This is a genomic window from Dolichospermum compactum NIES-806 (genome assembly GCF_002368115.1).
GTDB lineage: Bacteria > Cyanobacteriota > Cyanobacteriia > Cyanobacteriales > Nostocaceae > Dolichospermum > Dolichospermum compactum.
The window spans coordinates 1,576,807-1,634,477 of sequence record NZ_AP018316.1 but is presented as its reverse complement, the minus strand read 5'-3'; the positions used below and the strand labels follow the sequence as shown (position 1 = coordinate 1,634,477).

Annotated in this window: 37 protein-coding genes and 1 pseudogene (2 of these 38 only partly in view); 10 read left to right on the top strand and 28 right to left on the bottom strand. The window is 36.6% G+C overall.

What is annotated here, in order from left to right; translation table 11 throughout:
- Nucleotides 1-1,515 carry the 5' portion of an NAD(P)/FAD-dependent oxidoreductase gene (locus CA730_RS07900; protein WP_096665976.1) on the bottom strand. 528 nt of this gene lie to the left of the window's left edge, so the window shows 1,515 of its 2,043 coding nt (coding positions 1-1,515); it begins with the start codon at nucleotides 1,513-1,515; its stop codon lies beyond the left edge, outside the window.
- Nucleotides 1,516-1,827: 312 nt separating this feature from the next.
- Here CA730_RS07900 and CA730_RS07895 point away from each other — a divergent pair, with 312 nt between their 5' ends.
- The gene (locus tag CA730_RS07895; protein WP_039200269.1) at nucleotides 1,828-2,061 is read left to right on the top strand and encodes a hypothetical protein; all 234 of its coding nucleotides are present in this window, start codon (nucleotides 1,828-1,830) and stop codon (nucleotides 2,059-2,061) included.
- A gap of 305 nt (nucleotides 2,062-2,366) precedes the next feature.
- On the opposite strand, the gene CA730_RS25530 is transcribed toward CA730_RS07895, so the two are convergent.
- Nucleotides 2,367-2,516, bottom strand: coding sequence for a hypothetical protein (locus CA730_RS25530; RefSeq protein WP_231940029.1), 150 nt, complete (start codon nucleotides 2,514-2,516; stop codon nucleotides 2,367-2,369).
- 486 nt (nucleotides 2,517-3,002) lie between these two features.
- Here CA730_RS25530 and CA730_RS07885 point away from each other — a divergent pair, with 486 nt between their 5' ends.
- The gene (locus CA730_RS07885; protein ID WP_096665973.1) at nucleotides 3,003-8,951 is read left to right on the top strand and encodes a choice-of-anchor I family protein; all 5,949 of its coding nucleotides are present in this window, start codon (nucleotides 3,003-3,005) and stop codon (nucleotides 8,949-8,951) included.
- Between the two features lie 37 nt (nucleotides 8,952-8,988).
- On the opposite strand, the gene rsmI is transcribed toward CA730_RS07885, so the two are convergent.
- From rsmI to CA730_RS07860, 5 genes are all read right to left on the bottom strand, one after another.
- Nucleotides 8,989-9,843, bottom strand: a complete 855-nt coding sequence (gene rsmI / locus CA730_RS07880; RefSeq protein ID WP_096665970.1) for a 16S rRNA (cytidine(1402)-2'-O)-methyltransferase — start codon at nucleotides 9,841-9,843, stop codon at nucleotides 8,989-8,991.
- Nucleotides 9,844-10,548: 705 nt separating this feature from the next.
- Nucleotides 10,549-12,828, bottom strand: coding sequence for a caspase family protein (locus CA730_RS07875; RefSeq protein WP_096671364.1), 2,280 nt, complete (start codon nucleotides 12,826-12,828; stop codon nucleotides 10,549-10,551).
- Between the two features lie 470 nt (nucleotides 12,829-13,298).
- Nucleotides 13,299-13,661: a four helix bundle protein gene (locus tag CA730_RS07870; protein ID WP_096665967.1), complete on the bottom strand. Its 363-nt coding sequence runs from the start codon at nucleotides 13,659-13,661 to the stop codon at nucleotides 13,299-13,301.
- 142 nt (nucleotides 13,662-13,803) lie between these two features.
- A complete protein-coding gene (locus CA730_RS07865; RefSeq protein ID WP_096665964.1) occupies nucleotides 13,804-16,857 on the bottom strand; it encodes a CHAT domain-containing protein in 3,054 nt (1,017 codons plus the stop codon).
- Nucleotides 16,858-17,592: 735 nt separating this feature from the next.
- Nucleotides 17,593-19,788: a S8 family peptidase gene (locus CA730_RS07860; RefSeq protein ID WP_096665961.1), complete on the bottom strand. Its 2,196-nt coding sequence runs from the start codon at nucleotides 19,786-19,788 to the stop codon at nucleotides 17,593-17,595.
- Nucleotides 19,789-20,075: 287 nt separating this feature from the next.
- Here CA730_RS07860 and CA730_RS07855 point away from each other — a divergent pair, with 287 nt between their 5' ends.
- Complete coding sequence (locus tag CA730_RS07855; RefSeq protein WP_053539783.1) at nucleotides 20,076-20,549, top strand: helix-turn-helix domain-containing protein; 474 nt, start codon at nucleotides 20,076-20,078, stop codon at nucleotides 20,547-20,549.
- A 335-nt stretch (nucleotides 20,550-20,884) separates the two neighbouring features.
- Entirely contained in the window at nucleotides 20,885-21,034 is a 150-nt protein-coding gene (locus CA730_RS24210; RefSeq protein WP_157749934.1) for an alpha/beta hydrolase, read from the top strand.
- Here the strand turns inward: CA730_RS24210 and CA730_RS07850 are convergent.
- The 8 genes from CA730_RS07850 to CA730_RS07815 all read right to left on the bottom strand — a co-directional run bounded on the left by CA730_RS07850 (nucleotide 21,014) and on the right by CA730_RS07815 (nucleotide 37,214).
- Nucleotides 21,014-24,247 carry a CHAT domain-containing protein gene (locus CA730_RS07850; RefSeq protein ID WP_096665959.1) on the bottom strand — a complete coding sequence of 1,078 codons (3,234 nt, stop codon included), beginning with the start codon at nucleotides 24,245-24,247 and terminating at the stop codon, nucleotides 21,014-21,016. The genes CA730_RS24210 and CA730_RS07850 overlap by 21 nt on opposite strands.
- Nucleotides 24,248-24,283: 36 nt before the next feature.
- On the bottom strand, nucleotides 24,284-25,747 hold the full coding sequence (locus tag CA730_RS07845; RefSeq protein WP_231940028.1) for a CHAT domain-containing protein: 1,464 nt from the start codon (nucleotides 25,745-25,747) through the stop codon (nucleotides 24,284-24,286).
- A gap of 164 nt (nucleotides 25,748-25,911) precedes the next feature.
- Nucleotides 25,912-26,415, bottom strand: coding sequence for a tetratricopeptide repeat protein (locus CA730_RS07840; protein ID WP_096665956.1), 504 nt, complete (start codon nucleotides 26,413-26,415; stop codon nucleotides 25,912-25,914).
- A gap of 552 nt (nucleotides 26,416-26,967) precedes the next feature.
- Nucleotides 26,968-27,663: a DUF4249 domain-containing protein gene (locus tag CA730_RS07835; protein WP_096665953.1), complete on the bottom strand. Its 696-nt coding sequence runs from the start codon at nucleotides 27,661-27,663 to the stop codon at nucleotides 26,968-26,970.
- Complete coding sequence (locus CA730_RS07830; protein ID WP_231940027.1) at nucleotides 27,656-30,139, bottom strand: CHASE2 domain-containing protein; 2,484 nt, start codon at nucleotides 30,137-30,139, stop codon at nucleotides 27,656-27,658. Before CA730_RS07830 ends, CA730_RS07835 begins: the two co-directional genes overlap by 8 nt.
- A gap of 300 nt (nucleotides 30,140-30,439) precedes the next feature.
- Complete coding sequence (locus CA730_RS07825) at nucleotides 30,440-33,805, bottom strand: CHAT domain-containing tetratricopeptide repeat protein (protein ID WP_096665950.1); 3,366 nt, start codon at nucleotides 33,803-33,805, stop codon at nucleotides 30,440-30,442.
- Nucleotides 33,806-34,385: 580 nt separating this feature from the next.
- Nucleotides 34,386-35,771, bottom strand: a complete 1,386-nt coding sequence (locus CA730_RS07820; RefSeq protein WP_231940026.1) for a DUF1822 family protein — start codon at nucleotides 35,769-35,771, stop codon at nucleotides 34,386-34,388.
- Nucleotides 35,772-35,780: 9 nt separating this feature from the next.
- A complete protein-coding gene (locus CA730_RS07815) occupies nucleotides 35,781-37,214 on the bottom strand; it encodes a hypothetical protein (protein WP_096665947.1) in 1,434 nt (477 codons plus the stop codon).
- 623 nt (nucleotides 37,215-37,837) lie between these two features.
- On the opposite strand from CA730_RS07815, the gene CA730_RS07810 reads away from it, so the two are divergent.
- From CA730_RS07810 to CA730_RS07800, 3 genes are all read left to right on the top strand, one after another.
- Nucleotides 37,838-38,572 carry a 2OG-Fe dioxygenase family protein gene (locus CA730_RS07810; RefSeq protein WP_096665944.1) on the top strand — a complete coding sequence of 245 codons (735 nt, stop codon included), beginning with the start codon at nucleotides 37,838-37,840 and terminating at the stop codon, nucleotides 38,570-38,572.
- A 461-nt stretch (nucleotides 38,573-39,033) separates the two neighbouring features.
- Nucleotides 39,034-39,948, top strand: coding sequence for a DMT family transporter (locus CA730_RS07805; protein WP_096665941.1), 915 nt, complete (start codon nucleotides 39,034-39,036; stop codon nucleotides 39,946-39,948).
- A gap of 535 nt (nucleotides 39,949-40,483) precedes the next feature.
- Nucleotides 40,484-40,822, top strand: a complete 339-nt coding sequence (locus CA730_RS07800) for a class IIb bacteriocin, lactobin A/cerein 7B family (protein WP_096665938.1) — start codon at nucleotides 40,484-40,486, stop codon at nucleotides 40,820-40,822.
- 350 nt (nucleotides 40,823-41,172) lie between these two features.
- Here CA730_RS07800 and CA730_RS07795 read toward each other — a convergent pair whose 3' ends face one another.
- The 6 genes and pseudogenes from CA730_RS07795 to CA730_RS07770 form a co-directional block, all read right to left on the bottom strand.
- Entirely contained in the window at nucleotides 41,173-41,916 is a 744-nt protein-coding gene (locus tag CA730_RS07795; protein ID WP_096665935.1) for a peptidylprolyl isomerase, read from the bottom strand.
- 178 nt (nucleotides 41,917-42,094) lie between these two features.
- The gene (locus tag CA730_RS07790) at nucleotides 42,095-43,615 is read right to left on the bottom strand and encodes an HlyD family efflux transporter periplasmic adaptor subunit (RefSeq protein WP_096665932.1); all 1,521 of its coding nucleotides are present in this window, start codon (nucleotides 43,613-43,615) and stop codon (nucleotides 42,095-42,097) included.
- A gap of 55 nt (nucleotides 43,616-43,670) precedes the next feature.
- Nucleotides 43,671-45,578: pseudogene (locus CA730_RS07785) on the bottom strand (peptidase domain-containing ABC transporter); the annotation flags it as partial.
- A 64-nt stretch (nucleotides 45,579-45,642) separates the two neighbouring features.
- On the bottom strand, nucleotides 45,643-46,656 hold the full coding sequence (locus tag CA730_RS07780) for an IS701 family transposase (RefSeq protein ID WP_096665083.1): 1,014 nt from the start codon (nucleotides 46,654-46,656) through the stop codon (nucleotides 45,643-45,645).
- Nucleotides 46,657-46,773: 117 nt separating this feature from the next.
- A complete protein-coding gene (locus CA730_RS07775; RefSeq protein WP_096665926.1) occupies nucleotides 46,774-47,640 on the bottom strand; it encodes a cysteine peptidase family C39 domain-containing protein in 867 nt (288 codons plus the stop codon).
- 25 nt (nucleotides 47,641-47,665) lie between these two features.
- Nucleotides 47,666-48,298 (bottom strand): helix-turn-helix domain-containing protein, encoded by a 633-nt coding sequence (locus tag CA730_RS07770; RefSeq protein ID WP_096665923.1) that lies wholly within the window; start codon nucleotides 48,296-48,298, stop codon nucleotides 47,666-47,668.
- A gap of 486 nt (nucleotides 48,299-48,784) precedes the next feature.
- Here CA730_RS07770 and CA730_RS07765 point away from each other — a divergent pair, with 486 nt between their 5' ends.
- On the top strand, nucleotides 48,785-49,789 hold the full coding sequence (locus CA730_RS07765; RefSeq protein WP_096665920.1) for an IS1634 family transposase: 1,005 nt from the start codon (nucleotides 48,785-48,787) through the stop codon (nucleotides 49,787-49,789).
- Between the two features lie 420 nt (nucleotides 49,790-50,209).
- Here the strand turns inward: CA730_RS07765 and CA730_RS07755 are convergent, their stop codons facing one another.
- The 7 genes from CA730_RS07755 to CA730_RS24205 all read right to left on the bottom strand — a co-directional run bounded on the left by CA730_RS07755 (nucleotide 50,210) and on the right by CA730_RS24205 (nucleotide 54,076).
- Nucleotides 50,210-50,674: a DUF4164 domain-containing protein gene (locus CA730_RS07755; protein WP_096665912.1), complete on the bottom strand. Its 465-nt coding sequence runs from the start codon at nucleotides 50,672-50,674 to the stop codon at nucleotides 50,210-50,212.
- Between the two features lie 507 nt (nucleotides 50,675-51,181).
- Nucleotides 51,182-51,517, bottom strand: a complete 336-nt coding sequence (locus CA730_RS07750) for a CARDB domain-containing protein (RefSeq protein WP_096665909.1) — start codon at nucleotides 51,515-51,517, stop codon at nucleotides 51,182-51,184.
- A gap of 110 nt (nucleotides 51,518-51,627) precedes the next feature.
- Complete coding sequence (locus CA730_RS07745) at nucleotides 51,628-52,071, bottom strand: DUF4164 domain-containing protein (protein WP_096665906.1); 444 nt, start codon at nucleotides 52,069-52,071, stop codon at nucleotides 51,628-51,630.
- A 69-nt stretch (nucleotides 52,072-52,140) separates the two neighbouring features.
- Complete coding sequence (locus tag CA730_RS07740; RefSeq protein ID WP_096665903.1) at nucleotides 52,141-52,638, bottom strand: IFT57 family protein; 498 nt, start codon at nucleotides 52,636-52,638, stop codon at nucleotides 52,141-52,143.
- Nucleotides 52,639-52,707: 69 nt separating this feature from the next.
- The gene (locus CA730_RS07735) at nucleotides 52,708-53,226 is read right to left on the bottom strand and encodes an IFT57 family protein (protein WP_096665900.1); all 519 of its coding nucleotides are present in this window, start codon (nucleotides 53,224-53,226) and stop codon (nucleotides 52,708-52,710) included.
- Between the two features lie 158 nt (nucleotides 53,227-53,384).
- Nucleotides 53,385-53,963 (bottom strand): bluetail domain-containing putative surface protein, encoded by a 579-nt coding sequence (locus CA730_RS26250; RefSeq protein ID WP_096665898.1) that lies wholly within the window; start codon nucleotides 53,961-53,963, stop codon nucleotides 53,385-53,387.
- Nucleotides 53,930-54,076 (bottom strand): hypothetical protein, encoded by a 147-nt coding sequence (locus CA730_RS24205; RefSeq protein WP_157749932.1) that lies wholly within the window; start codon nucleotides 54,074-54,076, stop codon nucleotides 53,930-53,932. Before CA730_RS24205 ends, CA730_RS26250 begins: the two co-directional genes overlap by 34 nt.
- Before the next feature lie 506 nt (nucleotides 54,077-54,582).
- Here CA730_RS24205 and CA730_RS07725 point away from each other — a divergent pair.
- Together CA730_RS07725 and CA730_RS07720 are read left to right on the top strand one after the other, a co-directional pair.
- Nucleotides 54,583-57,150 (top strand): tetratricopeptide repeat protein, encoded by a 2,568-nt coding sequence (locus tag CA730_RS07725; RefSeq protein WP_157749930.1) that lies wholly within the window; start codon nucleotides 54,583-54,585, stop codon nucleotides 57,148-57,150.
- Nucleotides 57,151-57,528: 378 nt separating this feature from the next.
- Nucleotides 57,529-57,671, top strand: partial view of a sugar kinase gene (locus CA730_RS07720; protein WP_096665892.1) — the start only. Its footprint extends 721 nt past the window's final position; 143 of the gene's 864 nt are visible here — the first part of the coding sequence; the start codon lies at nucleotides 57,529-57,531; its stop codon lies beyond the right edge, outside the window.

Genomic DNA, 57,671 nt, shown 5'->3' with positions numbered 1-57,671 from the left:
TAATCGGTCTAAATTGCGGACTAAAGAACCAAAACCAGTAAAAACTAGAGGAGACTGCAAAGAAGCAGCATCACCAATGGAAATTAATCTATCAACTGCAATAGTGCGATCGCTACTATCTACACTAAAATGTCCTGGTATATAGCCAAAAGTGGGCTTTCTCCACACTAATTTATCCAAATCACAACGCCGATACTCTGGCAAAATAGTGAAAAAATCCTCATACATTTCCAACAGAGAACCAGGATTTTGCTCATTCACCTCATGATAGTGAAACAGATAAATCGTCAACTCTTCCCCACCCCCAGGAAACAACTCCCAAATCAACTGTCGTCCCCTAGAAATATCCCCATGACTATAGAGAACATCCCCATACTCAGAATCCCAAACTCCAGGCTCAAAGCCCTTTTCAATCACCGCTCCCACCGTTGGACACACACTATCAAAAGCCCGACCACCATTTAATTGCCAAGCAATTGGTGAAGCCGTTCCCATTGCATCTATCAACAACCTTCCACTCACTTGCCGTTCATTCCCAGTCGGCAAATGTTTGACATTAATAGCAACTTGTGTCGAACTAATATTCACCTGGGAAAACTCCGTTTCATCCCAAATATCACCACCAGCAGCTTGAAGTTTTTGTCCACATAATGCCAGTAACCTTTCTGAATCTAAAGCTATATTCAGGACTGTAGGAGTGTGGAGAACAGACGATTTTAACGTAGCAGGATTATTTCCATCAAAAAACTTATTAAAACCGTCCTTATACTCCCTAGAAATAATTTCTGCTAATTCAGCATTTGTTAACAAACCCAAATTGATTAAACTTTGGATTTCATCACGAGAAATATTCCATTCTCTGTTCATTTTACCAAAAGGTAATCTTTCCACCAACAACACCTTATAGCCCAATTTAGCCATCACCGCCGCATGAATTGACCCCAAAGCACCACCAATATAAATCAGGTCATACTCAGGACTAGCAGCAGGAGAAAGAACAGGTGATGTTTCCTGGCTATTCCCTTGATAAAATACCACTTGCCTGGGCTTTTGCGGATTTCTTACCCCTTCGCGCCACCGTTGTTCCCACCAGTAAGCCCGGTTGAGGTGATATTCCCCATTAGACATTTTCTGAAAATACTTAACAGTTAAGGGATAATAAGGTTCTAGCTCTGCGAAAATTGAATTTCGGGCATCAATGACAGGTAGTTCCGGGTAGCAATTAGGAAAGCGACCTCTAATTTCCTGTGTCAGAGATTGGAGAATACCTCTCTCCCCTGGAAAAGGTTCATCTCCCCAACGGAATACCTTGAGATAAGTTGTTCGCTGCACCGACCACACAAATATAGACAGTTCTACATCACCAGAAGTGGGACTTTGAACCGCGCTTCTCAACCGCAAACCATCTGGGGTAATTAATTTTTGCCCATTTTCAACAACAAAATCTGTTTGTAGCCATTTGCTAACGGATACTGTATCGGGCGTAGGAATTTCTAAATAAAGAAGTTCTTGCATATTTTTCTGACATCTCCTATCCATTTACTCACTTAGACAGATTAAAAAAAGGCAGAAACTAGGTTAGACTCTGCGCTAATTAACTTCATAAAGATCCCATAAAGAATTTTAATGATTTATCAAGTGTAAGGACTCAGCATACATAAGGTTTGAGATTGAAGAGAACAGAGAAGAAAAATCTTTTTCCGCCTTCTTTCTACCTCCTGCTTCCTGACTGAGCGCAAGTCCTGCGCCCCTACATCATGACTCCTGACCTCTGAATTCTTACTATCAAGTTTATTGTTCATATTGTAAATTTCCTAAACCCACGCCATGAATTATCCTATCCCAGACAGTCCCCAAGAAATATCTGCACTCAGAAAACAGCCAGTTGATGAAGAACTAGTTGCTGCGGTAATTGCTGGTGTAGTTAGAGTTGTTCGCGCACAGGGTCAGTCCTTAGATCAATTAACGACCCAAGTATTAGCGGATGATCAAATGTTAGATAGACAACAAAGACGTTGGTTAAGTCAGTTAGTTACTCAAGCATGGGAAAACTTTCCTTGATGCACCTACAATATACAAGCCTGGAGGCGACAGAAAACTTCTACCCACCCCTGTCCACCCCCCTTCATATCCAAATGCTACAGGGAGGTGTCCTTTGAGGTTCTGTTTAGTTGCTGTTTTATTAAAAGTAATATTTTTGTAGTATAACAAATTATCCCCGTCAATATGTTCCATGACGATCGCCCAAAAACCATTTTCCAGAAAAGTATCGTAAACTTGGACAATATGCGGATGGTAGCATTCGGCTAAATCTAATGCTTCTCTACGAAACTTTTTTGTCTGTCTGTAAAATCTTGTTTTTGTTGTTATTCACGATTTAGAGTTTTAATAACTACCAGTCTATTTTCTTCCGTATCTCTAGCCCGATAGGTCTCACCAAAGCCACTACCACCGATGACTTTTTGGATAATGTACTGTCCGTTTTGGAGTTGGGTGTTAAGTATCCAGACTTGCATGGTGATTTTAAGGACTATTTTTTATCCAGTATATATTATTAACCTAACATTCTGCACTGTAAAACATCATACGTTAGCATTTTTAGGCTATCATAAATAATTACTTGCTTAATTCAGTATTAATATTTAATACTCTGGATTTTTAGCGATTTATACAGAGTGCCGTCTTTTCGAGATGCGAACGCTCTTGTTCCACATTCAGATATAATAAATATATGGTGGGAATAGGATCAAATTAATAAAACAAAAATTACTGAAAGTTAGAAAACAAAAGCTATTTAGTCAAGTGTAGACAGGATTAACACATAAGCTGTTATCGTAGGTTTTTTAATTTTTCCTTAACCTTTAATTATTTATGCCTTAAATAAATTGGGATAAATTCTCTGAATAGTCAGAAATTTAGCCATTTTTTTTTAAGCTCAAAAAGACTAAAATCTCCGTTCCAGACTAAGTAACAACAAACCTCTAATTGCCAATATAAAAATTATGAATTCAATTCAACTTAACCATATCGGTACTATCAAATTAAGCGGCGCAGAAATTTCTGATTTTGATCCCATATCTCAACGCCTGTTTGTGACTGGAGAATCTGGGAATAAACCTGTTCTCCAAGTAGTGGATGTTTCTGATGCAAATAACCCCACTCAAGTTACTAACATTGATCTTTCTAACTTAGGTGCAGGAATTCAAAGTGTAGCCGTCAGAAAAGGCATAGGAACTGGAAATAGCATTGTGGCGATCGCTGTTTCTGCAACTACAAGTACCGACCCTGGTAAAATTGCTTTTTATGACGCTGTAACTCTCACTAAAATTTCCGAAGTGACAGTAGGTGCTTTACCTGACATGATCACTTTCACTGCGGATGGTAGCAAATTACTTGTCACCAACGAAGGAGAACCCAGTGAAAATTATGCCATTGATCCAGAAGGTTCAATTAGTATTATTGATGTTTCTGGAAACATTGCCAGTTTAGATAATAGTAAAGTTACAACTGCAAATTTCACGGCATTTAATGAGCAAAAAGAAACTTTAAAAGCCGCCGGAGTCAGACTTTTTGGGCTTAATGCCGCCGTTGCTCAAGATTTAGAACCAGAGTATATTGCAGTTTCTTCCGATGGCAAAACTGCATTTGTTACCCTACAAGAAAATAACGCCTTTGCAGTTTTAGAGATTGCTACTGCTAGTATTACTAAAATTGTTCCATTAGGTTTTAAAGATCATAATTTACCAGGAAATGGTCTTGATGCTAGTGATAGAGATGTTAATGGTACTTCTAGTGGTGGAGGTAAAATTAATATTCAAAATTGGCCAATTTTCGGGATGTATCAACCCGATGCAATTAGCTCTTTCCTAGTTGGCAATAAAACCTATTATATCACCGCAAATGAAGGAGATGCGCGGATTCGTCCTACCGCAAATGGTACTTTTGGTAATGAAGGATCACTATTTAACGAAGAAGCAAGAGTTTCTAGTTTAGCTCTTGATCCTACAGCTTTTCCTAATGCTACTGAGTTGAAAAAACCGGAAAATTTAGGACGTTTAACCGTTACCAATAAACTGGGAGATACCGATGGAGACGGAGACTTTGATCAACTTTATGCTTACGGCGCTCGTTCCTTCTCAATTTGGGATGATCAAGGTAAATTAGTATATGACAGTGGCGACCAAATTGAACAAATTCTCAAACAACGAACGCCTACACTTTTTAATGCTAATAATGGTTCAGCCACTGAATTTGATACTCGTTCCGATAATAAAGGCCCTGAACCAGAAAGTACAGTTGTTGGTGTAATTGATGGTATTCCTTATGGATTCGTTGGCTTAGAAAGGGCTGGCGGTGGGGTGATGGTATATAATCTTAGTAACCCCACTGCACCTCAATTTGTTCAGTATATTAGAACCGAAGGTGATGTCTCTCCTGAAGGCTTAAAATTTATCTCTGCGGAAAATAGTCCCAATTCTCGTCCCATGTTGGCAGTTTCTAATGAAGTTAGTAATACTGTTAGCTTTTATGAAATAGCTTCCCAACCAAAGTTAACTACTTATGAATTTCAAAATCTACCCAAATTAGGCACAACTTCCACCGGACAAGATATCTTCTTGGGTGGTTTTTCTGGATTGTATTTCCAAGGTGTGGCAGATAATGGCAATCTCAAATTTGTTACCCATACAGATCGTGGTCCCAATGGTGAACCCACAGGTCAAAATAGACCGTTTTTATTACCAAATTTTCAACCAGAAATAGTCAGTTTTGAACTCAATCAAACCACTAATCAAATCACGATTACCAAAAGAACTGGGTTATTTCGTGAAGATGGTACAACCCCATTAACTGGACTTCCCAACGTCCAAGCTGGGGCTGGTGGAACAGCTTACACTGATGAAATCGGCGTTGATTTAAATGGTCAAATCTTACCTAATGATACTTTAGGGGCTGATGTCGAAGGTATCGTGATTGCACCAAATGGCAACTATTGGCTGGTAGATGAATATCGTCCCGCAATTTACCATTTTGATGTCAATGGGAAGTTACTTGAGCGTTTTGTTCCCCAAGGAACAGCAGCAGCCACAGAACCAGATCAACCCGCAGGGACTTTTGGAACTGAGGTATTACCCGCAGTTTACGCCCAAAGACGGGCAAATCGCGGCTTTGAAGCAATAGCACTAGAAGGTAACAAACTATATGCTTTTATTCAAAGTCCAATTGATAATCCCGATAATGGCACTGATACAACCTCCAGAAATTCCCGTAATTTGCGAATTTTGGAATTTGACATAGTTTCTAAACAGGTAACTGGTGAATATCTCTATCTCTTGGATGATATTACAGGCAGTGGTAATGCCAAAACTGATAAAATCGGTGATGCTGTTGCATTGGGTAATGGTAAATTTGCAGTTGTAGAAAGAGATGATAGAAGTGATAATACTTCCAATAAACTTATCTATCAAATAGATTTAACAACAGCTACTAATATCAATAATCCTGCTAACTTTACTTTGCCAAGTGCTAAGAATATTGAACAATTAAGCCCGGCTGAATTAACTACCGCTGGAATTATTGCTGCTAACAAAACTTTAATTGTTAATGCAGCACAAGTAGGTTACACCGGAGTTGAAAAATTAGAAGGTTTGGCATTAGTTGCCCCCAATATTCTGGCTTTGATTAATGATAATGATTTTAATGTTGCTGGCACAACAATTCCTGAAAAATTAGGCATTATTGAACTACCAAATAATCTACCTGTTACTATTAGTGGTACTTCTGGAAACGATATATTATTAGCATCTGCCAGCGGTTATACTCTCCTGGGTTTAGCAGGTAATGACTCCATTGATGGTGTCACAGGAACAGGTGACAATATCCTAGATGGTGGTGAAGGTGATGATGAAATCTTTGCTAAGGAAAATGATACGGCTTTAGGTGGTTCAGGAATTGACCGTTTATTCTCCGATGGTCAAGGTAATAATATTTTATCTGGTGGTGAAGGGAATGATCAAATATTCCCTGATCGGAATGACAAAGTATTTGGTGATGCTGGTAATGATATCATCTTCTCTGGTCTTGGTGGTAACACCTTAACAGGTGGTGATGGTCAAGATACATTTTGGTTAGCTAATGCTGCATATCTGCAAAGTCCCAATATAATTACAGATTTTAATCCGGCACAAGATTCACTAAAAGTGGATGTTGAAGGATTCAAAAACATCAGTCAACTGACATTTTCACCCCAGGGAAATTACACCTTAATTAGTGCGAATAGTAATCCCTTAGCTATTCTGAAGAATTATGAATTACCACAGTTTGCTATCACCTCAGCTTCAGCAACAGAAGGAAATATCATAATTTTCACTGTCACTCGGACAGGAAATAATTCGTCTTCACAAAGTGTAACTGTAACTACCTCTATTGCTACAGGGGATACAGCCAGTGATACCGACTTGACTGCAAAAACGGCAACTTTGACTTTTGCACCGGGAGAGACTACTACAACCTTTGCTGTCCAAACAACTCAAGATGTCCTGTTTGAAGGAAATGAGACATTTACTGTCAGTTTAAGTAATCCTACAAATGTATCAATCATTAGTTCTACAAACGCCACAGCCCAAGGAACTATTACTAATGATGATCCAGCCCCCATATTTAGCATTGCTACCGCTGAGGCATCAGAAGGAAATGCTATCAACTTTACTGTAACTCGAACAGGAGATGCCCAGGCTCAACAAAGTGTGACTTTAGTTACCTCTATTGCTACAGGTGATACAGCCAGTGATACCGACTTGACTGCAAAAACGGAAACTCTGACTTTTGCACAGGGAGAAACTACTAAAATCTTTGCTGTCCAAACAACTCCAGATGCCCTATTTGAAGACCAAGAAACTTTTACTGCTGGTTTAAGCAATGCTACCAATGGTGCAATCATTAGTTCCACAAATGCCACAGCCAAAGGAACAATTAATAATGATGACACTGCACCCGTATTTAGTATTGCTGCTGCTTCCGCAACGGAAGGAAGTGAGGTAAATTTCACTGTCACTCGTACAGGGGATGCTCAAGCTAACCAAAGTGTGACTGTAGCAACTTCTATTGCGACAGATGATACAGCTAGTACTAGTGACTTGACGGCAAAAACGGAGACTTTAACTTTTGCACCTGGAGAGACTACTACAACCTTTACTGTCCAAACAACTCAAGATAGCCTATTTGAAGGCAATGAGACTTTCACTGTCAGTTTGAGTAATCCTAATAACGGTGCAGTTGTTAGTTCCACCAACGCTACAGCGAAAGGAACAATTAATAATGATGACACTGCACCCGTATTTAGTATTGCTGCTGCTTCCGCAACGGAAGGAAGTGAGGTAAATTTCACTGTCACTCGTACAGGGGATGCTCAAGCTAACCAAAGTGTGACTGTAGCCACTTCTATTGCGACAGATGATACAGCTAGTACCAGTGACTTGACGGCAAAAACGGAGACTTTAACTTTTGCACCTGGAGAGACTACTACAACCTTTACTGTCCAAACAACTCAAGATACCCTATTTGAAGGCAATGAGACTTTTACTGTCAGTTTGAGTAATCCTAATAATGATGCAGTTGTTAGTTCCACCAACGCTACAGCGAAAGGAACAATTAATAATGATGACACTGCACCCAACAAAAAACCAAATCTGCAAAGCTTCACCCAAAATGGACAAGAAGATCAAATAATAAGTTTTGGTATTGGAGACTTCAAAAACAAGGGTAAATACCAAGACGAAGACAATAATGATTTAATGGCAATTAAGGTAATAAGTTTACCAACCGCTGGAAGCCTAACTTTTGTGAATGGTCAACAAGTGATTGTCAATCAAGAGATATTAGTTAATGACCTGGCTAATGTGCGATATAATCCCGTTATTAATGCTAATGGTAATGTTGCCACATTCACAGTAGCAGCGATTGATAATGGTACTCCAAAAGTAGAATCTGATCCTGCTACAATAACAATCAATCTGACTCCGGTAAATGATCCTCCCGTTGCACAAAATGATCAATTGTCTGTCAGTCAAGGAAGTGCGGGAACTATCAACCCTTTAAACAATGATAGTGACCCTGAAGGAGATAGTTTAAAGCTCACCGGCAAAACCGACGGTAAATATGGCAAAGTTGAGATCAATGGCAATAATTTGACCTATACGCTGTCAGATGCCAATTATTTGGGTAATGATGTCTTTAGTTACACTGTTTCTGATGGTAGTCTTTCCGCAAGTGCTGATGTTAAGGTAACGGTTACGGGTAAAGCTACAACTGCTACAGTAGCACCAACTCAGCTAATCTCAATTGCTCCTGATGATAAACTGATTCCCAAGGAAGCAGGTACATTAACTGGTATTGTTGATAAATTGGGCTACGAATTTCCTAATAACTACAACCCATCCCTTGTCAAAAACTTCCTGCAAAATGCCCTAAATCAGACCACCGCAGCCTTTAATAATCTGTTCGGTCTATATGAGGTGGATAATGTAACCGGGTCTGTAAATGGCATTAAACCAGGGGACACCGGTTATGCGAAAGCCGCTTTGAGTAAGGTAGTAGATAACTTTATTGTGCGGGTAGGGGGTTCAGCTAGTGGTGCTGCAAGTGATGTCATTGTCAGTGGTGGTAAAATCTATTCTCCTTTTGTAATTGCTAATGGTGGTAACTTTTCTGGTAATCTTCAACAAGCGATTAATGCTTTCTTTGCTGCGAACCCTAATAATAGTCCGGCTAATGCCCAAAATTACACGACTTTACCTGTAGCCTATTTTAGCTTTGGGGTAGCTAACCCAGATGGTGCAGCCCACTTGAAGAGTTTTGGCAATAATACTTTTGGTTTTGAAGATTTACCTGCGGGTGTGGGAGTAAGTGACTACGATTTTAATGATGCGGTTTTCTCCTTTGGAGCGGTCGTCTAGTTTGTCCTATTCTAGATCATGATCATCGTTTCTATACTTAGCTGCTAAGTTCAATTGTCAAAGCTAGTTGATAGAGATAGCGACGAGATAAACCCGTATCCTTTGCTATCTCACGACTAGCTTGAGAACGAGAAATACCTTGTTTAATCATTGATAATAGTTCGTTTTTTAATTCGGTTTCTGTGAGTTGAGGTTTACTAGGTGGATTTCCAGCTACTAAAAGAGTATATTCTCCTTGGGGTTCTTTGTCTTGGTAATGGGTAATCCCCTCGGCAATTGTTCCCCTCCAAAATTCCTCATATAATTTCGTCAGTTCTCGTGCTATAACTAGAGAGCGATCGCTTCCCAAGATTGCTCCCAAATCGGCTAAGGTATCTCGTAATCTGTGAGGTGATTCATAGAAAGCCAAAGTTCGGGATTCACCTTGCAAAGACTCCAAATATTTCTGGCGTTGTTGACTTTTAACCGGTAAAAAACCATCAAAAATAAACCTATCTGTGGGTAATCCAGCCGCGCTCAAAGCCGTAATTACAGCACTTGCACCGGGAATAGGCACAACAGTGATCCCATTATCAATACAAGCCTTAATTAACTCATATCCTGGGTCAGAAATTCCTGGCATTCCCGCATCACTTACCAATGCGATCGCTTTTCCATATTGTAAATACTCTAATAGTTCAGGAACACGACTATGACTATTATGTTCATGGTAACTAATTTGGGGAGTTTTCACTTGAAAATGTTGTAACAATCTGCCTGTGTGGCGTGTATCTTCTGCCGCAATCATATCCACGGCTTGTAAAATTCGCACCGCCCTAAAAGTCATATCTTCTAGATTACCGATGGGTGTGGCAACAATATAAAGTGTTCCTGGTTTTGGTTCAGTTTGCATATTAGTTTGAACACGGATTAAACGGATGAAAGGATTTCATAGATTAGATGATTTTTGAGATAATTTAATCTGTGAAATCTGTAAGTTCTTGGAAAGAAGTTAGAGGATGTTTAAGAAGTGGTATTTCGTAATTTTTATCACATTGTTACCCCCCTTTATAAGGGCTAATCCAAGTCCCCCAAGATCGCCCAAGATAACCAGGATTTCTCACAAAGAAAAGAAAAAAGGGGTCAAAAACTGCGAAAATGTATATGTAAAAAGCATTTCAGCAATTATAAAATATGACCCCAGTAAGAACAGATTGTATACCAAAACAGTTCACTTTTAACCCACCTTCCGCACCCCCAGGTGTCACAATCGGTAATTTCGGATTTTTGAATACCTCAAAGAATAATTTTTATACAAAACCCTGGAAGTTTTAGATAGCTATCAGGAACCAAACCGGATTCCTATATCAAATAAACTTCCTTTGTTTTACTCTTTATGAACAATTTTTTTCGTTTGTGAGAAATCCGGGCTTTGGCTTTGCCCAAAATATTGTATACACTTGTGCTAAATTCTCTTAGCTGTTCTAATGGCATTGTCAATCTGATAACTCTTTTACATTTATCAGCATTGAACATTTTGCGGTCAGTTTTACATCACTGACCGCTTTTTTTCCCCAATTCTTTATCCAAAAATCGGGGATTATGGGGATTACGTTTTTCAACCCCTCAAAACTTCAAAAGCGATCGCCATTGCTGCCAGTTTACTCGTATCAATACCACGAACATTATCTGGGAGTTCGGTTGTTGCCCTGTCAGCGCTGTTACGAGTACCTGCATCTAAATCATTGAGTAAATTATCTGTCACCTCTAACAGATCATCATTAACATTCATCGGACCTTTATTCAGACCGCTGCGTTTGGCAATTGTTTGTAATACTTTTAGGGAAGTTTGCAAAGGTGTGGTACTAGCAATAACAAGTGCTTCGGCAACGCCCAAGGGTTCACCAATGGTAAGTTTAAAGCCATCAAGACCAGCTTGAGGAATTACTAATTTTTGTTTTGGCTTGATCAATGCTGCTGTTTCTGAAGCTGACCAATCATTAGGATAAATAATCGTCATTGTTCCTTCAGCATCAATCACTAAAATACTCACGTAGAGATGACTAGATTCATTATTTTCTATTTGGAAAGCAATTTGTGTTCCTACGGTTAATTGAGGTATCCCTAACTCAGAAAACCTGACAGGTGATACTGGTACGGTTGGGTTTGAATCTACGGGAACTTTCTTAACACCACGAATAGCAAAAGTTTCAGCAATGATTTTTTGGCTATTAGCAATATTCATGGAAACAGTCACATTTAGCCGTGATGAATTGGTATTACCTAATACCTGCTTAATAATTCGTGCTGCCAGCAGGGATTTAAATTTCGGTTTTAATCTGGTTATTGCTTCTTGGATAGTTTCTGTAGTTTCACCAAAAGAAGCAGGGAGAATCGCATCTTGGCTGGGTAAAAATAAGCCTAAACTACCTACTTGGGGAAGATTTTTGATTCTATTTTTTTGTAATTCTTGTAATTCTGCATACTTGGCTTGAGTCATACGCCCAAAAATGTACTGTACTTCAGAAATGCCTAATCGCTTAGGTTCAATACGATTAACTGCTTGCAGAAATTTGATTGCTTGCTGGGCATTGTTATTATCAAAAGATTGATCAATACCAATTTTTAAAGTTAGGTTGTTGGGAATGCTACGGATGCGTTCTTGTAATAATGTTCCAGGTTGTATCTGTAAATTCTGCTTTGTGGAAAGTAGTTTCCCTTGGCCAATCAATCCTTGTCGTGACTCTAGTTTCACTAATCCTCGTTGACTACCTTGACTATCTAAAGCCGTAAAAATAGCGCCTTTTTTAAATGCTTCTAGAGTTTGTGAATCTAGTCCACCTAACCATAATTGTACTTGGTTGTTTTCGACCTTAGTGATTACAGCTTCGGCTGAGATTGCTTGTTGGGGTGTAAAATAAATGGGTGTGTTGGTGTTTTCTTGGGTCAGATTCGATTCTACTTGTGGATTTTGATAGTTTCCTTGCTGATAAGCCAAAGCTGCTGTACTTCGACCAACATTGACGATCGCATTATTGATAGATTGATTATTGGTTTGTTGCCATAAATACTGGGTTAAAGCATAAGTAAAAGCACCTGCATGGAAGTCACTAAAATTCATATCAGCAGCCCATTGATCCCGTTTGGCACTAGCAATAACAACTCCCTTAGCTACTGATTTTTTGCTAAGTTCAATAAACTTTTCTGGTGATAGATTCAAACGTCCTAACCATTGTTTCTGATAATTAAGTTCTACTGAACTAGGTTTAAGCCCTTCACCACCAGAACGCGATCGCACCCGCAAATTTCCCCTTGTTCCACCACCAGAATGACAAGAATCTAATACTACAGTCACATTTTCTGTTTTCAAGGCAGACATAAGTAAAAATAAAGTGCGTCCCATAATATCTGATACCACACCACCAGTAATTCGATATGCTTCTGGTAGTTTGCTATCTATAGGAACTAAAGTGCTATTGAGTCCATCTGGTTGATCTCGATCTGGATCTATGACTCTTGAACCATGTCCAGAAAAGTGAAATACTACTACATCTCCTGGTTTTGCTTGGTTAATCAAATGTTCTTCAAAAGCTGTGAGGATACCTTTACGAGTAGCTTGTTGATCTGTCAATGTGAGGATATCTTGAGGGTTAAAACCAAAGCGGTGAATTAATAACTCTTGTTGTAATTGGACATCAGTTACACAACCTTTTAAAGCTCCAATTGTTCCAGAATATTGATTAATTCCCACCAGTAAAGCTAGTTTACGAGATGTATTTTGAGCCAGAACTTGACCATATCGGTCTCCCTGGTGCATTATATCTAATTGGCTGATACCGACTGTTGCTAAGGTAGAACCAGCTAATTGCAGAAAATGACGGCGTTTGATATTTGACATGATGTTTTTCTCGTTATTGTGATTGGTAATTGGTAATTGGTAATTGGTGATTGGTAATTGGTAATTGGTAATTGGTGATAGGATGTTTGAAAAGTTTTTAATGTATAAATAAACCCCTCTCCAAACCTCTCCAGTATTAAATGTTATTCCTTTTCCCTCTCCTTTTAGGAGAGGGTTAGGGAGAGGCTTTGAAACCCCCATTCCAACTAACAAAAGTTTTTCCGCTTCCCTCCCCTACAAGGGGAGGGTCAGGGAGGGGTAGGGAAGGGGGGAAGGGGGGTTAGGTTTCTAGAGATTATCGGTTTCATCTAATACTTTTCAAACAACCTCTGATGGGTGATTGGTAATTTGTGTTAATTGTTGTCTTTAGTTTTGCCAAGAAAATTTACAGCAGTTTCCGTTATTATGAGGTACAGATGTTAATGATAAAACCTTTGTAGCACAGGCATCTTGCCTGTTCATAGTGTACCTCATGACACTGGGAAGTGCTGTAAGTAGGCGTTTAGTTTTGGGGAAAGTTCATCTATTAATGGTTTGAGAATGTTAACTTGTTCTATTGTTAATAATTTGCGAACATAAGCTAACCTCATCCAATGAATTGTTTCATTTAAAGAACTTCTAGCAATTCTGATAAACCGTTTATTATCTTGAAAATTATAGCGTCCCCTTCCTTCTGCTATATTTGCTCCAATACTATCTGCTGCACGCACCATTTGTCTACCAACTGTATCTTTAGAAAAGCTATCCCATTGCATAACTATTCTCCAAATTTCATTTGCTAATTTCTCCGACAACCTATAAACTTGCAATTTCTCAAAATCTGGTCTACCCATATATAGCAATCCTAATTGATCCGTGAGATTTAAACAAGCCTCAAATGCTTATAAAACAGAGATTTTTATCTGCGTATTTTCTCACAATTGAGGTAGAATTGCTATATCTTATCCCTACCAATCACCAATTACCAATTACCCTTTATTCAACCTCACCAATTAAAGTAAAAGCAGCCCAATGGTAAGGACTTTGATAATTTTTATGTTTCATTGTTGTTAACATCGCTTGTCTTAATGCCGTACCTTTATCAAGTTTTTGTTCCATATTTTTATAAAACTCCGTCATCAAAAACGATGTAGAATCATCACCAACAGCCCATAAAGAAACTACAATACTAGGAATACCAGCACTAATTAAAGAACGGGATAAACCAATCACACCATCACCTTTAATATCTCCTTGTCCCGTATCACAAGCACTAAGAACTATCAATTCAGCATTCAGTTTTAAATCCAGAATTTCCCCTGATGTTAAAAAACCATTATCTTCACCACTGGGAGCAAATGCGATCGCACCTGGTACACCAAATCCTTTAAAATCATCAATGAAGCCATGAGTGGCAAAATGAATAATTCTGGCTGTGGGCATTTTTTGGACAATAGCTGTTTTAGTAGCTTTATTACCTGTCATCGCTTGAGTTTTCAACAATTCGGCAATTTTTACCGCTTCCCGTTCTGCACCAGGGAGAGGTGATTCTTGTTCATTGGTGATAGGATTTTTTGGCATAGTAGGATTACCGACTACTAATATTTCCCTACCAACTCCTGATTTTTTAAGGGCGTTTTTTCGCTTGTGGGTTAAATCTAAAACCTGAATAGATGGAGCAGTGAGAATAGTATGTTTTTCAATTAAATATTTACCTTTTTCATCTTGCAGTGCGGGGAAAGGAACAAGAAATAATTGACTTTGAGGGATGAAAACAACTCTTTCAGTATCTTTCTTAGGTAAAAGATCCGCAATAGGTGTAATTAGTAATTCATGGAGTCTTTGAAATCTTCCTTTGACTGGGGCAGCATTAGGATCTACACTAACTACAATACCCCCTCTCCTTGTCACACCAATAGATTCACGACTATTATCAACGAGTTTTGCTAGAGTGGTATTTTCTTTTTGCCACAGGGGTTTTAAATCAGATTTACGAAAAGTAATTTCACCTGTGGGTTTAATCACCCAGATATAAAGTTCTGATTCTTTGGTTTGTTCTTTACCATCAATTTTGAATGTATCAGGGATAATAGAATATTGAACGAGGGTAGCATTTTGTTGTTTGGCAATTTTTTGTAATAAGGAAATAGTGGGTTTATCAACAGCAGGTTGTGAGGTTTGACTGGTATTTGTGTTAGATAGGCGTGAAGTCAATAACTCCACAAAAGCCCTAGCACGTCCCCGTTCAGAAATTTCTAAAGCTTCATGAGTTTTATTCTGAGTAATGAGGACTTTTTGTAATAAACGGTAAGTGCGAGCTTGTTCTTCAAAAATAGAGACTTTGTAGCTATCATTGTTCCCTAATTTTCCTCTGATAGATTCCCATACTTCAATGCCAGTATAGAGAGTTGTTTCTGCTTGTGGGAGGTTGCCAGATTCATAGAAAGCTAATCCTAGATTATTTAAACTTCTTCCTTCTCCTTGGATGTCTTTGATTTCACGGGCAATGGCTAAACTAGAGGTGAGGTATTCAATGGCTTTCGTGTATTCTCCCAGTGCAGTGTAAGCAAGTCCCAGATTAGCTAGAGATTGACCCTCACCTCTACGGTCTTTGATTTCACGGGTAATGGCTAAACGGGAGGTGTGGTATTCAATGGCTTTGGTGTAATCTCCCAGTGCATAGTCAACACCTCCCAGATTACCTAGAGCATTACCCTCACCTAAACGGTCTTTGATTTCACGAGCAATGGCTAAACTGGAGGAGTAATATTCAATGGCTTTGGTATATTGTCCCAGTGCATTGTAAGCACTTCCCAGATTACCTAGAACAATACCCTCACCTAAACGGTCTTTGATTTCACGGGCAATGAGTAAACGGGAGGAATAGTATTCAATGGCTTTGGTGTATTCTCCCAGTGCATTGTAAGCACTTCCCAGATTACCTAGAGCAGTACCCTCACCTCTACGGTCTTTAATTTCACGGGCAATGACTAAACTGGAGGTGTGGTATTCAATGGCTTTCGTGTAATCTCCCAGTGCATGGTAAACACTTCCCAGATTACCTAGAGATTGACCCTCACCTCTACGGTCTTTGACTTCACGGGCAATAGCTAAACTGGAGGTGTAGTATTCAATGGCTTTGTCGTATTCTTCCAGTGCATTGTAAGCATTTCCCAGATTACCTAGAGCAGCACCCTCACCATAACGGTTTTTGATTTGACGATAAATGATCAATGCTTGTTGCAAAGACTGTAATGCTGCTGTAAATTGACTGGTTTGATTCTGTTCAACACCTTGCTGTAATAGTCTATCTGCTGCTGCTTTACGACGGTCATTTTGAGTTTGAGCAAACTGTAGAGCTTCCTGAGCAATTTTCTCCAACTCTTGATTATTGATTTCCTTGGCAATTGCTAAAGCTTGTTTGAAAGATGCGATCGCATTAGCTTTATCTCCCAGTTTAAGGTAAGCTTCACCTTGAAGACCTAAAGCACGTGCCTCACCATAACGGTTTTTGATTTGCCGATAAATAATCAATGCTTGTTGCAAAGACTGTAATGCTGCTGTAAATTGACTGGTTTGATACTGCTCAAAACCTTGCTGTAATAGTCTATCTGCTGCTGCTTTACGAGGGTCATTTTCGGTTTGAGCAAACTGTAGACGTTCCTGAGCAATTTTCTCCAACTCTTGATTATTGATTTCCTTGGCAATTGCTAAAGCTTGTTTGAAAGATGCGATCGCATTAGCTTTATCTCCCAGTTTAAGGTAAGCTTCACCTTGAAAACCTAAAGCAAGTACCTCACCATAACGGTTTTTGATTTCACGATAAATAATTAATGCTTGTTGCCAAGACTGCAAAGCTGCTGCAAATTGACTGTTATTATCTTGCTCAATACCTTGCTGAAATAGTCTATCTGCTTCTGCTCTCCGCGCTGCTGGTGTTTGTGCAAATACCTGTGATACCTGGAATAACACTGGTAAATTAACCGCAGGTTGTAAAACCGTCAAAATCAAAGTGGTAAATGCAATTAACCGAATTTTACGATAAGACATAGATTTTATACTAATTCCTGAGAGAGTAAACAGAATTGAGCCGATGCCTTGAAAACATATATCTCTCATTTACTGGAGGATATGCAAAATCAAATTATTCTTATCATTTTCAGATGGAATTTTTCAAATATTGATCTTACTAACCCCTTCATAAGTTGCTTGAATATCAGATTTTTTTCGGTGGGAGATATAATTGAAATTACTTTGATTAGGAGAACTTGTACTCCTAGTAATACAGCACTTTCCGATGTCATGAGGTACAAGAACCCCACCCCCAACCCCCTCCCCGCAAGCGATGAGGGGGCGATGATGTACCTCATAATAAAGGAATAAACTGTATCACAAATGCGACCAGATTAAGTTTCATAAAAATCCCTTTTAACTGAGATAGAGTAGATTTGATTCAGAACTTACGCAAAATATCTCTTAAACCCTCTTTCCTTTGTGTCCTTCGTGGTTCATTCTTTCGTAACTTTTGCATAAGTCCTATGATTTTTGAACTACTTTGAAAAAAGTAATAAGATTTTTGTAGGTTGGGCTTACCGTGGGGACACCCAACAAACCCCTGTAAATGTTGGGTTTCGTTCCTGAACCCAACCTACGTTGTTTCGTTATTTTGGGCTTAACCGAAAAGTATTGAATAGGGAATGGTGAGAAATAAATAATTACCAATTACCAATTACCAATTACCAATTACCAATCACCAATCACCCATCACCCATCACCAATCACCCATCACCGTCTCCTTTTAACAGCTTGCACTGCCGCATCAGCATTCACAAGTCCTTTACCAAAGAAATATTGTTGTTCTTTCACAGATGCGGGAATTTCTCCCTCACTGCGTTGTAAACGATAAAGTTCGGCATCTTGTCGAGAAATAGTCAGTCCTTGATAACTAGCTGTAGATTTCAAAATACTCACCAATCTTTCCCTACTAATTCCTTTATTTTCCCCCTTCATTAAAGCCACAACTCCCGCTACTGTTGGTGAAGCAAAAGATGTTCCTTCTACCCACCAATATTTACCTTTGCCATCAACTACAGCAGACCAACGACTGCTAGGATTAGGTATACCTTGCCAAAAGGCATTTAAAGACGTTCCTCCTGTGGTGGGAATGCCACCTAATAATCCCGGTGTATTTAAATCCCCTCCTGGTGCTACTAAATCTAATCCTCCACCATAATTACTGTAGGATGCACGATTACCTGTAATATTGGTTGCACCAACGGATATAACTCCTGGATAAGCAGCAGGAAATGTGACTCTGTTCCTGTTTTCATTACCAGCAGCAGCGACAATGACTAATTTCGGGTTCGCTTTGAGAACATCTGCGATCGCCTCTTCTTCTCCCGGACTTGGTAAAAGACTACCTAAACTGAGATTAATGATATCTGCACCCCTGTCTGCTGCATAACCAATAGCTTCAATGTAAGCAGCAGGACTATAACTACCATTCAACCCAAATAACCGGACTGGTAAAATCTGCGCGTTGGGTGCTACTCCTAACACTCCTTCACCATTTTGGGGTTTGGCAGCGATCGCACCACTGACATAAGTACCATGAAATTCTCCACCGACTTTATAAGTCCGAAAAACATAACGCAGAACGTTAGCAATTTGCTCTAAAGAATAATCGGGATTTTTGCGTTTTATCTCTAATGCTTCTGTAGAATATTGCTGCACTAATTTAGCATCAGATAATTGAAAAGTATCCTGAAATGTTGACCCCAAAATTGCCAATTCTGTGGGACTAATCCGAGTATCAGCATCACCGTTTTTACAAGGATCTAAACTATTACTGCTAGAGGAAAAATCCCAACCGTGAACTTCTCCTGGACATTTATCAGCAGCTTTAACGGTGTAAATATTATTGATCAAATCAGGATGATCCCACTGAATTAAACTATCTAAAACTGCCACAACTACACCACGTCCACCGTTACTGCGTTTCCAAGCATCTGTCACCCGGACATCTGTACGAGTTACGGCTGATTTTTTACGGACATTTATGGGTTTCTGTAAACAAGTTTGTAGGGACTTCCAACTTGATATTTTTTCTTGCAAACATTGTTGTAAAGGTCTACTATCTAAATGCCAAGCTAATCCTAATAAATTACTTTTTGGTGTACTTCTTGCAGCAATACTTCTAGATTGAGAACTGTTTTGAGATGGGTTGCTTCGATTGGTATTTTCTGGTTTTGTTGTCTGTAACCAATCTCCAGTTCTCTGCATATTTGTGATTTGTTTGGTAGCAGTTTCTAGATTGTGGTTAGTCAAAGATTGGATAAAATTAGGTGTAGCAGATGTTACTCCTTTGACGCTATTAAGTTGATTAGATACACTGAGAATTTTTGTACCAGAGGCACTTGTGGATTTTACGAGATAGCGATCGCGGTTAAAGCGTAGGGGACGGACAATTTCCAGATTGTTTTGTTGTAAAATTGCTTGTCTCTGACTTTGGGAAAGTTGCGATTGAAAGCTGAGGATAATTTCGTTAGGTACAACAATGATTTCTTGATGTTCGTTGCGGGTAAGAACTGGTAAAGTAGTTTGTACATAAGGCTGTTGTTGAATGCGTTGCTGTAAAACAACTTCAGCATTTTGGATGTCTTTAGGCAAATTTATCAGAGCGTAATTTTCACCTAAAGGAGTGACTTTTGGTGGTGTAGTGCTACGAATCCCGCTTTGTAAGTCTTGTTGAAGTTGCAGGTATAAAGGAGGAGCGGACAGACTACGGGTTCTACTGAGTTGTTTAAAAGAAACAGCGATCGCATCCTGTCTTTGATTTAATAGTATGCGTTGTCCTTTATAAAGGTAAAATAAATCACCATTTTCTTGAGTTTGTGCAATTGCTTGTGGTGGGATGGGAAATATACCCATGCTGGATAAAATAAAGGTGGTGAGGAAAATGCTAGATGTAATGCGTTTCATAAGTGTTTACTTTAATTTTGAGTTTTTGTCCTAGAATTGCACATAAACATCTATCTCTCACCAAGGGAAGGATATGCAAAATTATGGAGTTAGGAGTCAGTACGGGTTTAGCAGTGCTAAACCCGTACAGGAGTCAGGACATTAACCGGACTTTTATTTCACTCATTTCGCTCATTGCGTTTATTTTGAATTAGAGTTAGTATATAGTGAATGGTAATTGCAATCCATATTTTTCATAAGGAATGGGTAAATGGAATGCAATTCGATATTAGACGAGGCTAATATCTATGACACTCAGTACATATCAAACTAGCAGGATTGGAGTACCTACGGAAGAAGATGCTACTTTAGCAAAAAAAAGTAGTCAAACTTTGGCTGCTTATATAGGGAATAAGGATGCCTTTCATAGTATTAAAGTTGAGCTAGATGACGGTGTAAGTCAAACGGTTAAGATCCCATCACTGGCTTTTCAGATGCTTGTTGACATACTGGGACAAATGGCTAAAGGTAATGCTGTTACTTTCATACCTGTACACGCAGAACTCACAACACAAGAAGCTGCTGATATTTTAAATGTTTCTCGTCCCTATTTGGTAGGACTATTGGAAGGAGGAGAGATCCCATTCCGTAAGGTAGGAACACGGAGACGGGTGCGTTATCTGGATCTACTCAATTACAAAAATCAAATTGATGCTTTACGGATGGAAGCTCTTGATGAGCTTACTGCTCAAGCTCAAGAACTAGATATGGGTTATGAATAGTCATAATTAGGGGTTGCTGAGAAAGTCTTTCCGTGAGGGCATAGGAGTCAGGAGTCAGGAGTCAGGAGTCAGGAGGAGATTTGAAAATTTCTTTGCCATCTCTTGAAATCCCAAAAAATGCACACTTTTTCCGGTATACCCTTCAAAACCCTTGCACTTTTTTCCTGTTTATCAGCCTCTAACCTTTGATATATCAAGGTTTTAGGTTTATTCAGCAAACCCTATTTATACATTAAAAACTTTTCAAACATCCTCTAAAACACTTGAACAATATCTAAACACGCTTTCAAATCAGGGACTAAAACAATCAGTAATCGCTTTACAAAGTTTATGCCATGACATTTCATAATTTCACCCAATCACCAATCACCCATCACCCATCACCCATCACCAATCACCCATCACCCATCACCCATCACCCATCACCAATCACCCATCACCCATCACCCATCACCCATTACCATTTATTCAACCTCACCAATTAAAGTAAAAGCAGCCCAATGATAAGGACTTTGATAATTTTTATGTTTCATTGTTGTTAACATCGCTTGTCTTAATGCCGTACCTTTATCAAGTTTTTGTTCCATATTTTTATAAAACTCCGTCATCAAAAACGATGTAGAATCATCACCAACAGCCCATAAAGAAACTACAATACTAGGAATACCAGCACTAATTAAAGAACGGGATAAACCAATCACACCATCACCTTTAATATCTCCTTGTCCCGTATCACAAGCACTAAGAACTATCAATTCAGCATTCAGTTTTAAATCCAGAATTTCCCCTGATGTTAAAAAACCATTATCTTCACCACTGGGAGCAAATGCGATCGCACCTGGTACACCAAATCCTTTAAAATCATCAATGAAGCCATGAGTGGCAAAATGAATAATTCTGGCTGTGGGCATTTTTTGGACAATGGCTGTTTCTGTAGCTTTATTACCTGTCATCGCTTGAGTTTTCAACAATTCGGCAATTTTTACCGCTTCCTGTTCTGCACCAGGGAGAGGTGATTCTTGTTCATTGGTGATAGGATTTTTTGGCATAGTAGGATTACCAACTACTAATATTTCCCTACCAACTCCTGATTTTTTAAGGGCGTTTTTTCGCTTGTGGGTTAAATCTAAAACCTGAATAGATGGTGCAGTCAGAATAGTATGTTTTTCAATTAAATATTTACCTTTTTCATCTTGCAATGCGGGGAAAGGAACAAGGAATAATTGATTTTGAGGAATAAAAACAACTCTTTCAGTTTCCTTTTTGGGTAAAAGATCCGCAATGGGTGTAATTAGTAATTCATGGAGTCTTTCAAATCTTCCTTTGACTGGAGCAGCTTTAGGATCTAGACTAGCTACAATACCCCCTCTCCTTTTCACACCAATAGATTCACGACTATTATCAACGAGTTCTCTCAGAGTGGTATTTTCTTTTTGCCACAGAGGTTTTAAATCAGATTTACGAAAAGTAATTTCACCTGTGGGTTTAATCACCCAGATATAGAGTTCTGATTCTTTGTTTTGTTGTTTACCATCAATTTTCAAATCATCATAAATAATGGAATATTGAACCAGGGTAGCATTTTGTTGTTTGGCGATTTGTTGTAATAAGGAAATAGTGGGTTTATCAACAGCAGGTTGTGAGGTTTGACTGGTATTTGTGTTAGATAAACGTGAAGACAATAATTCGACAAATGCCCTAGCACGTCCTCTTTCAGAAATTTCTAAAGCCTCATGAGTTTTATTTTGAGCAATGAGGACTTGTTGTAATGTGCGGTAAGTCGCTGTTTGTGTTTCAAAAATAGAGACTTTGTAGCTATCATTGTTCCCTAATTTTCCTCTGATAGATTCCCATACTTCAATGCCAGTATAGAGAGTTGTTTCTGCTTGTGGGAGGTTGCCAGATTTATAGAAAGTTTCACCTAGATTATTTAAACTAGCTCCTTCTCCTTGAATGTCTTTGATTTCACGGGCAATGGCTAAACTGGAGGAATAGTATTCAATGGCTTTGGTGTATTCTCCTAGTGAATTGTAAGCATTTCCCAGACTACCTAAAGCAGCGCCCTCACCTCTACGGTCTTTGATTTCACGGGCAATGGCTAAACGGGAGGAGTGGTATTCAATGGCTTTGGTGTATTCTCCTAGTGCATGGTAAGCAAGTCCCAGATTACCTAGAGCATTACCCTCACCTAAACGGTCTTTGATTTCACGGGCAATGGCTAAACTGGAGGTGTGGTATTCAATGGCTTTGGTGTATTCTCCCAGAGAGTAGTAAGCAAGTCCCAGACTACCTAAAGCAGCGCCCTCACCTCTACGGTCTTTGATTTCACGGGCAATGGCTAAACTAGAGGTGTAGTATTCAATGGCTTTGGTGTAATCTCCCAGTGCATAGTAAGCAAGTCCCAGATTACCTAGAGATTGACCCTCACCTTGACGGTTTTTGATTTCACGGAGAATAGCTAAACTGGAGGTGTGGTATTCAATGGCTTTGGTGTATTCTCCCAGTGCATCGTAAGCAAGTCCCAGACTACCTAAAGCAGCGCCCTCACCTCTACGGTCTTTGATTTCACGGGCAATGGCTAAACGGGAGGAGTGGTATTCAATGGCTTTGGTGTATTCTCCTAGTGCATGGTAAGCAAGTCCCAGATTACCTAGAGCATTACCCTCACCTAAACGGTCTTTGATTTCACGGGCAATGGCTAAACTGGAGGTGTGGTATTCAATGGCTTTGGTGTATTCTCCCAGAGAGTAGTAAGCAAGTCCCAGACTACCTAAAGCAGCGCCCTCACCTCTACGGTCTTTGATTTCACGGGCAATGGCTAAACTAGAGGTGTAGTATTCAATGGCTTTGGTGTAATCTCCCAGTGCATAGTAAGCAAGTCCCAGATTACCTAGAGATTGACCCTCACCTTGACGGTTTTTGATTTCACGGAGAATAGCTAAACTGGAGGTGTGGTATTCAATGGCTTTGGTGTATTCTCCTAGTGCATCGTAAGCAAGTCCCAGACTACCTAAAGCAGCGCCCTCACCTCTACGGTCTTTAATTTCACGGGCAATGGCTAAACTGGAGGAATAGTATTCAATGGCTTTGGTGTAATCTCCTAGTGCATTGTAAGCATTTCCCAGATTACCTAGAGCAGCACCCTCACCTTGACGGTTTTTGATTTGTCGATAAATAATCAATGCTTGTTGCCAAGACTGTAATGCTGCTGTAAATTGACTTATTTGAAACTGTTCAATACCTTGCTGTAATAGTTTATCTGCTTCTGCTTTACGAGGGTCATTTTGAGTTTGAGCAAACTGTAGAGCTTCCTGAGCAATTTTCTCCAACTCTTGATTATTGATTTCCTTGGCAATTGCTAAAACTTGTTTGAAAGATGCGATCGCATTAGCTTTATCTCCCAGCCCCATGTAAGCACCACCTTTACTAGTTAAAGTACGTGCCTCACCATCCCGGTCTTTGATTTCACGATAAATGATCAATGCCTCTTGAAACGACTGTAATGCTGCTGTAAATTGATTTGTTTGAAACTGTTCAATACCTTGCTGAAATAGTCTATCTGCTTCTGCTTTCCGGTTTGCTGGTGTTTGTGCTAATACCTGTGATACCTGGAATAACACTGGCAAATTAACCACAGGTTGTAAAACGGTCAAGATGAAAGTGATAAATGCAATTAACCGAATTTGGCGATGAGACATGGATTTTATACCAATTGTTGCGAGAAAATTAACAGTTTATTGAGAATTGCCAATTAAAGTAAAACCTGCCCAACTCATCGGATTTGGGTATTTCTTCATAGTTATTAGCATTGCCTGACGCAAAGCAGCAGCTTTATCTGGATTTTTACTTAATTCCTGATAAAACTCAGTCATCAAAAATGCTGTTGCCATATCCGAGACACACCACAAAGAACCAATCACGCTAGTAGCACCTGCGGTTAAAAAAGACCGCGATAAACCAATTACACCATCATTGGTAACTTTGCCTATAGCTGTATCATTACCACTTAATACCACTAATTCCGCTTTTAGGTTCAAGTTGATAATTTCTTCAGATGTCAGCCATCCATCATCTTGTTCGGAAGTTCCTAAAGCTAATACATCGCTAAATTCTCCCTCTTTACTTCTTACATTGCTTGCAGCTAAATGAATTATTTTCGCTTGGGGCATTCGTTGAACAATTGCGGTTTCTGTGGCTGCTTTTCCTGTTAGTGCTTGAGTGTTAAAAATCCCAGCTATTTGTTTTGCTTCTTGTTCTGCACCTGGAAGATTAAATGTTTCTGGCGGATTTTCTCCTGGTTGCAGTGGTTTAGTAGGCATGATAGGATTACCAACGATTAACACATCTTTCACTAATCCTTGATTTTGCTGTTTTCGTTGATAAAGTAGATCTAAAACTTGAATTGAGGGCGCAGTGGCAATGGTATGTTTTTCAATTAAATATTGACCTTTTGTATCTTGCAATGCTGCAAAGGGAACAAAAAATAAGTCTCCTTGAGGAATGAAAATAATGTGTTTATCGGGTTGATTTGGCAATAAATCAGCAATGGGTTGAATTAAAATTTCATGTAGTTTCTGCAAATGTTTTTTGTAAATATGCTCTTCTGTAGGAACTACTTTTATTTCTTTATTATTTCTATGTTGCGCTCCCATTCTCAGGCGACTTTCTGCGACTAAATCACTTAAAGATGTATTTTCTTTTTGCCATAAAGGTTTTAGATTCACTTGACGAAGTGCAATTTCACCTGTGGGTTTAATTACCCAAATCAGCAGTTCTGATTCTTGGGTTTGTTTTTGACCTGCAATGACAAATTCATCATTAATAATTGAATATTGCACAATTGTGGCATTTTGTTGTTTAGCAACTTGTTTAATTTGCTCTGAAGATAGAGAGACGGCTATTTGCTTTGATTTATGTGAGGTTAATAATTCCCAAAATTCACCATTATGACTACGTTCAGAAATTTCTAATGCAGCTTCTGGTTTATTCTGATTAATGAGGTTTTTTTGTAATTGCTTATATATTGATGTTTGGTTAGCAGAATTAGATATTGTATCTATATTTGCTGTTGATGGTTTTAGGTATAGATCATTTGCTTGAACGGTGTTAACAGGTATGGAAACAGTCGTCAAAAGCATGATCCAACTAGATGCTAGTTGGGGAATTAAGCTAATGGAACTGATTTTGAAGTTTTTCATGGTTGAATAGGGGATTTATTGTATCAAAGTTTATATATCTCTGGGCTTTTGGAGCTTATGCAATATTCACTCAACAGAAACATAATTTATGTCAAAATGTAAAAATGTTGGGTTTCCTTGCGTCAACCCAACCTACGATTTCTGAATAATTTATGGGATAATTTCTAACTAGCTTCTATTTGTTTAACTGCATTATCCGCTTTTTGGGCAAATTCGTCTTCTCCTTCTTCTTTAAACAATGTAGATGCTTTTTGTAAATCAGCGATCGCTCCTTGTTTATCTTCTAACATCACTAGGGTAAAACCTCTAAAAAAGTGAGCATAAGCAATATCAGGAGTAATTTCCAAGGCTTTATCGAAATCTTTTTTTGCTCCTTGATAGCTTGCTAAACCAAATCTACTAAATCCTCTCCCAACATAGGCATAAGCATTATTAGGATCAATTTCGAGAATTTTGTTAAAATCAGCGATCGCTCCTCGAAAATCTTTCAATTCTACTTTTTTAAAACCCTGTGTAAAGTATGTGTCCACATCTTTAGAATTGGGACTTACTGAGTTCTGTAATGGTGCTAGTTGCTGAGGTTTTAACAAATTTTGAGCGTTGGCTTTGGGGCTAATAATGATTGTGCTAAATACCAGAATGCTTGCTGCTAATTTCCAAAGTTTCATAGTTGTATTTCCTCAAAAATAATTAAGTTGACTCATTTTATTGACATAAGATTTATCAGGTGTTTAAAAGCACGAAACCTGATTAATTAGGTGTAACTATTGGATCATCATCCCCTCCTTGATTATTAAAATCTGCAATTCCCCCCAGATAATTTTTTGACCCCATCAAATCCTCGCTGATTGACAATAAATACATAGACAGTCAAATTCATGATCATGAATGTGAATTTATAACTTGACTGTTGGTTCACAACTATATGTATTTCTGAGGTTTTAGAGGTTATGCAAAAAAGAAAATTTTTTCAAAAAATAAATCCCCGATTTCTTTGAGAAGTCGAGGATCTGGATATTACAGCGATTTCCAATCATATAAGTTACATCTTAGCCCCCTCATCGCTTGCGGGGAGGGGGTTGGGGGTGGGGTTCTTGTTCTAGGTTTGATGACAATTTGCTGTAGGTTTTTTCACAGGACTTACGCAACTGGCACATTGGTAGCGTGCGTCAGATATCAACAATCTGTTTATTTACAGGATTTATGCAGTCTGACGCACCCTACAATCTATCTGATTTTGGCTGTTTACATAACTGCTGAGGAATTTTTTTGAGCATCCTATCTAACTCAAGAGAGGGTTTTTGTACTGAATATGCTTGCTGTAACACATCTGACCACAGACCCAATTTAGTAAAGTAGTTAGCTTTAGCAAAAGCGATCGCCTCATGATGACTTTTTTTTGCTTGTAGTTTATTCTCTAGCGTCTTCAGTGCTGCGGTAATGCTGTTGCGTTCTTCACTCTCCATAATCTGAAATTTCACAAATGTTGCTCGACTTTCACCAAGAAATATATCTAACTCGTAGGTTTGGCCTGGTTGCAGTGGTTGTCCCGTATAAGTATATTGTTGAGTATTTTCCACATTTTCACTGAAAATAACAGTATTATTACTTATGTCAGTGACCTTTATTTTTTTGATTTTACCATGCCAAAGAAATAAAGGGCGATCGCTCCAAATAATTCTAGTTTCAGAAGAAGCATCTGGGGAAATTATGCAGATAGAGTCTGTAGGACGACTACCTCCTTTACGTGGTTTTACAGGTGGTTTATTAGAAAATAGCAGTTGAGAAATATTACTCCAAAATGGAGCAGGTTTCTGAGGATTTTTCTGGGCAATAACCGCTTGATTAGGTAAGATAGCCAAAGTGCTGAAAGCTAGAGATGATAAAATTACCCTAGATAAAAAAGATTTATTCATCAGATTTTTTCTCCAAAATCGCAGATAGAATGTAAAACCACAATGTTACAGAAGGTAACAACCAAGGTAATAAAATTGCAGTTGCAGAAATGTATAATTGTAAACTTATTAAACCATAAATACCTGTAACTATGGTGATTATGATTAAAGATTGCGGTTGATTAGATTTTTTTCTGGGTAATAAATATAAACTTAAACTTTTGCCTATTAATATAGCTATCCCAATCATCCAAAAATCAGGAATGGGAATAACTAATCTGTTAGTACGTAAATGATGTACCATATAGGCATGATATTCACCACCTGTTAATATTTGGCTTTGATTAATGGGATTTTCTTGATCACGCCAATATTTAATAGCTGGAAACTTTGATATTAAAAAATTATCTTCACCGTCATAATTTAATCCAGCTTCTTCATATCCTCCCGGTGCAATAATGACTATGATATCTTGTAAATTTTGGAGATTTTTAGGAATATTTTGATTCTCCAATAATCGCCAAGCGGGAATATTTTGATATACTGATTGAGGAGAAATAGAAAAATCAATAATTGGGTGCATCCACATTTGATGCAGTGAGTAACTGAACCTTGTAATCGTTTGAGAATGGGATCTATCTTGCACTTTACGATCTGGAGAATTGTTTATTTGTTGAAAAAAATCCTCTTGACTGTCTAATTTTGGTTGTGGTGCATCAGAAGATTGTTGTAACTGATATCCAAGTGTTAATAAACCTGAAAAACTCGAAATTGAAGTAGCACCAGGATTTAATAACTTAGAAAAATCTGGGTCTGAAGACTGAGAATTATTATACTGAGAATTATGATCAGGTAATAGTTGCATATATCCAGGTAAAATCTCAATTTCACCTTCTAGACTCCAATTAAGATTAGCAATATTAGGTAATACCCGTAACCATTGACCATCTTGATTTGCAGTTCCAGCAAAAACAAACAATGTCGGTTTTGCTGATTTTACAGCAGTTTTGATAGAGTTAGCAAGAATGCGATCGCTTTCTCCTTGATGTCTATCTAATAAATAATCAATACCAATTATTTTGGCTTGATTAGCCGTTAACCTATCAATTAAACTTGCTAAATACTTACGCTCAATCGGTTTAGGGTTAGAAATTTTAGCCTTTCTAATGGAATCTTCATCAATCTCTACCAATAAAACTGGGGGACTTGCTACAGTTGCAACTTGTCCTGTAAGTTGACGATAGATAGCTTGTAATAATACTCGACGCTGTAATAAAAATTGTTGAACTGGTAACAGCAAGCTAATAATCAATAAAACTGAAAGTACAATTATTTCTCGACGATTAGGAATTAACTTTTTAATTCCTTCATTCATAAAAGCAGGTTGAAGACGAAATAAATCTGCTCCTGGATGCCGAAATAACGAAGGAATCAAATATGCACTGGGATAAGTAAAATTCTTTTCTACTTTTAAATATTGTGCTGCTGAAATCAACGATTCATGAACATCTTTATATTCAGACAAAGCTTGCAAAAAGCGGGGTAAAAATACTTCTGCTACTTGATTATGAATAGGTTCACGCATTACCGCAACTTGACTGATACCCAAATCAATTAATTTATCAGCAATACTCAAACCATTACAAGAATTGAAAATAGCACATTGTAATCCTCTATCTTTAGCAGTAATTAAAGCCGGTTCAAGTTCAGAAATTGATAAAGCTACACCAGGAGCAATACCTAATTCACCACCAGTCAAATTAGTTTGATTACTGTGTCCTGCAAAAAATAAAATATCCCAGCCATTTTGGGAAGAAATAGTTTGGACGATTTCAGTTTTTAAGTCATCAATATTCTTGTTAGGTTGCCAACCGATAAATTTAACATCTGCATAATCTTTTAAAGATGCAATAGCTTGTTTTTCCGATTCAAAATTTAAACCTGTATCATCTCCTAAAATCACTAAAATTCTAGCTTTACTTGGATATTTACCTTGAGTATTTATCACCGTTCCTCGACGATTTGTAGCAGTGCGGACAATGCGAATCTGACTAGAAGCTAAAGCAAATTCTGTACCAATTTCCCATACTTCCCAAGGCAACTTGGCTAAATCTGGAGTAATGCAAGCGATAAAAATATCAAGATATGGGGTTTGATTTTGTTTACTAACTTGAGCAATTTGTTTACGAATATCAAATAATTCGGCACTGCGTAACCAGTAATGAAATGCAGATAAAAATTGTGCTTCAGCCTGTACTAATCGAGCGTGCCAATCAATGGGAGGAGCAGCGAGACTACCCATATTTGCAACTTTTCCCCGCAGTGCTGTATTATAAAAACTCAGATAAATATTTTGCCATTCTTGGTATAGTGTAGTTAGATTTTCTGGATAGGCGACATCAACACTCAAATTTTGTCCTTGACCCCAAGATAATTGAAATAAACATACTTGTTCAACCTGTTGAATTGTGAGATAAAAAGCTGTGAAATTCATCATATTTTTAAAGAGGTACAAGTTTGAATGATAAAACTTTTGTGGTGCAGGCATCTTGCCTGCTAAATACAGCACTTACCGACTTTATGAGGTACACATATAAATCATAAAATTCTTGTGGTGCAGGCATCTTGCCTGCTAAATATATGGCTCATATTTTAGCAAACTGCTGTATTTAATTTTTACCACAGGTCTACAAGATGAAAACATAGAATTGATCACCAATTACCAATCACCAATCACCAATCACCAATCACCAATCACCAATCACCAATCACCAATCACCAATCACCAATCACCAGTTTACTTAGACTCACCAATTAAAGTAAAAGCCGCCCAATTTACTGGAGCAGGTCTTTTTTTCATAGTTTTGAGCATAGCATTTCTTAAAGCCACAGCCTTATCAGGATTTTGTTGCCATTGTTGATAAAACTCAGTCATTAATTCTGCTGTAGGTGCATCTGGAACAGCCCACAAAGAGACAATTACACTCGGCGCACCAGCAGTAATGAAAGCACGAGATAAGCCAACAACACCATCACCAGTAATTGCACCTCTACCAGTATCACAAGCACTTAAAACCACCAATTCAGCATTAATAGATAAATCAACAATTTCCCCAGGAGTGAGTAAACCATCATCGTTTTCAGTAGGTGCAAGGGCTATGGCGGTAGGGATACTTTTATTAGTATCAGCTAAAAGTCCATGTGTTGCTAGATGAATAATTCTGGCAGATGATAATTTTTGTTTGAAAGCAGCTTTTGTGGCATCTTTCCCAGTGATAGCTTTAGTTTTAAATAATTGATCTTGGAAGAATTTAGCAATTGCCAAAGTTTCCTTTTCTGCACCTTTAAGGGGGTCAAGTTGTACAGGAGGATCTCCCACTTTTGGCATAATAGGATTACCCATAACTAAGATATCTTTACCCCGGACTTTTTGCCGTTGTTGATCTGTTAAATCTAAAACTTGAATTGCTGGCGCAGTTAAGATAGTATGTTTTTCAATTAAATATTTACCATCTTGATCTTGCAGTGCCACAAAAGGAACTAAAAACAGCGAATCATGAGGAATAAAAATTACTTTTTCATCTGAGTTAGTAGGCAGAAGAGAAGCAATAGGATCAATTAATATTTTATGTAGGGTTTGTAAATTCTCTTTTTGAACTTCCTCACCTGTAGGTTCTACTTTAATTCCCCGTCCTCCAGCACCCAGAGAAATACGGCTATTTTTTACAATATCAACAAGTGGTGTTTTTAATGTTGTCAGGTCTACTTGTTTAAAGGTAATTTCCCCTGTTGGTTTAACTACCCAGATATACATCTCAGATGGATTCCAAGTTTTTGGATAACTTTGCCTTCCTGATTGATGAGCAATTGTGTATTCTACAATTGTCGCATTTTGCTCTCTGGCAATTTTCTGGATTTTTTCAATGGTTGGTGGTTGAACATTTAACTGATTAACCTGCTTCCCTGAAATGCGTGATGTTAATAGATTTACAAATGCTCTCGCCCTACCACGTTCAGCTACTTCTAATGCTTCTTGAAACCTATTTTGAGCAATTAAACTTTTTTGTAATATAGTGTAAGTTGTAGATTGCAATTCAAAAATAGAAATTTGGCTTTTATCTGTTAAGTCAATCCGCACAGATTCATAAATTGTAATAGCTTCATATAAAGCAACCACCGCTTTAGGTAGATTGCCTATATCGAAATTATTTATGCCAATTTCATGTAAAATAAATGCTTGTAATACTTTGTTGTTAACTTTTTGGGCAGGTGCTAATGCTTTTTCATGAAAACTTATGGCTAAATCATATTGACCTTGTTTTGTATAGAATAACCCAATGCCAAAAAATATATTTGCTTGAGTTGCAGGAAAATTTTCAGATAATTCAATTGCTTGTTGAAAATATTTCGATGCCAGATCATTGTTTCCAAGTTCAGCATAAGCAATACCAACCTGTGCTAAGGCTTGTGCTTCTACTTGACTGACACTGAATCCACCAAATCCTTTCCACGATCTCCACAGTTCTAAATTATCTAATGCAGATTTTAAATTCTGGTCTTTAGAATCAGAACTAGAATCAGAACTAGAATCAGAACTAGAATCAGAATATGCTTCTCCTAACTGGATATTTTTTCGTACTTGATCTTGTTGCCCTAAAAGGCTATAATTTACTGCTATACTAAGATAGCCTCCTCTAATGAAACGTTTGATATTATCAACATAAAACTTTTGAAAAGGGCTATTTTTTTGATCTGGTTTCAGACCCTCAATATATTTAAAAGTTAAGATCCAAATATCTACCGATTGTTGAGCAAATTCAATTGATTTTTCATACTTACTAAGACTCGTATATACAAGGGCGATACGAGAAAAAATAAATGCTTGATCCCAATTTTTGCTTACAATATCTAGAGGAGATTGAGTAACTACTTTCTCTACAACAGCTAAAGCTTGCTGATAGTATGTTAGAGATTTTTCTAATTGTCCTATTTGTTGATAAACGTTACCCAAAGTATACAAGGTAGCTTGAAGTTTGTTAGTATTATTCTCCTGTTGGAATATTTTTGCAGCTTGCTCCAGTGCTGCTAATGCTTTTGATGGTTCAGTCCCATTGTAGATATTGGCAATTTCAACTAACGCTTCTCCTTGTTTAATAATTGACCCTGTCTCCTTGGCAACTGCGACAGCTTCTTCATAATACTGAATTCCTTTGTTGATTTGAATAAGTGCTTCTGGATCTTTGTTTAGTCCGTTAGCTGAACTAAGAACACGATAACCCATGCCAAGTGCAATAAGAAGAGAGGGTTCGTATTTGCGAAGGATCTGCTTTTCTGCTGTAGAATTACTATTCTGTCTGACAATTACCAAAGCTTGTTCTAATAAATTTATTCCTGTGACTGCATTCCTCGACAGGTAAATAGAACCTAGATTGAATAGTACCCATACTTTTGTATCATGGTTTTTACTTTTTTGTGCATTTATGGTACTTTCTCTATAGTATTTATCAGCGCGATCATTTTTTCCTAAAGCTATTTGATACTCTCTACCCAAATTGAAATTGACTCTTGCTTGCAAGTCAAAATTATTAATAGCTTTGGCAATTTTTAAAGCTTCTTCATAGTAGGAAATAGCGCGTTTAGGTTCTTTTTGAGAATACAATCTTCCTAATGCAAGTAATGTTTTTCCTTTTAATTCACGATTTTTGATAGTTTCAGCGATTTGCAATGCCCGTTTATAGTAAGTCATTGCCTTCTTTTCATCTTTCAAATCATAGTAAGCTGTACCAATTAATCTAATTGACTCACCTGCTCCCAGGGAGTTATTAATTCGGCGATAAATCTTCAATGCCTGTTGAAAACTTTGCAAAGCAGCTTGAGATTGCTCATTAAACAGCAGTTCTTCACCTTTTTGCAGCAGTTTTTCTGCTTGAGTTTTTTGATTATTTGGTTTTTGTGCCAATACCTGGTTAATTCTTGAGTTGTGGTTCAGAAAGCTGGAGTTATTCAGCCCCAACGCTTCATCTTTGCGTGGTTCTGTAGTTTCTGTTTGTGCAGTCAAGGTAGTTGGTATAATTTCCTTTGTCCTTGATTCAGCAACACTGACAGGGAAAGACAGGGAAAGCACCAAAGTCACAAGAGAAAAAGATTTAAGACGGTAAAGCATGGTAGACACTCCTCTAAGCAGGGTGAGAATAGATTGCTGTATATTTATCTTGTATATTTATCTATATCTCTCACACTTAGGGAGCTTATGCAAAAAATTTAGTTTTTTTTACCCGGCATTCCGCACTTCAACTTGTCACATATCAATACTTCAAAAAAATCACCACAATAGGATTGTGGGCGTTGCTGATTTTAGGGATGAAAATAATTTTGCATACGTTCAAGACTCTTGTAGAGACGTTCCATGGAACGTCTCTACCTCCAAAAATCATACGCCAATTCAGCAACGCCGGATTGTGTTATTGGTGGCTATACCAACCCTATCTAAGCATCATTAGCCGGATCTGGGTAATCCTCGTGTATTACATTTTGAAGTACGGAATGTGAGTGTCAACTCAACCAAATTTCATCCGTTAAATAATCATCCGTTACAAAAAACGTATACTGAAAACGGTTTATAGTTTAACCAAATATAGAACCCCTCTCCAAACCTCTCCCCGCAACGGGGAGAGGCTTTGAACTTGTTTTTCATATCATAAAACAGTCCAGATCTTAGCCGTTTTGAGTATAACCGGATAAACTTAATATGACCGCCCAGGATAAAATGTAAATGGAGGTAAGGTCAATTCAACACCATCTACTAAACTCACACTCACTAAAAACTTCTCATCCCAACTACCCACAACACGAGTAAACAAATAAGAATCACCCTGTTGTGGATTAATACCTTGTTCTATTAAAATGCTAGTCTGATCACTCACTCGCAATTTTAAATCAGCAGGTAAAGAATTTTGTGCAGTTGTACCCAAAACTAATAATAATGTCCACGAAGGATCTGATTCAGATAATATTGGCCAAGTTACAGCATACAATCGCAGGGGAAATCCTGCCAACAACAAATCATGATAAGCACCCCGCGCTTGAGAGGGAATTTCTAAACCCCTGCTTTGGAGTTGGTTAGTAATTACTTGAAATTCCTCCACAGGACTCCGCAAAGCTGGTATAGGTGCAATATTAGGTAATAATTGCCAAGAAAGTTCCGCTGCTAATTCATCTAACTCATCCCATAACCACCGTCCTACATTGATCGCTGGTTGGGTTAACAGTTTGAATAAATCTTTGAAACTATCTTGCAGTGAATAATTATGTCCTTGCAGTTGCAAATTATCCAGCCAGTTGAGTAATTCTAAATTACTAATTACTGCACTTCCTTGTTCCCAAGTTAATACTTGCCAAAGTTCAACATTAGGTAATTGCAATTGTGGTAATAATGCCATTAACTCATTTTGCATTGACACTAAACTTTGCATTCTTTGGTTATTGGTAACTCGTACAGATGGTAAAGTAATGGCACTTGGTTCTAAACAACGCAAGTTTAATAATAAATAATCTGGTGCTTGTGCAAACCAACTCACCGGCATTTGATAAGTCCAATCTGTTTCAGGTTGTAAATTCGCTTGTTTTTCTATTAATTGTTGATAGGATAAAAAGCCAGAAATTGTTGCTATTTCTTGTTCTTCCAAAACTTCAATTAATACATAGAAATGGGCAATATATTCGGGTAAATCTATAACTGCTCTCGGTACAAATATTTGATCATCACCAAGACTATCATTAGTCAACAAACAAACTTTAAATTCACCTACTTGCAAATTAGCAACAGCAGGAATAATATTAGCTATAGCTGGTTGAAATACGGTACATTTATCATCATTAACAGCCAAAGAATTTGCTCTTTCTGTCAACCATGCTTTAAAAGCCAATAATGCCAAAGTATTAATATAAGTTTGCCATTGTTGAGACTGATTTTTTATTTTCAGGCTGTTTTCTACCGCTTCACTAATTTGTTCAGCATCAAGATTAATAGCACTTATAGGTAAAACTTCAAATTCAAGGGACATTGGCTGATGATTATTTGTGAGATTATTTGTGAGATTATTTGTGAGATTATTTGACAAGTTATTCATAGTTCCTCGTTAACTGATTATATCATCTAAATAGTGGCAAAGAAGCTGGTTAAAAATACTGGTTTTGGGAGTGAGAGTTTTTGCTGTTTGTGCCTGAATTTCAGCAGCTTCAATTACATGATTAATTTGTTCATTGAGAGCAATATTAATTTTTTCCTCTAAGGTTTGTAGACTATCTGAGTGAGAATAATTTTTTGCTAATTCCATAACAGAATTACATAAGATGATTAAAAGCTCTTGTCCAACATCAGCACGAAAATCTTTTAACTTTAAAAAACGAGTAACAGCATCTTGAGCGCGTAATCCCACTTTTGCAGCAATTTCTGTCATTGATAAATTTTGACAGTGAAATAACTGAAGTGCAAACAAAAACTTTTTAGCTTTATCACCCTTTTTTCGTTGTAATTGTTCTACTCTTCTTTGAGTAACTATAGCTAAAGCTTGTTGTAAACTAGCCATAAATTGTGAGCGATATAATTGCAAAAATTCTGTTTGTTCATCTTCATCATTTATTGCTTGTGTAGTATTATGAGAACCTGCAATTCCTTCACCATAGACATTAGGATCAACAACATCTAAAGATTCTGCTGGTAAAGAACCACCCCGCGCATAAATTCGATACTGTCGTAATTTTTCAGCGAGTTTTTGTAATTGTACCATTACAGTTTCACTGCTGAGAGTTTGATTTGTTTTACTTTGTAAAAGAGTAGCAATAGCTTGTAATTGGTCAATTGTCGGTATGGTACATTTTCCTCCTCTTCTCTTTAGAGGTTGTTCTAAATTATCTTCTTTTTTCTTCCTAAGTTGTTCTAAACGAGCAGTTCTATAAATAGCATGATAACTTTCTAAAAGTTGTTGAGCTTGGAGAATTTCACCAGCACTAAAACAGTAAAATTCTCTAAAAATTCGTTGTAACTGTTTAGGTTTTGTATCATTGAGAATTGCCCAATCACTAACTAAATAAACTCCACATTCTAACAGGAATTGATTAAGTCTATGATTTTGTTTAACTCGTGTATTTGTCCAGGTTGTCAAATTGCTTTTTTCTGGATCAAAACTCTGCAAAATTTGACGAGAAAAGGACTGATAATCACCAATGGGTTTTAATTTACCATCATCATCGAGAACACAAAGCAATAAGTCAGTACATTTGAAACCATGAACAGTCCCAAATTTAGCTGCTAATTGTAAACAAACTTGCTCAATTTGCCAGGATATAAAACAGAGTAGACAACGTTCTGCTAACAAACATCTATCAGCAGGTGCATTTTGGGATAATTGCAGTAGTTTTTTGTTAATTTCTGCATCTGGGAGATCATCATTAACTGTAGCAGTGGGAAACATCTCCAGAAAAAACGCCTTAGCTGGAGTAATTTCCTGAATCTGTCGCCGTCCCGCTGCATCAATTTTTACCAACTGCCAATATCGTGATCTCACACCCATAAATATTTGTGCTGAATTTATACTTAACTATCTACAACAGTATCACCTGACATTGATTCTTAACTCTCGACTCCTTAACCTTATGCAGTTTTAGCTGAGAAACCTAGCCACAGTATGACGTACAACAAGAAATATTATCAAAATAATATGTTTACGCAGTAACCAATCTTAACAAAATATAGCAATCCGATTTGATGTATGAATTTATTTGTGTAGAGAGGGAACAGAGAACGGAACGGGAAAAAGGAAAGAAAGAAAAGAAGGGAAACAAGGCACAAATATGTCTACTGAGTCTTGTATGGCTACGCCACCCAAGCTATCAGAAGTCAAATAGGAGTCCCATAGTAGGATATTATGTCCATCTGATTAGTTGTAATTCTTGCATCTGTGCAAAAAGCTGATAGTGCAGCGTGGCGCAAGCCATAAAATCTATCTCAAGAAAAGCTAGAAGTGCGATTCGTTGCCTTAATGATAAGTCTTTAACCCGACACAATATATTGTATTTTATTTTTGGCATTTCCTAAATAACAAAAATTTTTGCATATCCTCCTGAGTGCCTGGAAGTATATAAAAACAGAATCAGGCAAACATTCTCTAATTTACGAGATTTGAAAGGATTGTATATGACTTATACTTTGTTAATCCCAAAACCTTTATTCACAGAAATAGAAGAGCAAATATTAAGTAATGGATTTAGTATTCTCACGGAAGGTAAATTTCAAAATAAATTGTTTTTTGAGAAAAGTATTTGGCAAGAATTTAGAAATAGTTGGAATAATTTAAAGCTTGATACATATATGAATGATAACGGAAAGTACCGTCATCGGAGATATTCAGCATTTCAGTACAATCAAATCTCTAGAAACTTACTTGAAAAACCAGGAGAACCTCATTATCAACAAAAAAACTTCAATCAATTGAATGGAGGAATAAATAGATACTATGAGCCATTAGAATACAAAACAAAAGCTAATTTAGTATTTGTTAGTATCATGGATTTTTGTATTAAGCTTTTTACAGAACTTAAACCTAACAGAGACTGGCATTTAGAAGTTCATCAATTTCGTATTACTACTAATTCAGATTTTTGTGGTTTACCTACACCAGAAGGTATCCACAGAGATGGTGTTACTTACGCATTCATTATGCTTGCAGGGAAAGAAAATGTCATGGGTGGAGAAAGTTATATTTATGATAACCAGAAACAACCCATTTTCAACTACATCTTAGAAAACCCTCTAGATTGTGCTTTTTTAGATGATATTAAGCTCAGACATAGTGTATCACCTATTACTCCACTTGCAAGTGATAAAGAAGGATACCGAGATACCTTAGTGATTACATTTACCGAATTGTAAAATATAGGAATAGTATTTGATTTTTTTTAATCCTGATCAGCCGAAACCTTGTTCAATATGGATTCAAGTTTCAGTATACCTAGCAAGATTCAAATCAGATTCCTATCGGTACTTAAACACTTTTGAGGAAGAAATAAGCCTCAAATCCTTGCGGGGTAAGGGAAATAGATTAAATACCCAAAAACGCCACCAAACCCAGATATAGCAACAAACCCAGGACTTACGCAAAACAGAACGAAAGTAGGGGTAATTCATGAATTACCCCTACCCAAGAATCAGGTTTTCACTCAAATCTTGCGTAAGTCCTAAAACCAATCAAAACGATGTTAAATGCCTTTGAAATATACGTTTGACGTTATTTTATCGGTGTTTTTTACCTAAGTCCCGCTATAGAATATCTCGCTGTTAGGCGTATATAACAGTGAGATTAGATAAATTATTCAGTATTGAGGATTAATCAAATGAAACTTCCATTGCTAAAGCCTTCATCTGTAAACATTGGATTTGCTCTTTTTATAGGAGTTTTTGGGATTTCAACCGCCGCTATTTTTGTAAGATTATCAACTCAAACAACAGGTTTAAATGGAATTGGATTTAGTCTTTTTTTATCAGCTTCTCGATTAATAGTTTCTTCATTATTGATGTTTCCATTATGGAGGGGTTTATCTAAGGTGCAATCTCAGCGAGGGGCTTTTGCTTATTCTGTGATTGCTGGTATATGTTTGGCAACTCACTATGTAACTTGGTTTTTATCTCTTTCTTACACATCGATAACAGCTTCTGCTACTATAGTCACTACTAGCCCTATATGGGTTACACTGCTCTCTTGGATATTTTTTAAAGAAAAGCCATCTCGTCGGACATTATTAGGTATATCATTAGCACTTTTCGGTGGATTATTGATTGGTTATGATGGAACTATAACAGAAAATAATATTGCTAAAAATCCACTTTTGGGAAATTTTCTTGCCTTAATTGGCTCATGGGTATATAGCCTTTATTTCTTAGCAGGTCGAGAAGCACAAAATAAGGGATTGAATACTGGAATATATGCAGTAATTGCTTATGGCTCCGCAGCATTAGTTTTACTTCCTTTACCCTATTTTTTTCATAGTAGTTACACAGGTTATCCTGCAATTGTTTATTTGTACATTTTTCTGATGGCTGTATTATCACAGATTATTGGTCAAACGTGCTTAAATTGGTCATTGCGTTGGATATCACCAACTATTGTGACATTAGCTGTAATGTTTGAACCTATATTTTCAAGTATATTTGCTTACGTTCTTTTTAATGAAGTACCTAGCGTTGTCTTATTAATTGGCGCAGCAATTTTGTTCTTAGGCGTAGGAACCGCAGCAATGAACTCGAAGTAAATTATGGTTATTGTTATCGGAGGTTTCAACTGCATTTCGTGATCTAGGTATTGAGCCGACATATGACCAAAAACCTGCAAGATGACCTGAAAAGGCTTTAATTTCCGTTGTAAATAATGACTTTTTTGACTCTGAAGTAACAATTTTTAAAAACCAGACAGGGCAAGTGTTTCCAGACTATCTTGCAGGAAATTACTCACATCTCGGATCAATACCCTTTTGGGATAAACTTTTGCAGTCATTTTAGTGAGTTGGTTTAACTAAACTGCATTAACAAAAAAGCTCATAAATGTAGTAATTTTGAGCGATAAATTAGCAATTAGTGTCTGAATATTCAACTCAATAGATTAATTTTCGCAGTTGTAGACATTTTTATCAAGTAAATTGAGGTTAAAAATTGCATTATTTATGTACGTTTTTCAATTTAAAAGCTATTGCCTCCACGAAATAAATCAGAGATTATAGTCATGGAAAGAGGCAAAAAAAAAGCTGAATTCCAAAAAACAAACAACATTAATTTGGAGTGAATTTCAAAATGGCTAACATCAAAATTAACAACTTGCAAGCAGCTAATCTTAATTCCTCTACCTCTGAACTTTTTAATGAATTAACTGAGGCTGAAATTTTAGATATTCGTGGTGGTTTAGGTCCGGGAGGTGCTGTTGGTGGAGCGATTATTGGTGCAATTGGAAATTTTGGTTATCAGCTTGGTGCTGGTCGTGTTGGGCCTGGTCGCGGTTTTAATTGGCAGTCTTTTATAGGTACAACGGCTGTGAGTGCGGCAATTGGTTTCTCAGGTGGCGCTGCTGCTTGGTATTTTAGACCTAGAGTTGCCTTTTTTGGTGGGGTCGCTGGTGGTCGGATGGGCTGGTAACGACTCAGAATATACACTTGTTTGATTGTAAAACCCATTTAAAATTTTCCTAAATCTTGATATAAACAGGTTTATCAAGATGAGTTTATCAATCAAATTAGGTATCAGCAAAAACAGAATATAAATCTTATTGGGTGGGTATATTACCTGCCCTTTTGTATGAAATGAGTTTTTGTAAATTTAACTTGTAAAAATTAAAGACATAAAATTGAAAATAAGATATAGGCTGCGTCAGATAGTCGTGCAAAGTGCTGTATCATAAATATATTGCATTTAGAAAGTGGCTTATACTTTTGATAAGCCACTATATAAATGTTATCTAGGTTATTATTTTTTCCTACATTAATTATTTACTCAATAACCAAATCAAAATCAACCTGTTCAACCTTTTTCTTTAACCACTGAGAAAATAAATCTATACCAATTTGGTAAGCAAGAACATCATCTAATTGAGGTTGAACAATCTCATCAACCAAAATTAAATGTACTCCCAAAGAGGTCACAATCGGTTTTAAAACTTCCGGTGGTTTAGCAGTAAAAACCGCAGCAGAAATTTCTGGCTTTAAATCTTGACGGTGCATAATTCCCCTATATCCTCTTTTGCGCTGTAATTCTACATTTTGAATATGTAAACGCGCCACATCATAAAAATTAGTTTCCCCTTCCTGAATAGCATAGAAAAGTTCATCAGCCAAATCTTCATCATCTAAAACTACCTCATAAATGACAGCCCCAACATAATCTAACCTTCGTTCAAAAAAATAAGATTCAATCTTCTCCGCAAACAAATGAATAGCCAATTTTGTAGATAGTAAATTGTTGTAGATAATTGCTTCAAAATCATCAATAGACAAACCATTTTTATTCAACCATGCCCAGGTATCCTCAGCATTTATGAGTTTATTCATTAATCGCATTTCATCCGCTGCTGCTTGAAGTTCTTCTGTTTCAATTTTAATTCCCGCTTCAGTCGCAGCATCAGTAATAACTTTGCGGCTAATTATTTGTTTAACTATTTCAGGAATTTTACAATCAAGTTTGATTTGATGGAGAATATCGTTATTAGTAATAGTCAAAGATTGATATTGTAACATGATGTTTGTTTTTAATGAATGGTAATTTATTAGTTTTTGTAGGTTGGGTTAAGCGATCGCGCAACCCAACAAAAGTTTATCAATGTTGGGTTTTCTGAAGTCAACCAAACCTACATAATTCTATTTTTTCGGCTGAAGCGAAAAGTATTAGTCTATAAATTATTGAATTTTCATCTGACTACAGTTGCAAACCGCCTTGTTGTAACTGTTTAAATGGGTCAATTAGAAAATCAATAATTCGCCGTTGACGTACAATAACTTCAGCCATTGCCGTATCCCCTGGACGAAAAGGAATACATTTATTTCCACTCTTAATACAATTCTGTTGCAGAGAAATTTCTAAGTTATAAACTGACACTTTGCCGTTAGCTGTATCCACTTCTGTAGCAGTAGGAGAAATAGCTATTACCTCTCCTTCTACTATTCCATGTTCTTGAAAAGGATATGCGTCAAATTTTAACTTAACTGGTAATCCTTTTCGCAAAGAACCACTTTCATTAGTCATCATTTGCGCCCGAATTATCAAAGGCGAACCCAGAGGAGCAATTTCCGCTATCAGTGTTCCTGGTTGTACTACAGCACCAGCTTTTTGAATAGGTAACTGAAACACAGTACCACTCACATTTGCCTTTAATTCTCGTTGTCCTAATTGAATTTTTAACGATTCAATTTGTCGTTTAGTTTGAGCGATTTCCGCGTTTAAAGTGGTAATTTCTGTTTCTAGACTTTTTTGCTGTTCTTCAATCTTGAGTAAAGCTAACTTACCCGTCTGAGTTAAAGTTTGATAACTGCGTTTTTGTTCATTCAATCTTAATTGTGCTTGGGTAATATCTGCCTTTCCTTGTTTGACAATTCGTTGATAATTACTTTGTTGTTCAGCTAAACGTAACTGAGATTGTTGAATATCTGACTGGCTTTGTTTATATAACTTTTGTTTCTCTTGGACTATATCTTGCTTTTCTATGACATTGATTTCTGGAACTACTCCTTGCTGCCAAAGCTGACGATAACGTTCTTTTTCTCTTAAAGCACTGGTTAAACTACTTTGTGCTAAATTACTAGCAGTTTTACTATATTCAAGATTTTGTTTAGCTTGATTTACTTGAGTAATTTTTTCCTCTTTTTGTAGTTGATAAACATTAGTAGTCGCCATTAAATTTTGCTGTGCTTGGTCTATTTGAGATTGCTTTTCTAAAGCTTGAGATTGATTTTGTTGTTGTTGGGTTGTTAAGGCAACAACTAACTGTTGTTTGGATAACTTTAACTGGAATCCTCGATTTAACAATCCTTTTAATTTATCTTCGCCTTGTTGTAATTCTTTATTTAATAAATCTGTATCTAAACCTAGTATTTTTTGTCCATTTTTCACCACATCACCTTCTTTGATATTAATGTCCTTGACAGTCCCAGATACAGGACTATCTAGTTTTACAGTTTTACCTTTTGGCTCAATTCGCCCTCTAGCAGCGCCAGTTTCATCAACTTTATATAACATAGACCAAGGTAAGATAATAGCAACGAAAATTACTAGAAAATACAGTAATCCTCTAGTCCAAACTTGAGGTAAGCCATCAAGTAATTCTTTAGTAAAAAAAGACCAATTATCTGTTGCTATAGCTGCATTTTCAGATACTAATTCTTGCTGATATTCATAATTTTGAAGTTGCGTAGTTTGTCTTACATTCAATTGATTAGTCATGATTTATTTTCCTCAGTGTAAATTGTTAGACAGGGCTTAAAATTGCTTATACAGTTCAGCAGATAATATTTAATTGCTGTTGATTGAGATAGAAATAATGCCCCCGCTTCGACATTAATTCTGCATGAGTTCCACTTTCAACCAACACACCTTTATCTAATACCAAAATTAAATCAGCGTTCTGCACAGTAGACAACCGATGGGCAATTACTAAAGAAGTTCTTGATTTGAGAATTGCATTCAAATTTTTTTGGATAATTTGTTCAGATTCAGTATCTAAATGAGAAGTTGCTTCATCTAAAATCAACAATGGGGGATTGCCTAAAAATGCCCTAGCAATGGCAATTCTTTGTCTTTGTCCACCAGACAATAATCCTCCATTTTCACCAATTATGGTTTCATAACCCAGTGCTAAGTCTTTGATAAATTCATCAGCACCAGCCAATCTTGCTGCTTCTCTAATTTCTCCTAAACTGGCTTCAGGATGTGCCAAGCTAATATTTTCACGAATTGTTCCACCAAATAAAAATGTATCTTGGTCAACTACCCCTATTTGCTGACGTAAAGAACGTAAAGAAATAGTAGTAATATCATGTCCATCAATCAAAATTGATCCTTCCGTGGGTAAATGTAGCCCTAAAAGTAACTTAGAAAGTGTAGTTTTACCACAACCACTGCGTCCTACTAAAGCTACCATTTGACCTGGTTGAATTGTGAAATTGAGATTTTCCAAAATATTCACAGAATCATGTTTATGGTAGCGAAATGTAACATTTTCAAAGCGAATTTCACCTTGAAATTTGGGTAAGTATTGCTTAAATTGTTGCTGTAAATCTTCTTCTGGTTCTGCATCTAAAACATCATTAATCCGTTCTAAGGCAATGATTACCTCCTGTAATTTATTCCACAAAACTGATAATCTCTGAAAGGGGCTAATCACATTTCCTAGTAACATATTAAATGCTACTAATTGTCCAATAGTTAACTGGTTATTAATTACTAAATGCGCCCCATACCACAATAAACCAGTAGAAATAACTGCTTCTATTGTGTTACTAAAAATTTGCAATCCATTACCAATAACTTGACCGGAGAAACTCTTTTTAACCTCCTTTTGCAATAATTCTTCCCAATGCCACCTTACAGACTGTTCTACGGCGATAGATTTTACTGTTTGTACACCAGTGATAACTTCAATTAAATAGCTACTTTCATTGGTATTAGCATTAAATATCTCTCTGGAAATTTTCTGGAGAAAAGGGGTAGCGATTAAGGCTAATAGGAAAAATGGCGGTACAATAAGTAAGGCAAGTAAAGCCATTTGCCAACTATACCAAAACATCAATCCTAAGTAGATAAAAACAGTGATTAAATCTAGCAGGATTGACAATGATTCACCAGTTAAAAAGTCTTTAATTTTGCTATTTTCTTGTAATCGAGAAATAATATCTCCTACATAACGGGTCTCAAAAAAACTAATTGGTAGCTGCAATGTATGACGAATAAAGCCAACAACTAAAGCCACATCTATTTTGTTGGCAGTGTGACCTAAAAGATATTCTCTTAATCCTGTTATCGCTACACGAAAAAGGCTAAAAATCATCAATCCCAAACCGATTGTTGTTAATGTCAGTGCAGAGCGTTGTACTACTACACGGTCTAATATTAATTGAGTAAATAGGGGTGTGATAAGTCCAAAGATTTGGATCAAGAGTGAGGCAATGAATATTTCTAACAGTACCAAACGATGAGGTTTAATTAGTTCAAAAAACTGCCAGAAGGGAGTAGTGCTTTCTTGGGTATTTTTGAATGATACTGTGGGTTGTAATAGTAGTGTATATCCAGTCCAATTCTCTTGAAATTCTTTGTAGTTAAGAGTTTTTTGACCAATGGCTGGATCTCCTACAATTATCTGTTTATTGGTAATTTCATAAACAACTATATAATGTTGACCTTGCCAATGAATATAGGACTTACGCAACTGGCACAAGCGATGGTGCGGCTACGCTGCACCGAGCGCCTAAAGACTAAACCATTGACATAGCAATATCTGGACGTTTTAGTTGTCCTATTAAATAATTAGAAAGCAAATTATGCTTAATTTGATAAATAGTTTGACCTGTGTTGTAAGCTAAGTTTTTTAGTCTTAGCCAAACCAACATAGCACAAGCTATATGATTTCTTTGAAGACGACCTTTGCGACACTGACATGATTCAATGCCAGTTAATTGTTTTATCTCCCTGTGAAACTCTTCTATTTTCCAACGGATTTTACACACCTGTTGTGTAACATCCATAGAACTTTGAGATATATCATTAGTTGCGATATAGTCCGTTCTATCGGTAGAGATAGTAACCCGGAATAGCTTCACTTTTTTCTCGGAGGGGAATGCTTTTATCTTGATAATTTTACCACATTCTAACTCATCTTCACTCCATGACAATGATTCAATATTTTTATATTTTTCTTTGCCAAAACTATCATCAACCAAACGATTAATCTTTAAAGGACAATAATAAACTTTATCTAGACTATCAATATAAAGCATTAAATTGTTAACTGCATACCAAGTATCCATTAAAACTGTATCAAATGGCAGAACCTTTTGATATACAAGCCCTTGCAACATATTTTTCACATGGTCAACTTTACTTAAACCATCATTGTCAGGGTTAAAAATACGATAATCTATTACCCAAAATTTGAGAGTTTTAGGATTAACATATATACAATTGACTATTCCAATTCCTTTGACGATGCCATGCTCATTTCCACTATATTGCCTTCGCACTATTTCAATCTTTTCTGAAAATCTTTTGTTTAAAACTGTGTCATCAAATATAATATAAGCATTCTCGTCCCGGACAATTATATCTTTCACATTATCCCAAAGTAACCGAGGAGTCAATTTCTCATTTTTTAAATAATAATTAATTTTATCGTGACTAATATTGTCTAAATGTTCTGCTAGATTAGTCATTGTGTAGTTGATTTGACTGCTAAGTAAATACTGGCAGTAATTAAGTTTAGTAAATTTCATCGTTAATTAATTTCTTAATGCACCCTATCATCATTCTCTCATAAAATTAATACCCGTCATTTATTTAATCTATTACTATTAACAATTCTCAATCAGTCTGATTCAATAACATCTTCATTATTGCAGTACACATATACTAATAATTAGCGATCGCTGTGCCAGTTGCGTAAGTCCTGGAATAATTGCGGGTAATTTTTGTTTTGCTAAATACTCGATTTTGGTTTTTATGGGACGGGTAGCAAATCCAATACTTTCCGCAGCAGCTATTAAACCATGTAAAGATGCACCACTACGATCAATATTGGCAATATCCCGCAAGCGGTTAATACTGATGGTTTTTCCCCAGTATCGGGATATCATTACTAAACACGCTGCACCACAGTCTGCTTCACTTTGTTGGGCAAAGAAAGGATAGCGTTGAGTTACTCTTTGTAAGAGGTGTTTGACTTTCTGAGTAGGATGAGGAAAGTAAGCTTGATTAGGCTTTTTTTGTTTGTGGTTTTTTTCTGTTGTAGGTTTTTTTATCGGCTTATCGGATACATTAGATGTTGTATTTTCGTGTGGGTTAGTGTTAACTAACAAAGAATTTAGATTTTGAGCTTCTGTTTTTAAATGAGTGTTGATTTGCGGATATTTAACTATCAATGAAACGAGTAATTCACTGGGAATAAAACACAGTTGTACATCTTGACTGGCTTTAGCTTGGTAAGGTATGAAATTTTCTTCTTGAAACAATGTGAAATGCCCATAGGCTTCTCCTATTGTGACTGTTTTGATTAATTGTCCTGCTTTATCTGTCAGCCGAATTTTACTATTCAGGACAATATAAATACCCTGTTGAATAGCAGAGATTTTTCCTAATTTTGGCTCTAAGTATTGTAATTTATGTTGGTGTTTTTGAAATTCCTGTTCCGAAATATTACACCCAAGAATCTTGTTGAGTAATAAATGATTTACCGTTGTTGCCGATGTGTTTTGTAGCATAATACTATGAAGTTATTACAGAAGTTTATTTTTGATTGCTTGCTAATGGGAGAAAGTTAACAGCTAATTTTTTTCTTTCATTAGCCATAATTTCAGTTGGCAGATCCTTAATGTAAATTTGACTTTCCTCTGTTGCTTGGTTTATTTTTTTCATGGTTATAGTTGATTTTGGTCTGGATGTTTGTCTGGTGGATAATCCTATTTGTTTGAGCAATCGCTTGATGTGACAATCACTGACTTTAATTTCTAATTCTTTGGCTAAATGCTTGCTTAACCAACCTGCTGTCCACTTTTCAAAGCTGTAACCAAACTCACGGGGACTATGATTAATTAGTTGTTGTAACCGCTCTAAATATTCCTCATTGACGATTTTAGGACGACCAATAGGCGATGAAGTCCATTGGTGTGCCATCCCACTACGAGCTATATGTATCCAATGTCTTGCTGTTGCTGGACAACATCCTAATTCTTTGCGAATTTGTGTTTGAGTCTTCCCCTCATCTGCCAACAGCATAATTTGGATACGCTGGTGGGACAATTCAGGTAAATCCTGTTCCAGATTTTTTTGTAGTAGTTGACGCTGGAATGGTGTCAAAAATTTTCCCTGGCAAATATTTGGTGATTTAATTTCATCTACTTTTGGCAAATTAGTAACCATTGGTAACTTAATTGGGATAGATTGTTAACCTGAAGTCACTCACGCTAATATATACCTCTCGCCGGAGAGACTATATGTAAAAATTAAATTTCTGTTATGTATAGTATTTACAAAATTTTTTTGGCCCTCCCAAAGTTGGTATGATAATTTAATAAAAAATAAAGCATGACCATTACCTTTTGACCCCACATTCCGCACCCACAACTGTCACACCCCAAGGAAACGGATGTAGTTAGTTCCTATGTACTAACTGCCGAGAGGATTTGTTGAAGCTAAATAGGAATTATGACTATTAAGCTAGAGATACAGTTGATAAATACGACCAAGTACGAAATTATTGGTTCTTAGGTTATTTTGATAGAAAACTGAGTTCAAAATCATTGAAAAGTTTATCCTCAATTACGATGAAAAAACTAAAAAAATGTGTTGACTCAACAGAAAAATGAGAAAATACAAAACAGATACTTTTGTGGAGTTTCTGTTGTCATGTTTAATATAAAAGACCTTGAATTGAAGAAGATTGACCATTTGGGAATAGTAGCAGGAATAGTAGATTCAATTGGGATAGTAGAAATAATTAATAATTTACTAGGGTCAGAACCAGAAGAAAAAGTCAGTGCGGGTCAGGTAGTAAAGGCGATGATTTTAAATGGCTTAAGCATGATGTCACAGCCTTTATATATGTTCCCAACATTCTTTGAATTAATCGCTTGTGAACACTTAATTGGTGTAGGAGTAAAACCAGAATATCTGAATGATGATAAGCTGGGGAGAGTATTAGATAAATTATTTATAAAAGGACTAGATACAGTATTTTTAGCAGTCAGTTTAAATACGGTTGAAATATATCAAATATCACTGTCATCATCACACTTGGATTCAACATCATTTCATGTAGATGGAGAATATGAAAATAGTTTACCAGCAAATATCGAAATTACGGAAAAAACTCCCAACATCAAAGAAGAAAATAAATCAAAATACTATCAAATTTCAGCAACGGTTGATGAAAATAAAGATGTTATTGAGCAAGAAATGGTAAGTGCAGGCAGGTTTATAATTGCTAGGAATGTTCTGTGTGAAAAGGAACTGAGCAATGAAAAAATGCTGTCTGAATATAAAGCACAGCAATCATGTGAACGAGGATTTAGTTTTCTCAAAAATCCTTTATTTTTAGCAGATAGTATTTTTCTAAAAAGCCCAGAAAGAATAGAAGCCTTGGCAATGATAATGGGGTTATGTTTGCTAGTTTATACTCTAGCACAAAGAGAAATTAGAGCCGCTTTAAAATCCTTAAACTATACTGTAAAAAATCAATTGGGAAAAGCCATAAACAATCCAACAATGCGGTGGATATTTCAATGTTTTCAATCAGTTCATCTTGTGACTTTTCAAGAAAAAAGAGAATTTTATAATTTGACATCAGAAATGAAGTACATTCTCCTATTCCTCCCAGAAGCTTGCCGTAATTACTACAGATATATAAGTTGATTCATCAATATTATTAATAGTTTAATTATACAATTTGATTCATTAATTTTATTAATGAGTTTAAGTTCTAGTGCTGTTTTTAAGTTTATTTCTAGAACTATATAAGTTATAATTAAGTCTTGATAGACTAATAATAAAATTATATTATTTCTTTTACCAAAAATCATCCTTATTCTTTATTGCTTCTTATTGAGAATACATCTGAATCAACTTTCCTCTCTAAAATTTGTTTTTTTATAAATAAATGTATTTTTTTACTCCTTTTTCATCAATTTACCTCCGTAATCACCGTTTGTGACAGTCAAGGGTGCGGAATGTGGGTTGAAAAGTTCTGCTGAACTTAGCGCAGCGTAGTGATGCATCTCTGGGTAATCACTCAAACCCTTGATTTTTCCCTTAGTTTTACTCCGATTAGAATTTTCAAATTTTGCTGTTGGGGAAGAAACCGAATAGTTTCACTACTCCACTAATTAAAGCAATAATCACTGCTACTAGAACTCCACGATTAATAAATTCTTGGTTATCTAGTCTTTTATCAATACCACTAACTTTTTCCTCTAGGGTTTTAATTTCCCCAGATAGTTCTGCTTGCCCAATTTCTAATTTATTTAGTCTACCATCAATAGTTTCTAGTTTTTTGTTAACTTCAGTAAATTTTTGATTGACTTCAGCAAACTGTCGATCCATTTTTTGGTTGACTTCAGCAAACTGTCGATCCATTTTTTGGTTGACTTCAGTAAACTGTCGATCCATTTTTTGGTTGACTTCAGTAAACTGTCGATCCATTTTTTGGTTGACTTCGGCAAATTGCTTCTCTATCTTTTGATCAAGACGAGATAATATTTCTTCCAGTGTATAAGTGAGAGTTGGTGGGTTAGTGGTCATATATTTTTATTTTGGCGATAAATATTTGATACATGATCAGGAACTTTTATAGTATAAGACATCCGGCGTTGCTGAATTGAGGTATGAAATTCCCAAATTGAATCTTTAAAACTCTTACCTCAGTGCGTCTTTGCGCCTTTGCGTGAGACTAAAATTCATACCCTTAATCAGCAACGCCAGACATCCTAGTTGTAGGGTGCGTCAGATATCAACAATCTGTTTATTTGCAGTATTTATGCAGTCTGACGCACCCTACCAATGTGCTAGTTAGGACAGGAATCAGGAAGTTAACCGCAGATAAACGCAGATCAGTTTGTACCTGAGTGGACTAAGAAATGGGGTAGAACATTCTTTGATAGAACATGAGACTTATTAGCAGATTGTACCACAACAATGAAAATATCCTAAACTTGTAAAACAAGAGACAATACAACCCAATACTGGTTAAATATTCTATTATCTATTGTGAAGGTTTTTATCCTAGATTGATATCCGCTGGAGACACAGTTAAATTGAGATTAAAGGGTAAATTTTCGGACTTTTTAGCATTCCAAGATAGTTTTCCTGACAGTTGATAATTACCAGTTGATAATTACCAGGTGTCAGAGTTTTTCCTTGAGGGGGATAGGATATTTCAATATACCGTTCACCTTTGGCAATAATAGTAGTTTCTTCTACTTTACCAGAATTAACTGTTTTTCCATCTTGAGTTAAATTCCATTCAGTTTTAGCGCGGGTTGTAGCTTCACCTGTATTATTAACTAATAATCTAATTTGCTTTTTCTGCCCATCGTAAAATGCCTTTTCTACTCCCACTGTCGGAACAAAATCACCATTAATCACATATATTTTTGCTGATATATTGACAGCAACAATATATGTGATTTGCTTGGGTAGAATTGCTTTTCATATTTTCTATGACTAAAAATGAGTTTTGTATACAATTAGGGTTTTCAGATTTTACCGGTGGGAAAGAAACCGAATAGTTTGACTACTCCACTAATTAAAGCTATAATCACTGCTACTAGAGCTCCACGATTAATAAATTCTTGATTATCTAACCTCTTATCAATACCACTAACTTTTTCATCTAGGGTCTTAATTTCCCCAGATAGTTTTTCATCTAGAGTCTTAATTTCCCCAGATAGTTCTGCCTGACCAATTTCCAGTTTATTTAGTCTACTATCAATAGTTTCTAGTTTTTGATTGACTTCGGTAAATTGCCGATCCATTTTTTGATTGACTTCAGCAAATTGCTTCTCCATTTTTTGATTGACTTCGGTAAATTGCTTCTCCATTTTTTGGTTGACTCCGGTAAATTGCTTCTCTATCTTTTGATCCAGACGAGACAATATTTCTTCGAGGGTATAGGTGAGAGTTGGTGGGTTGGTTGTCATATATTTTGGTGATAGTTGTTTTATAGACAATAACAGCAGCACCTGTCATTTTACTAACAATTAAGGTTTTCAGATTTTACCAGTGGGGAAGAAACCGAAGAGTTTGACTACTCCACTAATTAAGGCGATAATCACTGCTACTAGAACTCCACGATTAATAAATTCTTGGTTATCTAGTCTTTTATCAATACCAATAACTTTTTCGTCTAGGGTTTTAATTTCCCCTGATAGTTTTTCGTCTAGGGTTTTAATTTCCCCTGATAGTTTTTCATCTAAGGTTTTAATTTCCCCTGATAGTTTTTCTTCTAGGGTTTTAATTTCCCCTGATAGTTCTGCTTGTCCGATTTCCAGTTTATTCAGTCTACCATCAATAGTTTCTAGTTTTTGGTTGACTTCAGCAAACTTTTGATTGACTTCAGCAGATTGCCGATCCATTTTTTGATTGACTTCGGTAAATTGCTTCTCCATTTTTTGGTTGACTTCGGTAAATTGCTTCTCTATCTTTTGATCCAGACGAGACAATATTTCTTCGAGGGTATAGGTGAGAGTTGGTGGGTTCGTTGTCATATATTTTGGTGATAGTTGTTTTATAGACAATAACAGCAGCACCTGTCATTTTACTAACAATTAAGGTTTTCAGATTTTACCAGTGGGGAAGAAACCGAAGAGTTTGACTACTCCACTAATTAAGGCGATAATCACTGCTACTAGAACTCCACGATTAATAAATTCTTGGCTATCTAGTCTTTTATCAATACCAATAACTTTTTCGTCTAGGGTTTTAATTTCCCCTGATAGTTTTTCGTCTAGGGTTTTAATTTCCCCTGATAGTTTTTCGTCTAGGGTTTTAATTTCCCCTGATAGTTTTTCGTCTAGGGTTTTAATTTCCCCAGATAGTTTTTTATCTAAGGTTTTAATTTCCCCTGATAGTTCTGCTTGTCCAATTTCCAGTTTATTTAGTCTACCATCAATAGTTTCTAGTTTTTGATTAACTTCAGCAAACTTTTGATTGACTTCAGTAAACTTTTGATTGACTTCAGCAGATTGCCGATCCATTTTTTGGTTGACTTCGGTAAATTGCTTCTCTATCTTTTGATCCAAACGAGATAATATTTCTTCCAGAGTATAAGTGAGAATTGGTGGGTTGGTTGTCATATATTTTAGTGATAGTTGTTTTATAGACAATAACAGCAGCGCCTGTCATTTTACTATTTTACCCCCTTGTGAAGGAGAAGGGGCTTTTTTACCAACAAGATACCCGACTTCTTAGAAAAATCGGGTATCTGACTCTTGCAATATTACCGCTACGTAGCTTAAACAGTCACAAAGCTACTAGTAGATAAAGTACCCTTGTATCCCGTAATGTCCACAATGGCATCACTAAGAGCATTAAAACCAGCAGCGCTATCATTAATAGCTACATAGCTATTTGACCCTATAGTAAATAATGCAGCCGCATTAGCACCAAAATTACTAGTAGTTAATTTGCTACCAATAGCTGTGGCATTTAGTGAGCTAACTACACCGACATTATTAAACACAAACCGGGCAGTGCTAACTACAAAACGGTCAGTGTCCGTACTATTGTTAAAATCCTTGATGATATCAATTCCACTTAACAAGGAATGGGTTAAGTCGGTATAAACTAACCTGTCATTACCCAAACCCCCTGTTAAGTTATCCGTACCTAGTCCACCAGTTAAGGTATCATTCCCTCTAGAGGCTCTGATAGTATCATTACCAGCACCACCATCGAGAATATTATTACCACTGTTACCAAAAAGGATATTATTGAGGCTGTTTCCAGCACCGTTAATGTTCACGGTTCCTGTTAAAGCTAGGTCTATTTGGCTGGAGTTTAATGTGTAGCTGCTGGAGGATTGAACCCACATTCCGCACCCCCCGGTGTCACAATCGGTTCTTTCTGATTTTTATCCCCATTTAATGTTGTGTTTTGTACCAAAACCAAGAAATATTGGTAGGCGATAGCGAAGCGCTGCTGCAAGCAGTTCGCTAAAACCAAATCTCCAAACGACCAATTTTCGTTGTGTGACAGTTTAGGGTGCGGAAGGTAGGATTGAACATCATTAACGTCGGTGACGGTAATGGTTACGGCTTGTGTGGTGTTTGATGTACCATCACTAGCGATAACGTTGATATCGTAAACGTTATTTGCACCGTTGTCGGTGGGAACTTCAAAGTTAGGAGCGGTTTTGAAGGTGACAGCAACGTTAGTGATATCAAAGCGGTTAGCATCCGTACCAGATAAACTGTAGGTAAGGGTTGTACCTGCATCTGCGTCGGTGGCGGTAACGGTATAAACTGTTCCTGTACCGTGAAGTTAAGTAAAGTTCGTCAATGAAAATTCTGGAAATCATGGTATAGTTCCTTTCTAAGCACTGGTGGAGAAAAATTAACTTCGCACAAGTGTCATTAACTTCGTTAAATTCGTAATTTTTGGCAGGTGTGATGAAGAATACTAGAAATCGGAGTACTTACATACTCACTAGTGTGGGTGAGAAGAAAATAATTGATACCCTTGCCAAGGAATGTATTAATCCTCGTAATAGGATTAAATGGATACAAATACAACTGGAATATAATGGTGTAACAATAAGTAGAGATACTATTCACAAGATATTAAGAAAGCAGCGTGCTGAAGAGTATGCAATTAAATCCGTATTTGTGGCATTAAAAATATTATACGAAATTGACATAGACAGTGTTTTAGCTTCAAAAGATATAAGTGTTACAGATAGTTGCCATCAAGACTTCTTTCCTGTTGAGAATAAAGGTGCTAATTTTTTCGGTAGAGATGATGACTTAAAAAAGCTAAATACTCTCTTCAATCAACATCAAAAAATAATTGTTATTCAGGCACCAGGAGGAACAGGTAAAACAACTTTAGCCAAGCAATATTTAGATAATCACGGCTTTGATTTAGTTTTATCCCTAGAAATGGCTAGGGAAACAGAGAATATCACTAGCGTTGAAACCATAGTTGACGAATGGCTGAAACAATACTTTCAAGAAGAACTAGGAAGGGAATTTGGTATTACACTGATAAGATTCAAAAAACACTTGCAAAATCGTCGGGTCGGAATATTAATTGATAACTTAGAACCTGTACTAGATAAACACGGTAAGTTTATTCAAAATCATAGTCGTTATTTAGAACTATTGAAGATATTAGCTGATGCAACTGTGCGGTCATTTACAATAATTACGAGTAGAGAATGTTTATTTGACGACCGGGTTGATGTAATTTATCATTATTATTTAAGTAACTTGAGTAGTTCAGCATGGCAGAAATTTTTCGCATTTCACGAACTTGAGATTGATGTTTCTTTACTAGAAGAAATGCACATAAAATATGGGGGTAATGCCAAAGCCATGCATATCTTGGTTGGGTCAATAGAAACAAATTATGAAGGAGATGCAACTGCTTATTGGCAAGAAAATTGTACTTTGGTGGAAAGAGGATTAGAAAATTTAGTTGTCACTCAATTTGAGAGATTGCAAATTTTAAATCCCAGTGCTTATAAGTTACTGTGTCGGTTAGGATGTTATCGCTATCAGGATATACCGCAAGTGACTGAAGATGCTTTACTAGCTTTGCTGTGGGATATTCCTGACCAGCAACAGTGTATCTATATAATTAGAACTTTAAGAAATTTGCGTTTGTTTGAATTTGCTAAGGGGAAGTATTGGCTGCATCCAGTGATTAAAGAAGAGAGCATAAACAGGTTAAAATCAAGTCAAGAATGGGAGGAAGTTAACCGCAAAGCAGCCGAATTTTGGAGAGGTAGTGTGAAAAATATTCGCACAATCGAGGATGCGAAGAAAGCCTTTGAAGCTTATTATCATTATGAATGTATTCATGACTTTGAAAATGCTGGATATGTATTGATAGAACGAAGACATAATTCCTTCACACCTGATGAAACTCTTGCTTTTTCTTACCATCGATCGGTAGGATTCGTGCAAATAACATCTATATTGGATTTCATCATCAAAAACATAAAATCTCAATATATAATAGCAAGTATTTATTCTATTAAAGGTGGAATCAATATGCTCTTAGGAAATATAAACATAGCAATTAACTACTGTAATAAATCACTAGCACTGGCAAATTCTCTTTTAGATGGTTTTGAAAATAATAAGATAGATACAAAATATGATGATATTATATTGTTGATATTAAAAAATAAAATGCATTTATCTATCTGCTATATAAATAGCTGGGAACTGGAAGCAGGTCTAAATATTTTGGAACTAACCAAATCATGGTTAGCAACCATAATGGGAAAAGTAAGTCCAAGTTTAAAGTTAAAAATAAAAAGATATCAAATACATATATCTATACACTTAGCTGTTATATACTCATACTTGAATCTAGAAAAAACATCGGTTGTTGATAAATTTTTCACAAAAAGATTATCTTATGGGGTTCTTGCTCAAGTTTTGGCTAAAAGATTATGTTATGTTGTGGCTAATATGGAAACTTTGCTTATTAAGTCGGGTGTAGAAAATGAAGTAGATATAGATATTATTGTATGGCGTAAAATCTATCTGTTACAAGCGTTAGGCATAATTTACAAAAATTTAGGGAATATTCAAAAATCTTTGATAATGTATCATGAAGTAATAAAATTCTCTCAACAAAAAACTCAATTTTACGGGAACACGAACCCATATATGCTTTCCCTGGAATCTTCTGAAGCAGTTAAATATAATCCTGAACATAATCTGTTTGTAGCTCAGGCTTTAACTGGTTTAGCAGAACTTGCTCGCATCCAAGATAATTTTCAAGAAGCTCTCTCCCAACATTCAGAATCAATAAAAATACTGAATAAAATTAATGCTAATAGATATCATTTAGGAGCAGCTTACTTCCAATTAGGTTTAACATATCAGAAAATGGGTAACTTTCAAAATAGTCAGATAAATTTTGAGCAAGCCATAATATTCTTTACAGAGGGGGGAGTTCCTCGACAAGTTGAGAGAGTTCAAAAAGCAATTCAAAAAATAATAACCCCCCCCAAAAGGCAGCCGAATTTTGGAGAGGTAGTGTGAAAAATATTCGTACAAGCGAGGATGCGAAGAAAGCCTTTGAAGCTTATTATCATTATGAATATATTCACGACTTTGAAAATGCTGGATATGTATTGATAGAACGAAGAAATAATTCCTTAACACCTAATTAAAAAATAGATTTTTTCTCCTCCTTCATGAATCACATAATCATCACTATCAACCTTGTGAAAATCTTCTGGTTTGATCACAGCACCACTGTGGTTGCCCCAAATTTAGGGACAAATCCCCTGTAGTTGCCCCATATGGGTAGGTACGGGGGTGCTACCCCTACATTAAATTCATAAACTTTCCTATAATTTGGGGTAGGTACGAGAGTGCTACCCCTACTTAACACTTTAAGCAAGTTACCAATTAGCAATGAGCAAATCTGGCTTATTTGTCGGTTTAATTACCTTAGATTTCATTTATCTCGCGGATTCTCCCCCCCAAAATAATCAAAAATTAGTTGCCACTGACTATACTGTAGCAGCAGGAGGACCCGCAACAAATGCCGCAGTCAC

What these genes read in the sequence shown, in the direction of transcription:
- CA730_RS07755 (WP_096665912.1), bottom strand. Translation starts at nt 50,674, where the DNA reads ATGACCACTAACCCACCAACTCTCACTTATACACTGGAAGAAATATTA.
- CA730_RS07800 (WP_096665938.1), top strand. Translation starts at nt 40,484, where the DNA reads ATGGCTAACATCAAAATTAACAACTTGCAAGCAGCTAATCTTAATTCC.
- CA730_RS07835 (WP_096665953.1), bottom strand. Translation starts at nt 27,663, where the DNA reads ATGAATAAATCTTTTTTATCTAGGGTAATTTTATCATCTCTAGCTTTC.
- CA730_RS07850 (WP_096665959.1), bottom strand. Translation starts at nt 24,247, where the DNA reads ATGTCTCATCGCCAAATTCGGTTAATTGCATTTATCACTTTCATCTTG.
- CA730_RS07895 (WP_039200269.1), top strand. Translation starts at nt 1,828, where the DNA reads ATGAATTATCCTATCCCAGACAGTCCCCAAGAAATATCTGCACTCAGA.
- CA730_RS07745 (WP_096665906.1), bottom strand. Translation starts at nt 52,071, where the DNA reads ATGACAACCAACCCACCAACTCTCACCTATACCCTCGAAGAAATATTG.
- CA730_RS24210 (WP_157749934.1), top strand. Translation starts at nt 20,885, where the DNA reads ATGACATTTCATAATTTCACCCAATCACCAATCACCCATCACCCATCA.
- CA730_RS07765 (WP_096665920.1), top strand. Translation starts at nt 48,785, where the DNA reads ATGTTTAATATAAAAGACCTTGAATTGAAGAAGATTGACCATTTGGGA.
- CA730_RS07790 (WP_096665932.1), bottom strand. Translation starts at nt 43,615, where the DNA reads ATGACTAATCAATTGAATGTAAGACAAACTACGCAACTTCAAAATTAT.
- CA730_RS07875 (WP_096671364.1), bottom strand. Translation starts at nt 12,828, where the DNA reads ATGTCAAATATCAAACGCCGTCATTTTCTGCAATTAGCTGGTTCTACC.
- CA730_RS26250 (WP_096665898.1), bottom strand. Translation starts at nt 53,963, where the DNA reads ATGTGGGTTCAATCCTCCAGCAGCTACACATTAAACTCCAGCCAAATA.
- CA730_RS07735 (WP_096665900.1), bottom strand. Translation starts at nt 53,226, where the DNA reads ATGACAACCAACCCACCAATTCTCACTTATACTCTGGAAGAAATATTA.
- CA730_RS07825 (WP_096665950.1), bottom strand. Translation starts at nt 33,805, where the DNA reads ATGCTTTACCGTCTTAAATCTTTTTCTCTTGTGACTTTGGTGCTTTCC.
- CA730_RS07860 (WP_096665961.1), bottom strand. Translation starts at nt 19,788, where the DNA reads ATGAAACGCATTACATCTAGCATTTTCCTCACCACCTTTATTTTATCC.
- CA730_RS07870 (WP_096665967.1), bottom strand. Translation starts at nt 13,661, where the DNA reads ATGGGTAGACCAGATTTTGAGAAATTGCAAGTTTATAGGTTGTCGGAG.
- CA730_RS07845 (WP_231940028.1), bottom strand. Translation starts at nt 25,747, where the DNA reads ATGAAAAACTTCAAAATCAGTTCCATTAGCTTAATTCCCCAACTAGCA.
- CA730_RS07865 (WP_096665964.1), bottom strand. Translation starts at nt 16,857, where the DNA reads ATGTCTTATCGTAAAATTCGGTTAATTGCATTTACCACTTTGATTTTG.
- rsmI (WP_096665970.1), bottom strand. Translation starts at nt 9,843, where the DNA reads ATGCAAACTGAACCAAAACCAGGAACACTTTATATTGTTGCCACACCC.
- CA730_RS07810 (WP_096665944.1), top strand. Translation starts at nt 37,838, where the DNA reads ATGACTTATACTTTGTTAATCCCAAAACCTTTATTCACAGAAATAGAA.
- CA730_RS07795 (WP_096665935.1), bottom strand. Translation starts at nt 41,916, where the DNA reads ATGTTACAATATCAATCTTTGACTATTACTAATAACGATATTCTCCAT.
- CA730_RS07740 (WP_096665903.1), bottom strand. Translation starts at nt 52,638, where the DNA reads ATGACAACGAACCCACCAACTCTCACCTATACCCTCGAAGAAATATTG.
- CA730_RS07855 (WP_053539783.1), top strand. Translation starts at nt 20,076, where the DNA reads ATGACACTCAGTACATATCAAACTAGCAGGATTGGAGTACCTACGGAA.
- CA730_RS07830 (WP_231940027.1), bottom strand. Translation starts at nt 30,139, where the DNA reads ATGATGAATTTCACAGCTTTTTATCTCACAATTCAACAGGTTGAACAA.
- CA730_RS07820 (WP_231940026.1), bottom strand. Translation starts at nt 35,771, where the DNA reads ATGAATAACTTGTCAAATAATCTCACAAATAATCTCACAAATAATCTC.
- CA730_RS07805 (WP_096665941.1), top strand. Translation starts at nt 39,034, where the DNA reads ATGAAACTTCCATTGCTAAAGCCTTCATCTGTAAACATTGGATTTGCT.
- CA730_RS25530 (WP_231940029.1), bottom strand. Translation starts at nt 2,516, where the DNA reads ATGCAAGTCTGGATACTTAACACCCAACTCCAAAACGGACAGTACATT.
- CA730_RS07840 (WP_096665956.1), bottom strand. Translation starts at nt 26,415, where the DNA reads ATGAAACTTTGGAAATTAGCAGCAAGCATTCTGGTATTTAGCACAATC.
- CA730_RS07885 (WP_096665973.1), top strand. Translation starts at nt 3,003, where the DNA reads ATGAATTCAATTCAACTTAACCATATCGGTACTATCAAATTAAGCGGC.
- CA730_RS07815 (WP_096665947.1), bottom strand. Translation starts at nt 37,214, where the DNA reads ATGGGTGTGAGATCACGATATTGGCAGTTGGTAAAAATTGATGCAGCG.
- CA730_RS07780 (WP_096665083.1), bottom strand. Translation starts at nt 46,656, where the DNA reads ATGAAATTTACTAAACTTAATTACTGCCAGTATTTACTTAGCAGTCAA.
- CA730_RS07775 (WP_096665926.1), bottom strand. Translation starts at nt 47,640, where the DNA reads ATGCTACAAAACACATCGGCAACAACGGTAAATCATTTATTACTCAAC.
- CA730_RS07770 (WP_096665923.1), bottom strand. Translation starts at nt 48,298, where the DNA reads ATGGTTACTAATTTGCCAAAAGTAGATGAAATTAAATCACCAAATATT.